The sequence below is a fragment of the Diaphorobacter sp. genome (genome assembly GCF_050251835.1).
Classification (GTDB): Bacteria; Pseudomonadota; Gammaproteobacteria; order Burkholderiales; family Burkholderiaceae_C; genus JBFXIE01.
Window position 1 is genome coordinate 1 of record NZ_JBFWLZ010000021.1, and the last position, 46,694, is coordinate 46,694.

Consider the following 46,694-nt stretch of genomic DNA (forward strand, 5'->3'; position numbering starts at 1 on the left):
TGACCAGCCTGGGCCCGGCCGATGCGCACTTCGGCGCCGTTTACTCGCGCGCCGACCGCGCGCTCTACACCGCCAAGCAGCAGGGCCGCAACCGCAGTTGCCTGCTGCATTCAGGTGAAATGGCCGCTAACCCTTGATGTTCAAGCGCCGGAAGCTATCGTTTTGGTAGCGTAATTTACTTACGCGCGGCGATCGGCTTTTTGGCAGCACTTGATGCATCGGCTGCGGGTTGCTGTCTACGTCAGTTTCTGCGGGCTCGCTTGTCCTTGGCGGTTTGATCTGTCCTGGGCATCTTTCAGGCTGGCTGACAACGCTTAAAACCGGCTTCCCGGGCGCAGGCCTGGCGGGCGGCCGGCCACGCTCGGGCAGCAGTACTGGTACAAACCCGAAGAATTGATGTGGATTGAGCACCAATCAATTGTGTTTTGACCATCTTCCGAAACGATGATCCTGCTGAAACAATCAGCCATAACAGCAATCGATGCTCTACGTGCACCAAAAAGCACGCAGTCGTGATTGCCCATCAAGCCTGTTGTTTCTGAAGGAGCTCAGACCGTGTCGGATCTACGTTTTTCTGCGCTGATGCAGGCTCGCCTGGAGGCTGATCCGCAGGCCACGGCCTTTGTGCATGGCGAGAGCACCACTACGGTGATGTCGTTGGCGCATCAGGTGCAGTGCATGACGGCTTGGTTGCGTTCTGTAGGCATAGGGCCGGGTGACCGGATGGCTGTCTGGCTGGTGAACCGGGTTGAGTGGCTGGCGTTGCTGATGGCGGCCGGGCGTATCGGTGCCACGGTGGCGGCGGTCAATACCCGCTACCGGCAGGAAGAAGTTGCCCACATCTTGCGAACCAGCGGCGCCCGTTTGCTGGTGACGCAGTTGCCCCACCAGCGGCTGGACTTTCTCTCCATCCTGGCGGATCTTGACCCCGCGCGGGTGCCCGATTTGCAGCAAATAGCCGTGTTGGGCAGCGATGGCAACGCGCCCTCCAGTGCTGCGGACCTTCCCGCTGGGCTGGCCTGGCCGCTGGCTCCGTTGAACTGGCAGCAATGCACGCCGGAAACAGGCCAGGACGATTCAGACCCCGACACCACGGTGGTGCTGTTCTCAACCTCGGGCACCACCAAGGCGCCCAAGCTGGTCATGCACCCGCAGCGCACTTTGGTGGACCATGCGCTGCGTTGCGCTGCGGCCTACCGGCTCGGGGAGCCTGGCGCCTGCTTGCTGACGTTGCTACCTCTATGCGGCGCTTTCGGACTGAACAGCACTCTGGCCGCATTCGCCGCTGGCGCGCCGGTGGTTTTGCCGGCCTTGTTTGAGGCAGACGAAGCCGCTGCGCTGCTGGTACGCCACGAGGTGACGCATTGCTTTGGCAGCGACGAGATGGTGCGCCGCCTGGCAGAAAGCTCGAAGGCGGCACAGCCGTTTCCATCGTTGCGCTTTTTTGGCTTCGGTGCGTTTACGTCCAATTTCACCGAAATCGCCCAGGCCTGTTGTGCGCGGGGCATTCCGCTGCACGGTCTATATGGTTCCAGCGAGGTACTGGCCGTTTTCTCGGCTCAGGTCAGCGACGCGCCGCTGACGCAGCGCCTGGAGGGTGGTGGCGTACCGGTGGCAGGGGCGCTGGCACGCATCCGCATCCGAGACGAAGCCACCGGCCAGTTGCTGGCGCAGGGGCAGTCGGGGCAGATCGAGATACAGGCGCCTAGCCTGTTCCAAGGCTACTTCGGCAACCCTACGGCCACGCAGGAAGCCATGACCGAGGGCTATTTCAAGACGGGTGATCTGGGCCATTTGCGGCCCGATGGCAGCCTGGTGTTCGAGACCCGCCTGGGAGACGCCGTGCGTTTGGGCGGCAACCTGGTCAACCCGGCAGAAATCGAAGAGCTTCTGCAACGGGAGTCCGGGGTGCGTGAAGCCCAGGTGGTTGCGGTGCCGATCCAGGGCCAGGATCGCCCGGTGGCCTTCATCGTTCCCGAGGCGGGCGGTGCGCCAGACATGAGCGAACTGATCGCCAAGCTGCGCCAGTCCATCGCGAACTACAAGGTGCCCCAGCGGGTGTGGACGCTGCCTGCCTTCCCGCTGACCCAGGGCGCCAATGGCAACAAGATTTCCCGTGCGCAATTGCGCCAGATGGCGCAGGAACGTCTTGCTGCCGAAGCCCCAGCCCCTCAGGAGCACGTATGAACCCCCGTTACTTTGAAGACTTCACGGTGGGCGAGCATTTCACCAGTACGGGCCGCACGGTGACGGAAGCCGACCTCACCCTGTTCAACATGATTTCGGGCGACTGGAACCCCATCCACGCCGATGCCGAGTTTGCCGCTGGCGCCCGCTTTGGCCAGCGCATCGTCCATGGGGCCTTTGGCGTGGCCTTGCTCACCGGCTTCATGCACCAGATGGGGATCTTCGACGGCACGGCAGTGGCGATGCTGTCGCTCAAGGAGTGGGCCTTCAAGGCACCCATCCTGATCGGCCAAACCCTGCGCTTGCACATGACGATTACGGAGCTCGACCCCGGCCAGAGCGCCCGCGTGGGCCGACTGGGGCGCCACCTGCAGCTGCGTGACCAACACGACCAGGTCGTGCAGGAGGGGCACAGCGATCTGCTGATCCTCAAGCGCCCGGCCATCGCCTGATTTCGCAACCACAACAACTCTGGAGACATCATGCAAAAAACCAAAACCACCCTGACCGCGCTGGTCCTTGGCCTTGTGGCTTCGGCCGCCGTCGCACAGACCTATCCCGCCAAGCCGGTAACCATCGTCGTGCCGTACTCCGCCGGGGGGCCGGTGGACAACTTCATCCGCGCCCTGGGCCAGCAACTGTCCGAGAGCTGGAAGCAGCCGGTAGTGGTGCTCAACAAACCGGGAGCCAACGAAATCATCGGCGCCGACCATGTCGCCAAGAGCGCGCCTGACGGCTACACCCTTTTCGCCGGCACCGAGGCTTCGCTCACCATGAGCCCGCATCTCTACAAGAAACTGCCCTACAACGTGGAGGCCGACTTCGTGCCTATCAGCCAGCTGGTCAGCCTGCCGCTGATGCTGTTCACGCACAAGAACACCCCGGCCAACACCGTTTCGGAATTCGTGGAACTGGCACGCAAGGCCAAAGCCCAGGGCAAGCCGCTGAGCTATGGCTCGTCCGGCGCGGGCGGCATTGCCCACCTGCCGATGGTGACCTTTGAAAAGCAGGAAGGCATCTCCATGACCCACATACCCTACCGGGGCGCGGCCAACCTGATTCCCGATGTGATTGCTGGCCAGGTGGACGCAGCGGTGCTGGCCGTGTCGGTGATTGAGCAGCATGTGAAAACCGGTGCGCTCAAGCCCTTGGCGGTGTCGTCTGAGGCCCGCAGCGCGGCCTTGCCCCAGGTGCCCACCTTCAAGGAGGCGGGAGTCAAAGATATCCACGCCATCTTCAGTATTGGCCTGCTGGCACCCAAGGGCACGCCAGCGGCGGTGGTGGACAAGATTGCCTCCAGCACACGAGCCATCATCACGACGCCCGACTTCCGCCAGAAAAACATCGATGCCTTCAGCTATGTGCCGGTGGCTTCGAGTCCTGTGGAGTTCAAGGCCTTCTTGAGCGGCAACAGCAAGCTGCAGGCGGAGCGGGTCAAGGCCTCTGGCGTGACACTGGACTGACCCCGCACGCGGTTCTCTTTTTGATTCCTGACCTTCTGAACGAGTGACCATGAACGCCACTACCTCCCGAATCCCCGCCGCGCTGCAGAACCTGGCGCTGCCCGTCATCGCTTCGCCGATGTTCACTGTCAGCTACCCCGAGCTGGTGCTGGCGCAGTGCAAGGCTGGCATCGTGGGCTCGTTTCCAGCGCTCAATGCCCGCCAGCCCGAGTTGCTGGACGAATGGCTGCACCAGATGAAAGCCGATCTGGACGCTTACCGGGCGGCCAATCCCGGCCAACTTGTGGGGCCCATCGCGGTCAACCAGATTGCGCATAGTTCCAATGGGCGCCTGATGCAGGACGTGGAGACCTGCGTCAAGCATCAGGTGCCGGTCATCATCACCTCACTACGCGCGCCGGCCCGAGAGATCGTCGATACCGTGCACAGCTACGGCGGCGTGATCTTCCATGACGTGGTCAATGTGCGTCATGCCCAGAAGGCACTGGAGGCGGGTGTGGACGGTTTGATCGTTGTGGCCGCCGGGGCCGGTGGCCACGCGGGCACCCAGTCGCCCTTTGCACTGGTGGGCGAGGTGCGGCAGATCTTCGACGGCCCGCTGGCTCTGTCGGGGGCCATGGCCACGGGCGGTGCCGTTCTGGCCGCCCGGGCCATGGGCGCGGATTTTGCCTACATGGGCACGCGCTTCATCGCCAGCCGCGAGGCCAACGCCAGCGAGGATTACAAGCAGGCTATCGTGAAGGCGGGCGCCTCGGACATCATCTACAGCAACTGGTTCTCGGGCGTGCATGGCAACTACCTGCGCGAGAGCATCGAGCGTGTGGGCCTCGACCCGGAAAACCTGCCGGTGGGTGACAAGGCCAAGATGAGTTTTGCCGATGGCCGCTCCAAGGCCAAGGCCTGGAAGGACATCTGGGGCGCCGGCCAGGGCGTGGGGCAAATTTATGATCTGCCTGAAGTGCGGGAGATTGTGGCCAGGTTGCGTGCCGAATACGACTTGGCCCGCGCACGCATCTGTTCGGGGTGAGTGCGTCCGTGGTACCTGCCGACGCGGTCAGTGAGGCAGGGCGCAGGCCTTATGCTCGCCCTCCGGAGGTTTTGCCGTTGGAACAGTCGCCCTATTTGTTTTTTGCCGAGGTCGTGGAAGCAGGCAGTTTTGCCATGGCCGCCCGGCGTTTGGGCATGGACCGCTCCAACGTTAGCCGCCGCATCAAGGAGCTGGAGCACAGCGCCGGCGTGCAATTGCTGCGCCGTACCACCCGCAAGATGGTGTTGACCGACCTGGGCGCTGCGTTCTACGAGCAGTGCCTGGCCGTGCGAAGCGAGGTGGAGCAGGCCAAGAACCTGCTGTTGTCGCAGGGCGATGCAGTGCGTGGGGCGCTGCATGTCAGCTGCCCGCCAGCGATTGGCCGGCTTTATCTGGTGCCCCTGTTCGAGGCTTTTTGCCGTCGCTATCCGGCAGTTTCCCTGCAAATCACCTTGAAGTCGGGTGAACTGGATCTCATCGAGGAGCGGATCGATGTGGCCATTCGCTTCACTAACGAACCGTCGCAGCATCAGGTGGCCCGTGTGCTGGGACGCACGCAATGGATTTTTTGTGCCAGCCCTGCCTATCTGGCCGAACATGGAACGCCCCAACTGCCCGAAGACCTTGCTCAGCTGGCTTGGCTGGGCATGCGCAGCCGCATGGAGTTACAACTGCGCAAAGAGGCGGCCCTGCACCGTGTGGTGCTTCGCTCGCGGGTGGCTTGCCCCGACTACGCCCTGCTGGGGCAGATGGCCTGCGACGGGCTGGGCGTGTGTTTGTTGCCGGTCTATGTCGCGTCTCGCGACTTGGCCCGGGGTGGGCTGGTTCAGGTGCTGGTGGACTACCAGATCGAGCCCACGCCGGGCAGTACTCTCTACGCCATCACCCTGCCGGGCATCCATTCATCGCCCCAGGTCAAGGCGTTTGTCCAATTCCTCGCAGAAACCGTGCAGGCCGAATTCGACCAGTGAGTTGTCAACCCGGATTCGCCATCAGAGTCCGGGAGGGTGTGGGCAGTGGAGTCGCCATTCAGTGATCCCATCGTCGTAGCCTTGGCCAACGAACAGGGGCGCGAATGCCTGAAAAGACCGGCTATATCAAAATAGCTTCCAGCCCTTGATATGTAAGCGCTGGAGGCTATTTTTTTGATAGCGAAATTTACTTGCGCGCGGCGATCGACTTTTCGGCCAGGTTCACCAGGTCGGCGCCGATCTGGCCCTTCCATTTCTCCACCACGGGGCGTGTGGCTTTTACGAAGGCTGCGCGCTCGGCGGCGGTGAGCTGGGTCACGGTCACGCCGTTGGCGGCCAGGTCTTTCAGCAGCGGCTTGTCGGCTTCGACCACGCCTTTGCGCGCCAGGGCGATTTGCTCTTTGCCGGCGTCGATGGCCGCTTGCTTGACGATCTCGCGGTCCGCCGGCGTCCAGCTGTTCCAGATGTCTTTGTTCACCACGAAGATCAGCGGGTCGTTCATGTAGCCCCACAGCGTCAGGTGTTTTTGCGCCACGGTGTGCAGCTTGGCGGCGACAAACACCGACAGCGGGTTTTCCTGCCCATCGACGGCGCCGCTGGCCATGGCCGGCTGGGCGTCGGACCAGCTCATCTGCGTGGGGTTGGCGCCCAGCGCGGTGAAGGTGTCGAGGAACAGCGGCGAGCCCACCACGCGGATCTTCATGCCCTTGAGGTCTTCGGGCGTCTTGATGGCTTTTTTGGAGTTGGAGATTTCGCGGTAGCCGTTCTCACCCCAGGCCAATGGCATGACGCCAGCTTTTTCCAGCGTCTGGAACAGGCTCTTGCCCACTGCACCCTGCGTCAGCGCATCGGTGGCGGCGTAGTCGGGCATCAGGAAGGGCAGCGAGAACAGGTTGAGCTGCTTGACCTGGGGCGACCAGTTGATGGTCGAGCCCACGGCCATGTCGATCACGCCCTGGCGCAGCGCGGAAAACTCACGCGTCTGGTCGCCCTGGATCAGCGACACGCCAGGGTAGAGCTTGATATTGATGCGGCCCTGCGTGCGCTCGCGCACCTTGTTGGCCCACAGCTCGCCGCCCTTGCCCCAGGGGAAGGCAGGGCCCAGCACGAGGGACATGCGGTATTCGCTTTTGTAGTCGGTCTGCGCCAGGGCAGCGGGGGCGGCGAAGGCCAGGGCCGCAGCGGCGGCCACGGCGGAGGTGAGGAAAGTGCGCAGTTTCATGGGGTCTCCTTGCTATGAAATAAGTAGCTTATAACGCTTGATTTAAAAGGGCTGCAGCCTGTTTTTATCAATAACCGAGCCGTGCGGGCAGCCACAGGGCCAGCTGCGGGAAGGCAATCACGGCCACCATCACCAGGAACATGGCCAGCAGCATCGGCCCGACCCAGCGCACGGTGGACTCCATGCGCACGCCGGCGATGCGGCAGCTCACCATCAGGTTGACGGCCAGCGGCGGCGTGAACTGGCCCAGCGCCACCTTGAGCGTCAGGATGACGCCGAACCACACCGGGTCCCATTGGTAGTGCTGCATGATGGGCAGCAAGAGCGGCACGAAGATCAAAAAGATGGAGATGCCGTCGAGGAACATGCCCACGGTGATCAAGAGCAGGATCAAGAGCGCCAGCACGCCGTATTCGCCCAGGCCCGAGTTCACGATGGCCTTGGCCACCGGGTCGATCACGCCCAGCGTGGACAGGGAGAACGCGAAGATGCCCGCCAGCGACACCACGATGAGGATCACGGCCGACAGTTCGCCCGCCTCGCGCAGGATGGGGAACAGGTCGCGCACGGCAATGGTGCGGTGGATGACCATGCCGACAAACAGGCCGTAGAACACGGCCACCACGGCGGCCTCGGTGGGCGTGAACCAGCCCGCGCGCATGCCGCCCAGAATAAGTACCGGCGCGGCCAGGCCCCACGAGGCCTCGCGCAGGCTCTGCCAGAAAGGCGGGCGGGGCATGTCGGCCTCCAGCTGGCCCATGCGGTGGCGGCGTGCCATCCACACCGCCGGCACGACCAGCGCAATGCCCGCCAGCACGCCGGGCACCATGCCGGCGGCAAACAGCGCCGGCACCGATGCGCCCGGCACCAGCACCGAATAGACGATGAAGGCCACCGAAGGCGGGATCAGGATGTCGGTGGCTGCGGCTGCACCCACCACGCTGGCCGAGAAGCTGCCGGGGTAGCCCGCGCGCGACATGGCGGCGATCATCACGCCGCCCACGGCGGCTGCGTTGGCCGGGCCCGAGCCCGAAATGCCGCCCAGAAACATCGCCACGGTGATGGCCACCAGCGGCAGCATCCCCGGGCCGCGCCCGACCATCGCCACGGCAAAGTTGACCAGGCGCAGCGCCACGCCCGAGCGGTCGAAGATCGAACCCACCAGCACGAACATGGGGATGGCCAGCAGCGGGTATTTGCCCAGGCCGGCGTAAAAGTTTTGCGGCACGGCCAGCAGTCCGAACCACTGGCTGTCGGCATTGGCCAGTGCGATGGCGGCGGCCCCCGCCAGGCCCAGGGCCGCACCGATGGGCACGCCCACGAACATCAGAACCAGAAAGGCAGCGAAGAGCAGGGTGGCGATCATGGCTGGCGCTCCCCGTTGTCTTCGGCGTCGTTGCCGAGGAACTCCACGTCGGGCTGGCGCGTGCGGCGGATCAAGAGGCCAACGGCGCGCCAGGTGATGAGCAGCGACAGCACCGGCAGCCAGACTGAATACCACCACTGCGGCACGCCGATGCCTGGGGAAGTTTCTTCAAACCGGTAGTCGTCCCAGACCACGCGCACGCTGAGCACCGCAAGAGCCGCGAACAGCACGGCCACCAGCAGCGCGCCCAGCTGCGCCAGGCGCCTGCGCCGCGCGGCCGTGCCGCTTTCGGCAAAGAACTCGATGCGGATGTGCCGGTCACGCGCCACGGCCGCCGAGCCGGCCACCAGCGCCAGCACGATCATCAGAAAGACAGAAATTTCTTCGGTCCAGGCAAAGGACGAGTTGGTGAAATAGCGCACCAGCACGTTGGCAAAGGTGATGAGGGCCAGCAGCGCCATGACGATGACGGTAAGCCAGTCTTCGATGCGCAGCGAGCGCGGTTCGCTGGATTCGGCGTGGATGGGGGCGGCATCGCTGGTCGTCCCCGGGGTGGGTTGGTTGGACATGAAGGCGCAGGGCAGGTGAGTCAAACGTGCATCAGATGTGAGTCAGGGGAGCAAGAGCGGTCACTGAACCTGCTGGTGTTGTGCACCGGCGGCCTGGACGATGGCGGGCGCTTGGGGCGCACAAGGCCACATTTTGCTATCAAACTGCTATCAAGTCCGTCAGCAACCGGCCGGGCGGCTGCAGGGCGGGCAGCCCGATAATGCGCGCCATGGAAACCAAATGGCTTGAAGACTTTGTCAGTCTGGCAGAAACGCGCAGCTTCAGCCGATCGGCCCAGTTGCGCCATGTGACGCAGCCCGCGTTTTCGCGCCGCATTCAGGCGCTGGAGGCTTGGGCGGGCACCGATCTGGTGGATCGCAGCTCCTACCCCACGCGGCTGACGGCCGCGGGCAACACGCTGTACGACCAGGCGCTGGAGGTGCTGCAGGCGTTGCAAAACACCCGCGCCATGCTGCGCGCGCATACCAGCGCGGGCACCGACATGCTCGAATTTGCCGTGCCGCATACGCTGGCGTTTACCTTCTTTCCGGCCTGGGTGTCGGCGCTGCGCGAGGATTTCGGGCCGCTCAAGAGCCGCCTGATCGCGCTGAACGTGCACGACGCCGTGATGCGCCTGGTGGAGGGCGGCTGCGACCTGCTGATCTCCTACCACCACCCCTCGCAGCCCCTGCAGCTGGACCCTGACCGTTACGAGATGGTGACGCTGGGGCAGGAACTGCTGGCCCCTTACGTCAAGCCGGGGCCGGACGGTCAGCCGCTGTATTGCCTGCCCGGGCGCGCGGGCGAGCCGTTGCCCTACCTGGGCTATGCACCGGGTGCCTACCTGGGGCGGGTGACGGAGCTGATCCTCAAGCAGGCGGGCACGGCCATTCACCTGGATCGCGTGTACGAGACCGACATGGCCGAGGGCTTGAAGGCCATGGCGTTGCAGGGGCATGGCTTGGCTTTTCTGCCTCACAGCGCGGTCAAGAAAGAGCTGCGCGCGCGCAAGCTGGTGAGCGCGGCGCCGCCCGACGGCGAAGCCCTGCAGATGATGATGGAGGTGCGGGCCTACCGCGAAAAGCCCTCGCGCAAGGAGCCGGCCAAGAGCCTTGCGCAATCGCTGTGGGCCTATCTGCAGGCCCAGGGAGGGCAAAATCCCATCTGACGCAAATGCGACCGGCTCTGTAATTGCCGTGTTTTGCAAAACCCGTACCAGGTGCCAAACTGTCACAGCCTGGCGCGAAGATTGCTCACACTAAATCACACGAAGGAGGGGTATCCAATGAGATTCATGCATCAGTGGAAGGTATTGGCCGTGATGATGCTGTGCTGCACCACAGGTGTGCAGGCAGCGGGCGTGCTGGAGCGGGTACGCAGCGGCGGGGCGCTGGTGATTGCGCACCGCGAATCGTCAGTGCCGTTTTCGTATGTTGACGGCGGCAAGCCAGTGGGCTATGCCGTGGATCTATGCCTGCGCCTGGCCGATCTGGTGCGCGAGAAGACGGGTGCCAAGGACATGCCAGTGAAGTGGCTGCAGGTCACCTCGGCCGACCGTCTTGAAGCGATCAAGAGCGGCAAGGCCGATCTGGAGTGCGGCTCCACCACCAACAATGCCGAACGGCGCAAGGATGTGGCATTCACTGTGCCGCACTTCATTACCGGCGCGCGGTTGCTGGTGGCTGCCACCAGTGCCGTGACCGGTCTGGAGGACATGCAGGGCAAGAGGCTGGTGTCCACCAAAGGCTCCACGCCGCTCAAGGCCGCCGAACGCGCCCGTCGCGAGCGGTACACGCAAATTCAGATTCTGGAGGCGCCCGATCACGAGGCAGCGGTGATCATGGTGGAGAAGGGCCAGGCCGACGCCTTTCTGATGGATGACGTGCTGCTGTATGCCCTGGCGAGCAAACGACCTGACCCCCAGGCGTTCAAGGTGGTGGGCCGCTTCGTGACGACCGAGCCGCTGGCCATCATGCTGCCCAAGGACGACCCTGAGTTCAAGGCGCTGGTGGACCAGGAGATGCGCCGACTGGTATTGAGCGGCGAAATCCACGCGATTTACGACAAGTGGTTCATGCGTCCGATTCCGCCCAACAACCGCGCCTTGAATCTGCCAGAAAGCTATTTGCTGCGGGACTTCTGGAAATACCCTACGGATCGCGTCCCTTTCTGAGCCACTTGGCACGCACAATAGCGCTTACTTCCGTATTCCCTGACGGATCACGCCTGGAAAGAGTCGGGCCGGCGGCAGCGGTGCTGCTGCAGACCCCATTTATTCATTCGTTTTGTTCTTACTTTTCACCCGCAAGGAGATCTCAGATGAAAAAGCATTTGCTCGCCACCACCCTCGCCGTTCTGGCCGCTGGCAGCGCCTTTGCGCAGGCCAGCGACACACTTGCCAAGATCAAGTCCTCTGGCGCCGTCACGCTGGGCGTGCGTGAGTCTTCGGGCCTTGGCTACACGCTGGGCAACGGCAAGTACGTGGGCTTTCACACCGAGATGGGTGAGCGCATCCTGGCCGACATCCGCAAGGATCTGGGCCTGTCCAAGATGGAAGTCAAGTACCAGCCCATCACCTCGCAGAACCGCATTCCGCTGATCCAGAACGGTACGGTGGACATCGAGTGCGGCTCCACCACCAACAACATGGCCCGTCAAAAAGACGTGGCCTTCGCCGTCACCACTTACGTGGAAGAAGTGCGTATTGCCGTGAACGCCAAGTCGGGCATCACCGGCATCAAGGACCTGAATGGCAAGACCATCGTCACGACCACGGGCACCACATCGGTGCAGACGCTGCGCAAGAACAAGCGCGCCGACGGCCTGACCTTCAAGGAAGTCATGGGCAAGGATCACGCCGACAGCTTCCTGCTGCTGGAGACCGGCCGTGCCGACGCCTTCATCATGGACGGCTCCATCCTGGCGGCCAACATTTCCAAGTCCAAAAACCCCGCGGACTTCAAGATCGTGGGCGAAGTGCTGTCGGTCGAGCCCATTGCCTGCATGCTGCGCAAGGACGATCCCGCCTTCAAGAAGGCCGTGGACGACTCCATCAAGCGCCAGATCGCCGACGGCAGCCTGGCCAAGCTGTATGACAAGTGGTTCATGCAACCTGTTCCGCCGGCTAACGTGAAGATTGGCCTGCCGCTGTCCGAAGCCACCAAGGAAGCCTGGGCCCACCCCAACGACAAGCCCTTGGAGGCCTACGAGGTCAAGTAAGCTGCAAACCTGGCACGGCCCCTTCTGCCTTGAGGCCGGAAGGGGCTTTTTTGTTATGTGTGCCGATGCGCCTGCCTGAATGCGGCGGCTATGTGGACACAAGAATCGAAAGGGTGATCCTATGAATTGGGAATGGCAGGTGTTCTGCCAGGACACCATTACCCAGGAGGTGGGCCAGAGCTGTTTCGGCAAAAACGGCGACGTCACCTACCTGGACTGGATGCTGTCGGCCTGGGGCTGGACGGTGTCCGTCTCGCTGCTGTCGCTGATCGTGGCGCTGGTGGTGGGCTCGCTGGTTGGCACCTTGCGCACGCTGGAGGGGCGGCCCTGGACGGTGCGCCTGTGCACGGCCTGGGTCGAGCTGTTTCGCAATATTCCGCTGCTGGTACACATCTTCGTGTGGTACCACGTCGTGCCGGCCATCTTCCCGGCCATGAAGTCGCTGCCGAGCATCGTGCTGGTGGTGTTTGCGCTGGGCTTTTTCACGTCGGCGCGCATTGCCGAACAGGTACGCTCGGGCATTCAGGCGTTGCCCCGCGGCCAGCGCTACGCGGGCATGGCGCTGGGGTTCACCACTTTCCAGTACTACCGCTACGTGCTGCTGCCCATGGCGTTTCGCATCATCATCCCGCCGCTGACCAGCGAGACCATGAACGTGTTCAAGAACTCGTCGGTGGCCTTTGCCGTGTCGGTGACCGAGCTGACCATGTTCGCCATGCAGGCGCAGGAAGAAACATCGCGCGGCATCGAGGTTTATCTGGCCGTCACGGGGCTGTACGTCATTTCGGCGTTTGCCATCAACCGCATCATGGCCTTCATCGAAAAACGCATGCGCGTGCCGGGCCTGATTGCCGCAGGCGGAGGGGGGCACTGACATGAATTTGAATATCGACTGGTCCTTCTTCACCTGGGAGCTGTTTTCCAACTTCGTCCTCAAGGGGCTGTATTTCAGCCTCATGCTCACGGCGATTGCCACCTTGGGCGGCATCGTGCTGGGCACGGTGCTGGCGCTGATGCGTCTGTCGGGCCGCAAATGGCTGGTGGTGCCTGCCACCATCTACGTCAACGGCATGCGCAGCATTCCCCTGGTGATGGTGATCTTGTGGTTCTTCCTGCTGGTGCCGCTGATCATCGGACGCCCCATCGGTGCAGAGGTGTCGGCCATGGTCACCTTCATCGCTTTCGAGGCGGCGTATTTTTCCGAGATCGTGCGCGCAGGCATCCAGTCCATCCCGCGAGGCCAGGTGTTTGCGGGCCAGGCGCTGGGCATGACCTACGGCCAGAACATGCGCCTGGTGATCTTGCCGCAGGCCTTTCGCAACATGCTGCCGGTGTTGCTGACGCAGACCATCATCCTGTTTCAGGACACATCGCTGGTTTATGCCATTGGCGCTTACGACATGCTCAAGGGCTTTGAAATCGCGGGCAAGAACTTCGGCCGCCCCATCGAAGCCTATCTGGCCGCGGCTCTGGTCTATTTCATCATCTGCTACGCGCTGTCCTGGGCTGTGAAGCGCTTGCACAAGAAGATCGCCATCATCCGCTGATGCGACTCGTATAGGAATTGCCATGATTGAACTCAAGAACGTTTCCAAGTGGTACGGCAGCTTTCAGGTACTCAACGACTGCTCCACCCAGATCAAGAAAGGCGAGGTGGTCGTGGTCTGCGGCCCCTCAGGCTCGGGCAAATCCACTTTGATCAAGACCATCAACGCCCTGGAACCCATTCAGAAGGGCGAGATTTATGTGGATGGCGTGCCCGTGCATGACCTCAAGACCAACCTGCCCAGGCTGCGCAGCCGCGTGGGCATGGTGTTTCAGCACTTCGAGCTGTTTCCGCACCTGTCGGTGACTGACAACCTCACCATCGCGCAGATCAAGGTGCTGGGCCGCAGCCCCGATGACGCCAAAAAGCGCGGCCTGAAGATGCTCGACCGCGTGGGCCTGATGGCGCACAAGGACAAGTTTCCCGGGCAGCTGTCGGGTGGTCAGCAGCAGCGCGTGGCCATTGCCCGTGCCCTGAGCATGGATCCCATCGTCATGCTGTTTGACGAACCCACCAGCGCGCTAGACCCCGAGATGGTGGGCGAGGTGCTGGACGTGATGGTTGGCCTGGCCAACGAGGGCATGACCATGATGTGCGTGACCCACGAAATGGGCTTTGCCCGCAAAGTGGGCCACCGCGTGATCTTCATGGACGTGGGCGGCAAGATGCTGGAGGACTGTCCCAAGGAAGAATTCTTCGGCAATCCCGAAGCCCGCCAGCCGCGCACCAAGGACTTTCTCAACAAAATCCTGCAGCACTGATTACCGCGATGTGCGGGCATCCACGAGGGCGCGGGCCAGCTGTGCAAACCCCGCGCCGCGCGCGCCCGGTGTCACGTAGCGCGGCAGATGTTGCAACTGCGGCAAAAAGCGCGCCACATTGGCCACGCCCACGCTGTGCTCAAAGTGCTCGAACATCACTTGGTCATTGAGCGAATCGCCCACAAACACCCAGCGATCCAGCTCATCGTCGAGCGCGCGGCCGAGCAGCTTGCGCACGATCCAGCGTGCGCCCACCAGCTTGTTGTGCGCGCCAAACCAGCCGTTCACATGAATGCTGCTGACGGTGGCCGTCATGCCTGCGCTGCGCATGATCTGCAGCGTTTGCGCAATGCCTTCAGGCGGCAGCTGAGTGAACTCGCTGTGGTCGATGGCGATGTCGGTCTCGCGCCCGGCCGAGTCGCGCGCCAGCAGGGCGCCGGGCACCTCGCGCAGGATTTGCTGCGCCACCTGCTGCATGCGCACCAAGTTGGCAGCGCGCGTGGCGGCGTCCTGCAAATACCATTTTGATAGCTGCCAGCGCTTGTCAGAGCTGGGCTCAAGGCCGTTTTGACTTGCATCTTGCGCTGTGCGCAGCAGGGCCACGGCACCCGTCTCGGCCACGATGGCATCCACCGGCCAGGTGGCTGCAAAGGGCTCGCTCCAGCCCGCCGGCCGCCCGGTGATGGCGATGACGCGCAGGCCCGCGGCGCGCAGTGCGGACAGGGCATCGAGGGCGTCGGGCGTGATGGCGCCCTCGGTGGTCAGGGTGTCGTCGATGTCGGTCAGCACGCCGGCAATGCGCGCGCGCGCCGCGGCGGGCCACAGGGCCAGGGGCTGCATGCCGGCGGTGGTCATCGGCGGCTCATCAGCTGCTTTGCAGCGCCAGTCCCGCATGCTCGCGCAGCGGGTGGAAGTGGATCTTGGGAAAACGCTCCTGCGCCAGCCGCACGTCGTACGGGCTGGTGCACAGGTAGGCCAGGGTGTCGGCCGCGTCGCGCGCCATGCGTAGGGGGTAGGCGTTCTCGAACTCGCGCAGCTCGGCCGGCGTGTCGGCGGTGATCCAGCGCGCGCCGGTGTACTGGCAGGCTTCCAGGCGCACGTCGCAGTCGTACTCGGTGTTCAGGCGGTGCTGCACCACTTCAAACTGCAGCTGGCCCACGGCGCCCAGCAGCATGTTGCCGCCCGCCTCGGGCTTGAAGACCTGGATGGCGCCTTCTTCGCCCAGCTGCATCAGGCCCTGTTGCAGCTGCTTGGTGCGCAGCGGGTTGCGCAGCACCACGGTCATGAACATCTCGGGCGCGAAGAAGGGCAGGCCGGTGAACTGCAGGTTGGCGCCGTCGGTGATGGTGTCGCCCAGCTGCACGCCACCGTGCGTGGTGAAGCCGATGATGTCGCCCGCGTAGGCTTCTTCGACAGCCTCGCGGCGCTGGCTCATGAAGGTGACCACGCTGGTGGGGCGCAGCTCTTTGCCCGTGCGCTGCACCTTGAGCTTCATGCCCGGGGTGTATTTGCCGCTGGCCACGCGCACGAAGGCAATGCGGTCGCGGTGGTTGGCATCCATGTTGGCCTGCACCTTGAAGACCACGCCCGAGAAGCCCTCGTCCTCGGGCAGCACGGTTTTTTCGACGGGCTGCTTGTTGACGATGAGCGAGCTCTTGCGCGGGCCGGGCGGCGGCGACATGTCCACCACCGCGTCCAGCACTTCCATCACGCCGAAGTTGTTCACGCCCGAGCCGAAGAACACGGGCGTGAGCTTGCCGGCCAAAAACTGCTCGTGGCTCCATTCGGCCGACGCACCCTGCGCCAGCTCCATGCTCTCCAGCGCATCGTCAAACGCCTGCCCGAAGCGCGCGCGCAGGCGATCTGCTTCGGCCAGGGGAATCACCTCGAAGTCCTGCGGGCGCTTTTCGCTGCCGGGGGCGAACACCGTCATGGTCTGCGTGCGCAGGTTGATGATGCCGCCGAACGACTTGCCCTGGCCCACCGGCCAGGTGATGGGGCAGCAGGGCATGCCCAGCTCGCGCTCCACCTCGTCCAGGATGTCCAGCGGGTCGCGCACCTCGCGGTCCATCTTGTTGACGAAGGTGATGATGGGCGTGTCGCGCTGTCGGCACACTTCGATCAGGCGGCGCGTCTGCGCCTCCACGCCGTTGGCCGCGTCGATCACCATCAGCGCCGAATCGACGGCGGTGAGCACGCGGTAGGTGTCTTCCGAGAAGTCCTTGTGGCCGGGCGTGTCCAGCAGGTTGATGACGTGGTCGCGGTAGCTCATCTGCATCACGCTGGAGGCCACCGAGATGCCGCGCTGCTTTTCGATCTCCATCCAGTCGCTGGTGGCGTGTCGGCTGGCTTTGCGGCCCTTGACGGCACCCGCGATCTGGATCGCGCCCGAGAACAGCAGCAGCTTTTCGGTCAGCGTGGTCTTGCCCGCGTCGGGGTGGGAGATGATGGCAAAGGTCCGGCGGCGCCGGGTTTCGGTCTGGAAGGTCACGGGATTTGGAAGGGCGGGGTCAACACGCCGCGCGGCGCACGCGGCCGGCGGGCAGCCGCTGATTGTCGCTCAGGAGCGGGAAGGGCCGCATTCAGTGCGAATCGGACTGGCGCAATGAAAGCCCGCCGTGGACCATGCCGGGGCACCCAGTGCTGCGCCGTGTCGCGCCACGCTGCGCCACGCGCAGCCTCAGCCAGACCTCGCGCACCGCCAGGGCGCAGCCCCAGATGAACAGCCCGCAGAAGATCACGTCACTGGCAAAGTGACCCCCCTGGACGATACGGCCCATGCCGAAGGTGCCGCCCAGAACCCAGCCCGCCAGCAGCCAGCGCCGCCGCAGGGCAGGCGCGCCGGTCAGACCCAGTGCAAGCAGGCAAAAGCCCGTGGCGGCATGGCCGCTGACGAACGAGCAGTTGCTGCGGCACAGGGCCGAGGGTTGCAGCGCCGGCTGAAAGGGCTTGGCGCCCCCGAAATGCGTGGTAGCGGTGGGCCGCGGACGGCCCCAGTGTTCCTTGAGCCCCACGTTGACCAGCAGCACCCCGCCCAGCAGCGCGACCAGCAGCATCGCCTTGCCGCGACGGCGCCAGCGCGGGGTAAGCCACTGCGGGCGCCAGTACGCAATCGTGACGAGCAGCGCGCTCGTGGCGAGCACTAGTCGTCCGAGCCAGGGCACGGCCCGGTAGAGTGCATCCACCCCCAGCCAGTTTTTCATCGCAAAAGGCGGGTCAATGGTTGGCGTGTAGAACTGCGCGCTGATGACCAAGTCCAACTCGGGCCAGAGGCTGAATGTGCACACTGCCGCCAGCATGGCCAAGGCCCAGAGAGACCACTCGGCGTTACGGGCGCGCAGTCTCGCAGGCATGGACATCATGGCGTTGCCTCCCACAACTGCAGTTCGCGTGTCTGCCCCGGGCCGATGTCGATGCGCGCCGACGCCAGCACCTGGCAGCGCGTGAACCGGGCGCAGACTTCCGCTGCCGGTGCTTCCCGGCCCAGCAGCAGGATGCCGCGCCGCTGCGCCGCGCTGCCGGGGGCGGGCATATGTGCCGTCATTTCGTAGTGGTGGCGCGGCGGGTGCGACGTGGGCAGGGCGGTCCAGTTCAGATCAAGGTTGCGCCAGGCGTAGGCGCCATGCGCGATGACGGTGCGGTCGGCGCCGATGACCGTGGCGCCGGGCCGGGCCGCCGCCTCGGCGCGCAGCGCTTCAAAGGCCGCATCCCATCCCCGCATGCGGCTCCAGACGTCGGCGTTGCGCCCCAGCGGATGGCCCAGACCGCGCGCAGCGTCCGGTGCCAGCACCACAGCCGTGGCCAGGATCAGCCCCGTCACGCCAGCGGCCCAGGCAGCTTTGACCGGCCAGCGCGCGCCCTGGGCGCGCTGCATCGCCAGCCACAGCGCAAGCCATAGCACCAGGCCGGCCATGGCGGGCGCCGTCCAGTTGATCTGGGCGCGTGCGTGCCAGGCCTGCGCAGCGCCCACGCACAGCAGCGGCAGCGCGCAGTACCAGGCAAAGCGCAGGGCCTCGCCTTGCTGCGGCTGCACGCCGGTGCTGGCACGCAACCAGCGCGCGGCGCTCCACAGCAGCACCAGTCCCAGCAGCGGGCCCAGCATCATCCACTGGCCGCCGATGAATTCCGCCAGCGAGGCCCAGGCTGGCGCCGAGCGTGCCCCCAGGGTGATGTCTGCAGTGTGCTGCAGCGTTGGCCAGCCGTGCGCATGGTTCCACCAGAGATTGGGTGACACGACCAGCGCCGAAATGGCTGCGGCCAGGGTTGCGCCGCGAAGGTCGCGGGTGGCGGTGGCCCGGCCGCGCCGGACCCACAGCAGCAAAGGCACCGATACCGCCAGCACCACCATGGTGTATTTGAAAAGAGCCCCGGCGCCCAGTGCCAGGCCAAACAGCAGCCATGCGCGCAGGGCGTCAGCCTGGTGTATGGAGTGCAAGGCGCGCCATAGCGCCCACATGGCCAGCGCCCAGGCCAGCAGCAGCGGCGCATCGGTCGTGGCCGCCAGGCCCAGCATTCCGGCCAGGGGGGTGGTGATGAACAGCAGCGCGGCCAGCCGGCCTGCCCACGCCGGGGCGTGGGGCTGCGGCAGCGCCGACGCGGCCATCTCGCGGGCCAGTTGGCCAAGCACCCAGGCCGTGGCGGGGTAGCAGGCCATGGCCAGCGCCTTCACGCCGACAAGTCCGTCGCCCAGGAGGGCGGTGGACAGGGCGATGAGCAGGGCGATGCCCGGCGGCTTGGAGTAGTAGCCCCATTCAAGTTGGCGCGACCAGTGCCAGTACTGGGCTTCATCTACGTGCAGCCCGACGCCCGCCTGCCCCAGGACGTGCACCAGAGCCAGGCGCACGGCGTACAGGGTCACCAGACAGAGCAGCAGTTGCCAGTCACAGCCAATACGGTGTGCCCGTGTCAAGGCGAAGAAGGGCATGGAAGAGAGTGGCGCTGGCTTCACGTCAAAGGGTTTCTCTTTTCGAGTGCAGGGCTGGACTGCGGGGCGCTGGTTCGCAGAATTCGTAAAAGTGCATGGCGGTGCCGACCAAAGCTGGGCCTGATTGAATCGCGCAGGCATGTCAGTTCAGTGACCCCGGATTGCCTCTTTGTCCGAGCCAGTCGGCTAAAATGGCGGCTTCCGAGGAGCGTTGCAGCGTCCCCCAGCAAGGCGGGGCGCGAGGCTCGGAAGTTACCCCCCCACAGCAACGACGCTCACCCACGCCTTGCGGTGCGGTGAGTTGCATCCCCCGACAGGCGCGGTTTTTTCAGACTTTCATGAAGGAAACCACCATGAGCGCTGTCCTCAAGCACACCCCCGAATCCGCGATTGCCGACATCTCCCTGGCCGCCTGGGGCCGCAAGGAAATCAAGATTGCCGAGACCGAGATGCCCGGCCTGATGGCGATCCGCGACGAGTTTGCCGCCGCCCAACCTTTGAGGGGCGCGCGCATCACCGGCTCGCTGCACATGACCATTCAGACGGCCGTGCTGATCGAGACGCTGCAGGCCCTGGGCGCGCAGGTGCGCTGGGCGTCGTGCAACATCTTCTCCACGCAAGACCACGCTGCCGCCGCGATCGCCGCCACCGGCACGCCGGTGTTTGCCATCAAGGGCGAGTCGCTGCAGGACTACTGGGACTACACCCACCGCATCTTCGACTTCGGCCCCAAGGGCAGTGAAGGCGAAGGCCCCAACATGATCCTGGATGACGGCGGCGACGCCACGCTGCTGATGCACCTGGGCCAGCGCGCCGAGAAAGACGCATCCGTGCTGGCCAACCCCGGCAGCGAGGAAGAGCGCGTGCTGTTTGCCGCCATCCGCGCCAGGCTGGCGCAAGACCCCACCTGGTACAGCCGCAAGAGCGCCGAGATCATCGGCGTGACCGAAGAAACGACGACGGGCGTGCACCGCCTCAACGAGATGAGCGCCCGCGGCGAGCTGCTGTTTCGCGCCATCAACGTGAACGACTCGGTCACCAAGAGCAAGTTTGACAACCTGTACGGCTGCCGCGAATCGCTGGTGGACGGCATCAAGCGCGCCACCGACGTGATGATTGCCGGCAAGGTGGCCGTGGTGGCGGGCTACGGCGACGTGGGCAAGGGCAGCGCCCAGGCGCTGCGCGCGCTGAGCGCCCAGGTGTGGGTGACCGAGATCGACCCCATCAACGCCCTGCAGGCCGCGATGGAGGGCTTCAAGGTGGTGACCATGGAATACGCCGCCGACAAGGCCGACATCTTCGTCACCGCCACTGGCAACAAGCACGTCATCACCCACGACCACATGGCGGCCATGAAAGATCAGGCCATCGTCTGCAACATCGGCCACTTTGACAACGAGATCGACATCGCCTCGGTTGAAAAATACCAGTGGGAAGAGATCAAGCCCCAGGTGGACCACATCATCTTCCCTGACGGCAAAAAGATCATCATGCTGGCCAAGGGCCGCCTGGTGAACCTGGGCTGCGCCACCGGCCACCCCAGCTTTGTGATGAGCAGCAGCTTTGCCAACCAGACGATTGCGCAGATCGAGCTGTTCTGCCATTCCGACCGCTACCAGGCCGGCAAGGTCTATGTGCTGCCCAAGCACCTGGACGAGAAGGTGGCGCGCCTGCACCTCAAGAAAGTGGGGGCCATGCTCACCACCCTGAGCGACGAGCAGGCCGCCTACATCGGCGTGGACAAGAACGGCCCTTACAAGCCCGATACCTACCGCTATTGATGCATCAGATTTGATAGCTGCTGACGCTTGTCCCGTAAGGGCTTGAGGCTGATTTGCTTTGACGATGTGCCCGCCCCGCACGCTTGTTGCGGTGGTGGTGTCGCTCCCTATCCCCTTGGAAGGGGGTGAGGGCTGCCGGACAGAGCCATATCCTGTCGTCATTCAAGACCAAATTGGCATCCAGCCCATGCACAGCAAGCGCAGGCAGCTATTGTTTTTGATGTTCTGGTTTTCAAGGCAGTCATTCCAAGGAGCAGCGCCATGCGCGCAGACGTGTTTTTGGTGGAGCGTGGCCATGCCAGCACCCGCTCGCAGGCCCAGCGGCTGATTGCCGCGGGCGTGCAGTGGCGGCTGTCGCCGCTGACACCGTGGCAAAAGGTGGCCAAGAATGGCGACGACATTCCTGATGTTGCCGAAGTGCAGTTGCTGGACGCGGCCGAGGCCAGGTACCTCTCGCGCGGCGGCCTCAAGCTGGAGGGCGCGCTGGTCGCCGCGGGCGTGGACCCGGCCGGCCTGCGCTGCCTGGACGTGGGCCAGAGCACCGGCGGATTCACCGACTGCCTGCTGCAGCGCGGCGCGGCGCAGGTGATTGGCGTGGACGTGGGCCACGGCCAGCTGCACGAGCGCCTGCGCCACGACGCGCGCGTGGTCTGCGTGGAGGGTGTGAATGCCCGCGCCCTGACGCCCGATGTGCTGCGCCAGGCTTGCGACCTTGCACTGTCCGAAGTCATCGAGGACGAAGAAGACAACGAGACCCAGCCCCAGGCGCCCTATGCCTGGATGCGCAACGGCGGTCTGGTGGACGACGAGTACGACGACAGCGGCGACGCCAAGGAACACGAGATCGAGCACTTCAAGGCCGAGCGCGCCGCCAAGGCCAAAGCTCGCGCCGAGGGCGCGCTGCCGGTGCAGCGCCGCCGCCGCGCCGGCACCGAGGGTGTGGACATCACACCGGCGTTTGATCTGGTCACGGGTGACCTGTCTTTCATCTCGCTCACGCTGGTGCTGCCCGCGCTGGTGCCGCTGCTCAAAGACCAGGGCCAGCTGCTGATGCTGGTCAAGCCCCAGTTCGAGCTGCAGCCCGGCCAGGTGGGCAAGGGCGGCATCGTGCGCGATGTGCAGCTGTACGCCCAGGTGGAGCAGCGCATCCGCGAATGCTGCGACGGTCTGGGGCTGCAGGTGCTGGCCTGGCTGGACAGCCCCATCGAGGGCGGCGACGGCAACCGCGAATTTTTCATCCATGCAAGGAGGAAGGCATGAGCCTTTCCATGGCCTTACCGGTCAGTTTTGAATTCTTCCCGCCCAAGACCCCCGAGGGCGCGGACAAGCTGCGCGCCGTGCGCCAGCAGCTGTATGTGCGCCGGCCGCAGTTTTGCTCGGTCACCTACGGCGCGGGCGGCTCCACGCAGGCGGGCACCTTCAACACCGTGCGCGAAATTCTGGCCGAGGGCGTGAGCGCGGCGTCGCATTTTTCGTGCATCGGCGCCACACGCGCCAGCGTGCGCGAGCAGCTCGCCGAGCTCAAGGCCATGGGCGTGACGCGCCTGGTGGCGCTGCGCGGCGACCTGCCCAGCGGCTACGGGCTGGGTGGCGAGTTCCAGTACGCCAGCGATCTGGTGGCCTTTATCCGCACCGAGACGGGGCGCGATTTCCATATCGAAGTGGCGGCCTACCCCGAAGTCCACCCCCAGGCCAAGTCGCCCGAGGCGGATCTGCAGGCCTTCGCCACCAAGGTGCGCGCGGGCGCCGACAGCGCCATCACGCAGTATTTCTTCAACAGCGACGCGTACTTTCGCTTCGTTGATGACGCGCACAAGCTGGGCGCCGACGTGCCGGTGGTGCCGGGCATCATGCCGATCACGGGCGCGTCGCAGCTGCTGCGCTTTTCCGACGCCTGCGGCGCCGAGGTGCCGCGCTGGATCCGGCTGCGGCTGCAGGCCTTTGGCGATGACGCGGCGTCCATCCGCGCCTTCGGCCTGGACGTGGTGACCGACCTGTGCGACCAGCTGCGCAACGCAGGCGTGCCGGGGCTGCACTTCTACACCATGAACCAGAGCGCGGTCACGCTGGAAATTTGCGAGCGCCTCGGGCTGTAGCGCCCGCAGCGCCCGCCGCCGCCCCGCGCCCGGCAGGGGCTGGGCGCGGGGCGGCGGCGGGGCGTTACAGTGCGCGGCATGTCCCGCCTGTCCCACTTTTTATCGCGCTGTCTGTCCGCGCGTGTGCTGCCTGCAGCGGGCGGCGCTGCGCTTGTGGCGGCAGCCCTCGCGGGCTGCGCTGCACCGCAGCCTCTTGCGGAGACTGCGCCTGCGCCGCCCACCGCTGCTGCATCGCCACAGGCTGCGGCGCCAACGCCCTCACTGGCACGCCCCCGGCTGATCGAGCAGGAAGGCCGTGCCACGCCCGCGCTGCGGCTCAAGCCCGGGCGCGCGCCGGGCGAGGGCCCGGGCGAGCCCGCCTTGCGCCTGCTGGAGCCGGAGCCGCCGGTGCTGCTGGCCAGCGGCGTGGCGTCCTGGTATGCCGACAGCCTGCACGGGCGGCGCACCGCCAACGGCGAGCGCTATGACCGTGATGAATTCACCGCCGCGCACCGCAGCCTGCCTTTTGGCGCGCGCCTGTGTGTGCGCAGCCTGGTCAATGGCCGCACGGTCATCGTGCGCGTGAACGACCGCGGGCCGTTCACGCCCGGGCGCATCATCGACCTGAGCCGCGCTGCCGCCGAAGAGCTGGGCATGGTGGGGCTGGGCATCAAGCCGGTGGAGCTGTGGCAGCTGGGCGCCGACGAGGAGTCCTGCCCCGATAGCCTGGAGCAACCCATCGAGGGCGCCCGCCTGGGGCTGGATGCGCGCAATGCCGAACAGGCCCTGCAGCAACCCGCGCCGCGCAAGGCTGCCAGCACACGCAAGCCGCAGGGCAAGCCGCAGCGCAAACGCCGGTGACGGCGGGCCGACTGGCGGCAGTCGGGTTCAGCCCCCGCCAGACTCCAGCGCATGGGCGGCATGCCGGTCCTGGGCCAGCAGCTCGGCCATCTGCGGCAGGGCCTCGCGCAGCGCGGCCTGCAGCGTGAAGGGCGGGTTGATCAAAAACATGCCGCTGGCCGGCAGGCCGGGCCGTTTGCCGGGCTCGCCGTCGGTCGATGGCCCCACTTTGCTGGACTTGACCGTCAGCGTGGCGTGCAGCCAGGGCTTGCCGGCCTTGACGGCCAGGGTCTTGAGGCGGCGCGGCAGGTCATGCGCCTCGGGGCGCGGAATGATCGGATACCACACGGCATACACGCCCGTGGCAAAGCGCTTGAGCGCGTCCTGCACCATGTCCTGCACGCGTCCGTAGTCGCTCTTGAGTTCATAGCTGGGGTCGCACAGCAAGAGTGCGCGGCGGGCCGGCGGGGGCAAAAACTTTTTCACGCCCTCAAAGCCGTCTTCCTGCAGCACCGCCACCTGGCGCCCGGCGTCCAGTTGCGCCACGTTGCCCGCCAGCGAGCGCGCGTCGGTGGGATGCAGCTCGAACAGCTTGAGCTTGTCTTGCTCGCGCAGCAGCCGATGGATGATGAAGGGCGAGCCGGGATAGACGCGCGTGGCGTCGCCCTGGTTGAAGGCGCGCACCATGTCCACATAGGCCTGCAGCGCAGGCGCCAGGGCGGGCGGGGTGGCGGGCGGCACCAGGCGCTGGATGCCGTCGGCAGACTCCGCGCTGGTGCTGGCGTAGTCCCCGTCCAGCCGGTACAGGCCTGCGCCGGCATGGGTGTCCAGCACGGTCAGGGCCGCGTCTTTCTGTAGAAGGTGTTGCAGGGTGGCAATCAGCACCGTGTGCTTGAGCACGTCGGCGTGGTTGCCTGCATGGAAGGCGTGGCGATAGCTGAACATGTGCGCATGGTAGCGGCCTGGCGGCCCGTGCAGCGGGACAGGTGGCTTTGGCTGGTTGCGCGGTCGCGTTGGCGACATGCATCCGGGGCACAATCTGACACCCCCCGCCCGACCACTGTTTTTGGCGGCCCTGTCAGCCGCACAACGCGATCACGTTCCCACCATGTCTGTCGTTCCTCCACAAGCCACGCCTGCCAGCATCGCGCACCACGTCGATGCGCTGCCACCCGGCACCCGGCTGGATGAGTTCGAGGTGGTGGCGCTGCTGGGTGTGGGCGGTTTCGGCATGGTCTATCAGGCGTTTGACCATTCACTACTGCGTTTCGTGGCGATCAAGGAGTACATGCCTACGGCGCTGGCCGGGCGTGTGGACGGGCAGTCGCTGCGGGTGCGTTCGGTGTCGGACGAGCCTTCGTTCCAGGCGGGGCTGGCGTCGTTTGTGGAAGAGGCGCGGTTGCTGGCGCAGTTTGACCACCCGTCACTGGTCAAGGTGTTTCGCTTCTGGCAGGCCAACCAGACGGCCTACATGGTCATGCCCCTGTACAGCGGCATGACCCTCAAGCAGGCGCGCGCCCACATGCGCACGCCGCCGCCCGAGGACTGGCTGCGCAAGGTGCTGTGGTCGGTAACCAGCGCGCTGCGCGTGCTGCATGACGCGCAGACGCTGCACCGCGACATTTCGCCCGACAACATCTTTTTGCAGGATCAGGGGCCACCGGTGCTGTTGGATCTGGGCGCCGCGCGCCGGGCGATCAGCGACCATGGTCAAAAACACACCGCCGTGCTCAAGGTCAACTACGCGCCGCTGGAGCAGTACATGGACGCAGACGCCCACCTGCAGCCCGGGCCCTGGAGCGATCTGTATTCGCTGGGTGCCGTGGTGCATGGCTGCCTGTGCAACGACACCCCGCTGCCTGCCACGCTGCGCGCGATCCGTGATCGCATGGTGTCTTTCTCGCGCGTGGCGCGCACCGTGCGCAAACAGTTTGGCGTGGAGTATTCGCGTTCGTTTGTGGATGCCGTCGCGCAATGTCTGGCGTTGCAGCCCGAGAAGCGGCCTCAGTCCATCGACGCCTTTTTGCAGACCATGGGCATGACATCGGCGCCAGCGGGGCTGGAGTCCTTTGACTTCAGGGCGCAGCTCGGCGACATCTGGGTGGAGCCGTCAAGCAAGGATGCGCAAGGCGTGGCCGAGCCGGTCATTGACATCACGGCACCGTCGCAGCCGCAGGACTTGCCGCTGCAGCATTCGACGCCACAGCCGTCCCGGCCGCACTCTGTGCAGCGGCAGATGCAGGCCATGACTGCGCCGCTGCCAGTTGCCCGCGCGGCTGCCGCGGGGCCGGGTGACCACGCGCAGCCGCACGATTTTCAGGAGACCGTGGTGGACGCTGATGGCGCTGCCACGCTGGCTTTTGCTGACACCTGCGCCCAAGAAGCCTGCCCCCCGCAGCATCAGCGGCCTGCGCGGCGGCGCGCCGCGGGGGTGTCTGCGCCAGTGGACACAGACACTGCCGCGTCTTTGGTGCAGTCCGGTGGCGTGACGGCAGCTTCCGAAGACGCACCTTCGCGGCGCCGCGAAGGCGGGCAGTCAGGCGGGCAGTCGCGCATGGCATGGGCCATGGCGGCATCTTTGGCGGCCTTGGCCGTGACAGCGGGCCTGTGGTGGGGGCAGCGGGAACAGGCACCGCGTTACCCCACGCCCGACAGCGAAATCATCACCGAATTGGCCAAACCCGAGCTGCCGCCTGCATCCTCGGCGTCTGAATCGCTGGCTGTAATGCCCCCTGAAGAAACCACGGCTTTGCCGCCAGCGCCTGCGGCGCTCGCTACAGGCCTGGCCAGCGCGCCACTGCCCGCGCCGAAGGTGCGGCCCCAGCGCCGCGCAGTCGAACCGGCGCCGACGCAGCCGTTACCACCCGTGGCCGCGCAGCCAGCCTCTGGCGCATTGCCTTCGCCGCTCGCGCGGCCAAGCCCAGCGCTGCCTGCGCGCGCGCCTGGGCCGGACGAGGTCTGCGCGTCCGCGAGCTTTCTGGCGCGCCCCATGTGCATTCATGAGCAATGCCAGAAGCCCGGCATGGCCAGCCACCCGGTCTGCGTGGAAAACCGCAAGCGCCGCGAGGCGGAGGAGCGTTGGCGCCAGATGTACTCTAATTGATGGCGCCCGGAGCCGAAGTTCGTATAATGGCGGGCTTCGCAGCGATTTACGGGTCCCGCGGCGAGGCATGCTCCCACCTAAGAGGCTTTCACCAGAAAAGCACCGACCGTGGAAAAGGACCGCCCCAAACCTTCCTCTTCCAGAGAGAAACTCATGACTACTACTTTCAGCGCAAAGCCCGCTGAGGTCGTGCACGAGTGGTTTGTGATTGACGCGACCGACAAGGTCCTCGGACGAGTAGCCAGCGAAGTTGCTCTCCGTTTGCGCGGCAAACACAAAGCCATTTACACGCCTCACGTCGATACCGGTGACTACATCGTCATCATCAACGCCTCCAAGCTCAAGGTGACCGGCACCAAGTCCCTGGACAAGGTGTACTACCGTCACTCCGGCTATCCCGGCGGCATCACGGCCACCAACTTCCGCGACATGCAGGCCAAGCACCCTGGCCGCGCCCTGGAAAAGGCTGTCAAGGGCATGCTGCCCAAGGGTCCCCTGGGCTACGCCATGATCAAGAAGCTCAAGGTCTATGGCGGTGCTGAGCATCCCCACACCGCACAGCAGCCCAAGGCGCTGGAAATCTAAGGAGTCTTGAGATGATTGGTGAATGGAACAATGGCACCGGCCGTCGCAAGTCCAGCGTCGCCCGCGTGTTTCTGAAGAAGGGTTCCGGCAAGATCACTGTGAATGGCAAAGACATTCAGCAGTACTTCGGCCGCGAGACTTCCATCATGATCGCCAAGCAGCCGCTGGTGCTCACGAACCATGTCGAAACCTTCGACATCCAGGTCAACGTGCACGGCGGTGGTGAGTCCGGCCAGGCGGGCGCAACCCGCCACGGCATTACCCGCGCCCTGATCGATTACGACGCAACGCTGAAGTCCGCGCTGAGCCAAGCCGGTTTCGTGACCCGCGATGCCCGTGAGGTCGAGCGTAAGAAGGTCGGTCTGCACTCCGCACGCCGCGCCAAGCAGTTCTCGAAGCGTTAAGCTGGCAGCACTTGCACGGCAACAAAAACCGCCTTCGTGGCGGTTTTTGTTTTTCGCGACCGGCTTTGGACTGCACCGCCAGGCCGCTGCGCCTTGCAAGCAAAAGCCCACACTGCAATTGGCGTCAAACCGGCGCCGGGTGCTGGCAAGCAGGGCTTTGTCTTACCATCAGCCACAAAATCTGACTCAAGGAGCCCTGCATGAGCGCCGTTGCCGAGAATATCCACACTGAAATGCCTTCTCCCATCCTGTTTACCGACAGCGCAGCTGCCAAGGTGGCCGACCTGATTGCCGAAGAGGGCAACCCCGACCTGAAGCTGCGGGTTTTTGTCCAGGGCGGGGGCTGCTCTGGTTTTCAGTATGGTTTCACGTTCGACGAGATCACCAACGAGGACGACACCACGATGACCAAAAATGGTGTCTCCCTGCTCATTGACGCCATGAGCTACCAGTACCTGGTGGGCGCCGAGATTGACTACAAGGAAGACCTGCAGGGCGCGCAGTTCGTCATCAAAAACCCCAACGCCACAACCACCTGCGGCTGCGGTTCCAGCTTCTCGGTTCAGGATCAGTAATCGCCGGTCGCCTTGTGCAAGAAACCGCCTTCGGGCGGTTTTTTCATGGGCCGACTGGATCACGCTCAGGCTGGGTAGATGGCACCCAGTACGCGTGCGCCGCGTGCGCCGGTCACGCTGGGCAGGCTGGCGGTGGCGCCTGTCATGCATTGGCGCGCCAGCCAGGCAAAGGCCGCTGCCTCCACCTGCAACGGGGGCAGGCCGTGGCGCTGCGAGCCCTCGACGCGCACGCCCGGCAGTAGTGCCTGCAAGCGCTCCATCAGGTGGGTGTTGAGCGCACCTCCACCGCAGACGATGAGCAAGTCGCACTCCGGCGCATGCCGCGTCAAGTCCTGCGCGCAACTGCGGGCGGTCAGCTCGCACAGCGTGGCCTGCACATCCTGCGCACGGGCATGGACTGCGGCGGCGTTCAGGTGCTGGGCAAGCCAGTCGGGGTTGAACAGGTCGCGCCCTGTGCTTTTGGGTGGGGCCAGAGCCAGGAAGGGCTCGGCCAGCATGCGTTGCAGCAGCTCTGTGATGGGCTGGCCGCTGCGAGCCCAGGCGCCGTTGTCATCGTAGGGCTGGCCGGTGTGGCGCTCGCACCAATGATCCATCAGGGCGTTGGCCGGGCCGCAGTCGAAGCCCAGCACACTGCCATCACCGCGCAGAATGCTGACATTGGAGATGCCGCCCAGATTCAGCACCGCCACCGTGCGCCCCGGCTGGCCAAAGACGCCTTGATGGAAGGCCGGTACTAGCGGCGCCCCCTGCCCGCCGGCGGCAACGTCGCGACTGCGAAAGTCCGCCACTACGGTAATGCCGGTGCATTCGGCCAGCAGGGCGGGGTTGTTCAGCTGAAGTGTGTAGCCCGTGCCGTCAAAAGCGCCGGGCTGATGGCGCACGGTTTGTCCGTGTGCCCCGATGGCATGCACCGCTGCAGGCGCAAGCCCCGCCTGGGCCAGCAGGCGCTGAACCACCTGGGCGTAGATGCGCGCCAGGGCGTTGGCGGCCAGCGCCGCGCGGTGCAGTTCGTTGCTGCCGCTGGTATTGAGGGCGAGCAGCTCAGCTTTTAAATCAGGAGCAAGCGGCGCTGATGAGTGCTGGGCTACGGAGCATTTTGACCCGGAAAACCGCGCCAGAACGCCGTCCACTCCATCCAACGAAGTGCCCGACATCAGGCCCACATACCACTGCGCCTGGCTGTTCATCGGGACTTGTCTGGGCGCGTGTGGGGCCAGTTGTTGGCTGTGCGGGATGACCAGCGCAGATTACTGGGCGCTGGCCTGCATGATTTGTTCGGCAGACGACAGTTGAACGCGCATGCTGGATGCCAGGCGGTTGAACTGCGCGCGCGCCGCAGCAGACACGGGCTGAGCGGCCTCGCTTTGGCGGGCGATGATCATGGGATCCTGGTGCTCGCCGTTGACGCGGAACTCAAAGTGCAGGTGAGGGCCCGTGGCCCAGCCGGTTGCACCCACGGCGCCAATCTTTTGCCCCTGCTCCACGGTTTCGCCCTTGCGCACATCCATGCGGCTCAGGTGCGCATACACGGTGACATGCTGGCTGTTGCGGTGCTTGATGTAGATGACGTTGCCAAAGCCGTTTTGTACGCCTGCAAAGTCCACCACACCGTCGCCCACGGTGCGCACCGCCGTGCCTGTGGGGGCAGCGAAGTCGGTGCCCAGGTGGGCGCGCCAGGTTTTGTGCACCGGGTGAAAGCGCATGGCGAAGCCGCTGGACACGCGGGAGAACTCGACCGGCGAGCTGAGGTAGGCGCGGCGCATGCTTTGGCCATCCAGCGTGTAGTAAGAGCCCTTGGCGGCGCCAGGCTCCTGGAACCACACGGCGCTGTAGGTCTTGCCTGCGTTGTGGAACTCGGCGCTCAGCACGCGGCCGCTGCGCAGGGGCTCGCCGTCGGCCTCCAGGGTTTCATAGACCACAGAGAAGCGGTCGTCCTTGCGCAGCGCGCGGCGAAAGTCGATGTCGCCCGAGAACACCTCGGCCAATTGCGTGGCCACGGCGTCGGGGATGCCGGCCGCGTCGGTGGCTGCGAACAGCGAGCTGCGAATGATGCCGCCCGCCAGGCGGTTGCCCACGGTCAGCGGCGCGGTTTCGATGCGGGAGCTGAAGCTGCCGTCGGCGCCGCGCTCGACCACCAGGCGGTTGAAGTGATCGCTGTCTTCCGTGGCCCAGCGTGCCGTCAGGCGTTGCAGGCGGTGATCGTCGGTCGTCTCGGCGGTGACTGAGCGGCCCGAGCGGCCCAGCATTTGCTGGCGCACATGGTTGTCCCGGCGCAAAAAGGCCGAGGCCGCCGGATCGGCAACGCCCAGGCGTTGCAGGATGCTTTCGGCCGTGTCTGCGCTGCGCGTGACGTCGGAGCGGTACAGCGAATACAGCGGGATGTCCGACAAAGTGGACAGTTGCTCGTCACCAGCCAGCGACTGCACCGATTGCGTCACGGTGCGCACGGGCAGGTCTGCCGGATCAGGTGCAAGAGATGCCACGGCGAAAGCGCCGCCGCCGCCGGTCAGCAGCAGGGCTGCCACGGCGGCGGTGATGCGTTGAGGATGTTTTTGGGCAGATTGCCTGATTTGGCTGAGCAAAAGCAGGCATGCGGTTGTGAAGCCGTTGTTCAAAAGTCTTACCCCAGGCTAGGTGCTTGCGGGCCCGATGCGCCCGCTACGTGGGGCTCAAGGGCAAGAAGCATCAGGAATGTCGTTACGCGGCAAAAATGGGTCGAAACCCGGCGGGCAAGCAGCCCACTAGAATCCACCGCTTGAAGTGCGGCGAAGTATAGCCTCCGGGGTTGGACAGGCACCCCAAAAAAACCCTTATGAATCAATCTGTTGTTACAAAATTCCCGGTCACTGATAGCGTAGGCCGGGCATTGGAAGTTTCACTGCGCGGTGTCGAGGAACTGTTGCCCCATGAGGAATGGGCGCAAAAATTGGCGCGCTCCGAGGCTACTGGCCAGCCGCTGCGCATCAAGCTGGGACTGGACCCGACGGCGCCCGACATCCACCTGGGCCATACGGTGGTGCTGAACAAAATGCGCCAGTTGCAGGAGCTGGGCCACCAGGTGATTTTTCTGATAGGCGACTTCACCACTTTGATCGGCGACCCTTCGGGGCGCAACAGCACGCGGCCGCCCCTTAGCGCCGAGCAGATCAAGCTGAATGCCGAGACCTATTACACCCAGGCTGCGCGGGTGCTGGATCCGGCGCGCACCGAGGTCCGCTACAACAGCGAGTGGTGCGAACGGTTGGGCGCGCGCGGCATGATCGAGCTGTCGGCCAAATACACCGTGGCGCGCATGATGGAGCGCAACGACTTCCACCAGCGCTTCACCGACGGCAGCTCCATCAGCCTGCACGAATTTTTGTACCCGCTGCTGCAGGGCTATGACTCGGTGGCGCTCAAGTCGGATCTGGAGCTGGGCGGCACCGATCAGAAGTTCAACCTGCTGATGGGCCGTCATCTGCAGCAGGAATGGGGGCAGGAGCCTCAGTGCGTGCTCACCATGCCGCTGCTCGTTGGCCTGGACGGGGTGGACAAGATGTCCAAGTCCAAGAACAACTACATCGGCATCACCGAAGACGCCAACACCATGTTTGCCAAGGTGCTGTCGATCAGCGACACGCTGATGTGGGACTGGTACACCCTGCTGTCGTTCAAGAGCCTGGCCGAGATTGCCGCACTGAAGGCCGACGTGGAGGCAGGGCGCAACCCCAAGGACGCCAAGGTGATGCTGGCCAAGGAGATAACCACGCGCTTTCACAGTGCGGCCGCCGCCGATGCGGCGGAAGTGGACTTCATCAACCGCAGCAAGGGCGGTGTGCCCGATGAGATTCCCGAGGTGGCACTGTCTGGGGCGCCGCTGGGCATTGGCGCCTTGCTGAAACAGGCCAACCTGGCGCCGTCGACCAGCGAGGCCAATCGCCTGATCGATGGCGGCGGCGTGCGGGTGGATGGCAGCGTGGTCAGCGATCGCGGCTTGAAGCTGGACGCGGGCACTTACGTGGTGCAGGTGGGCAAACGCAAGTTTGCACGCGTGACGCTGGCGTGATCCTGATTGGCGCTGCGGCTTGAAGCAGCCACGGTGCGCTGTGACGGTTTTGTGCCTGCCTCAGGCGAGTGCCGCGGCGTGCTGCGCTTGCAGCGCCTCGCGCATGAACGGCAGGTACGCGCGGTCCACTTTGCAGATGTGGTGCACCAGCCATTGCTTGAGAAACTCCAGCGCCTCCAGGGTGACCTCCTGCCCGTCGTCGAAGCGCATCAGCAGATCCAGGGCCTTGCGGGTGAAGCCGTCGTGCTCTGCCTGGTGCGCCGGCGCCTCGGCGTAATGGTGCTGCTGGAATAGCACCTCTTCCACGATGAAGTGGTTGTGCGTGTAGTCCACCAGGCCTTCCAGAATCTCGCCCACCGCGCTGCGGCGCGGGCTGGCGCCGCTCAGTTCGTCGTGCAGCGCGTTGGTCAGTGCGACCAACTGGCGATGCTGGTCATCGATCTCGGGCAGGCCAAGCTCCAGTTCAGGGGTCCAGGGCATGAAGGGCATGCGGTTGTTCCTGTCGTTGTCTGTTGCGGGGTACGCCAAAGACTGCCGTGGCCGGTCTGCGCGCATATGACAGTTCGCGGGCCTTGCCCTGGCCGCTGCGGCTATTTGCGCAAGCCTTGATTTTTGTCAGACGGCCTGCCGCGCTGCGCCGGGCGGGCCGGTGCGGTCTGTCGGGCGAGGGCGGTTCGTGGCGCCAGATAATGGCGGCTGACTGGCCTGCACAGGCCGCGCAGGCACGGCACAACCCCACTCCATCCAACTCACACCCCATGACAGCACTGGACATCATCATCATGGCCGCGGGCAAAGGCACGCGCATGAAAAGCCGCATCCCCAAGGTCTTGCAGCGCCTGGCCGGCCGCCCCCTGCTGCACCATGTGCTGGACCAGGCCGCCAGCCTGCACGCGCGCCGCGTGGTGGTGGTGACCGGGCATGGTGCTACAGAAGTAGAAGCAGCTTGCGCAGGTTATACAAGGGCTACAGGCAGTTTTGACCTGCAGTTTGTGCGCCAGCAGCCGCAGCTGGGCACGGGCCACGCCGTGCAGCAGGCGATGCCCGCGCTGGCAGGCGATGGCATGGCTGTGGTGCTGTCGGGCGATGTGCCGCTGACCCGGCCCGACACGCTGCGCGCGCTGGTCGATGCCGCCCAAGGTGCTGGGGGTAACGAGCGCCTGGCGCTGCTCACCGTGCGCCTGCCCGACCCCACGGGTTACGGCCGCATCGTGCGAAGCCCGGCCGATGGCGCCGCGGTGCAGCGCATCGTGGAGCACAAGGACGCCAGCGATGCCGAGCGCGCCATCGGTGAGGTTTACAGCGGCATCATGGCCGTGCCCGCGCAGCGGCTGGCTGGCTGGCTGGCGCGGCTGACCAACGACAACGCGCAGGGCGAGTACTACCTGACCGACATCGTTGCGATGGCCGTGCACGATGCCGTGCCCGTGGTGGCCCACTGCATCGACGACGCGCTGCAGGTGGCCGGCGTGAACAGCCCCGCGCAACTGGCCGAGCTGGAGCGCGCGCACCAGCGCGCCCAGGCCGCGGCCCTGATGGAGCAGGGCGTGCGCCTGGCCGACCCGGCGCGCTTTGACCTGCGCGGCGATGCACGCAGCGGCGCACGCGGCGAGCTGGTCTGCGGGCAGGATGTGGACATCGACGTGAACTGCGTCTTCACTGGCCTTGTGGAGCTGGGCGAGGGCGTGCAGATTGGCGCCAACTGCTGCATTGCCAACGCGCGCATTGCGGCGGGCGCCGTCATCCACCCCTTCACCCATATCGACGGCGAAAAGTTGGGTGCCGCCGTGGGCGAGGGTGCGCTGATCGGCCCGTTTGCGCGCCTGCGCCCGGGCGCGCAGCTGGGGCGCGAGGTGCACATCGGCAACTTCGTCGAGGTAAAAAACTCCACCCTGGCCGACGGCGCCAAGGCCAACCACCTGGCCTACCTGGGCGACGCCAGCGTGGGCGAGCGTGTGAACTACGGCGCAGGCAGCATCACCGCCAACTACGACGGCGCCAACAAGCACCGCACGGTGATCGAGGCCGACGTGCACATCGGCAGCAACTGCGTGCTGGTGGCACCAGTCACCATCGGCAAGGGGGCCACGGTGGCGGGCGGCTCCACCATCACCAAGGAAGTGCCCGCAGGCGCGCTGGGCGTGGCGCGCGGCCGGCAGGTGAGCATCGCGGACTGGAAGCGCCCGACCAAACAGGCTAAAGGCTGAACCCATGAGCGCCCAGGCTCAGATGCAGGCAGACCCGCAGTCCGGGCCGCATGCACAGGCAGTTGCGGATCTGCGGCCGGATGCCCTGGCGCAGCTGCGCAGTGAGCTGGCCCAGGCGCGTCAGCAGATCAGCGACATGGCCGCCGCGCAGGAGGACTTTTTGCGTGGCGTCTCGCACGACCTGCGGGCGCCGCTGCGCCATGTGACGTCGTTTGGCGCGCTGGTGCGCGAGGTGCTGCAGGAGCAGCCGCCGCAACTGGACGAGGCGTTGGCCATGCTGGCCACGATGGAGCAGTCTGCCCGCCGCATGGGGCAGATGATCGACGGCCTGCAGGCCATTGCCCGCGCCCGCCGCGTCGCGCTGCGATCCCAGGCCACAGACTTGACCGCTGCCGTGCAGCAGGCACGCGCGGCGCTGGGCAGTGCGGCCGACCGCGTGCGATGGAGCATCCCCTCAGACATGCCCGCCGTGCAGGCCGATGCCGAACTGCTGGGCCAGTTGCTGGCGCAGTTGCTGGGCAATGCGGTGAAGTTCTCGCGTGGCGCCGCGCAGCCCTGTGTGCATGTGCGGGCGCAGCCGGCGGCGCCGGGCCGTGTGCAGATCACCGTGCAGGACAACGGTGCGGGCTTTGACGGCGCGCGGGCGCAGCAGTTGTTTGGCGTGTTTCAGCGCATGCACCGCGAATCCGAATTTGAAGGCGTCGGCGCAGGTCTGGCGCTGTGCCTGGCGATTGCGCAGCGCCACGGCGCCACGGTGCAGGCGCAGGCCGCACTGGGCGCGGGCTGCACGGTCACGCTGAACTGGCCGGCGTCCGACGAACCGTAGCGGCCTGCGCGTCAGGCCGCCCCCGGCGGCAGGCCCGTGCGCGTCTGCAGCTCGCGCAGGCGATGGCGCAATGCGGTCACTTCCTCGATCAGGTCAACCGTGAGCGCGGCCAGCTCGGGGTCGGCATCGAAGGTGGACTCCAGTCGCGCCAGGCGCCGCGCGCGCACCACGCTGGTGCTGCTGAACTGCCAGCGCCCGCCCGACTGTTCGCCGTGCAGCAGGCCCGCCTGCAAGCGCTCCGTCACCCAGTCGGGCGCCATGCAGCAGGTGCGTGCCAGGTCTTCCAGCGTCAGGCGGGCCTGTTCGTCCAGCAGCTCGGCCAGGGCATGATCAACAAAAGGCGGCGTGGGCATGCTCAGGCTCCTTGCGACGACGTGAAAGCGGTGGCGCGCGGCTGGAACTGCGGGAAGGCCTGCGCCAGCGCGCGGTAGGCCTGGCGCTGGGCCTCGGTGGTGGCCGGGGGCAGGGCGACGTGCAGCTCCAGGTACAGGTCGCCGGGCGTGGCGGCGGGAATGCCGCGCTCTTTCAGGCGCAGCTTGCGACCGGGCTTCCAGTGCGGCGGTACGGTCACTTCCACCGTGGCGCCGCCGGGCGTCTGCACCTGGATGGGCCCGCCCAGTTCGGCCTCCCAGGGCGCCAGCGTGACGGACTGGTACACGTCGCGGTCTTCGGCGCGCCAGCGGGCGTCAGGCTTGAAGCGCACCTCCAGAAACAGATCGCCAGCGGGCGCACCGCCCAGGCCGGGGCCGCCCTGGCCGCCCAGGCGTATCAGCTGGCCTTCTCGCACGCCCTTGGGAATGCTGACTTGCAGCTGGCGCTCTTCGTTGACCAGGTGGCCGCTGGCATCCAGGCGCGCGCCGCGCAGGCTCAGGGTGCGATCGGCGCCGTGGTAGGCGTCGCGCAGGTCCAGCTCGATGCTGGCGTGGTGGTCGCGTCCGCGCTGCTGCGGGCCAGCGCCCGTCGCAGCGTCGTGTGCGAAGGCGCCGCTGCGGTGCTGACCGCGTTGGCTGCGCTGGGCGTGGGCCGCGCGCCCGAAGAGCTGCTCGAAGAAGTCGCTGAACGCGGCCGCATCCATGCCTTCACCATCCGGTGGGCCGGTGAATTCAAAGCCTGCGTCCCAATTGGGCGGCGGCCGGAAGTCCTGGCCCGCGCGGTGCGGCGCCTGGCGGTCAAGGGCGTCGTAGGCAGCGCGCTTTTCGGGGTCTGACAGCACGGTATTGGCTTCGTTCACCTCGGCCATGCGGGCTGCGGCGTCGGCCTCTTTGCTGACGTCGGGGTGGTATTTGCGCGCCAGCTTGCGGTAAGCCTTTTTGATGTCAGCGGCGCTGGCGCTGCGCTCCACGCCGAGGATCTGGTAGTAGTCCTTGAACTCCATGCGTCCTCCTGGTTGGCCAGCGTTCACGGTGTGAACCTGGCGTGTCAAGTGTGGAGATTGGGGGCGATGGGCCTGCAGGTCAAGGGGTGCGCCACTGTGCCTGGGCTGGGAGGGCGGCTTGCGTTTGCGGATCCGGATCAGGGGCGCGCTCAAGTCCAGGAGACAGCGGAATTTTGGTCTCGAACTTGGCGCGGCGGGTGGCAAAGAAGGTCTTGACGTTGCGCACGTTGGCGTCTTGCGTGAACAGCCGCTGCGACAGCGCCAGGTAGCCGGGCATGTCCCGCGTGTGCACGATCAGCACGAAGTCCGGCCCGGGTGAGACGCGCCAGCACTGCTGCACCGCGTCGTCGGCGACGGCGCGGGCCTCGAACGCAGCCAGATGCTCGTCGCCCTGGCGGTCCAGCGATACCTCCACGATGGCCGCCAGCCCGTGGCCCTGCACCGCCGCCAGGCGGTCAGGCTGCAGCAGGGCCACCTGCCGCTCGATCAGGCCCAGGTCGTGCAGCCGCCGCACGCGGCGCAGGCAGGTGGGCGCAGACACATGCACCTGCTGCGCCAGCGCCTGGTTGCTGATGGCGGCATCGCGCTGCAGCAGGTCGAGCAGGCGCAGGTCGATGGAATCGAGAGTGAAATCTTGTTGCACCAATCTCTATCTAATGAGCAAATATTCCAAATATTATGGATGGAGAAATTAAGAGTCAATATTCAATGAAAAAAGATTGAAAATTTCTGAATTGCCGCCATAGCATGCGGCCCATTGAATGGTTTAAGTTTGGTTCGAGTTCGGCTGGAGGTTTTTTTATGTGCGGCATCGTCGGCGCGGTTTCCACGCGCAATATCGTTCCCATCCTGGTGCAGGGTCTGCAGCGGCTGGAGTACCGTGGTTATGACTCCTGCGGCGTGGCCGTGCACGAGTCCAGCATGGGCCAGATGCCCACCGGCGGCCTGCGCCGGGCGCGCAGCACTGCGCGCGTGGCCGAGTTGCTGACACAGGTGGAGCATGACCAGCTACAGGGCGCCACCGGCATCGCCCACACCCGCTGGGCCACCCACGGCGCGCCGGCGGTGCACAACGCGCACCCGCACTTCAGCCACGGGCCGGACGCTGCCCCCGCGCAGGCGGAGCGGCCGGGGCGTGTGGCGCTGGTGCACAACGGCATCATCGAAAACCACGAGGAATTGCGCGCTCAGCTGCAGGCGCGCGGCTATGTGTTTTCCAGCCAGACCGACACCGAGGTCATCGCCCATCTGGTGGACAGCCTGTACGACGGTGATTTGTTTCAGGCCGTGCGCGCGGCGGTCGCCCGGCTGCACGGCGCGTTTGCCATTGCCGTGATCCACAAAGACGAGCCGCACCGCGTGGTGGGCGCCCGCGCGGGGTCGCCCCTGGTGCTGGGGGTGGGCCAGGGCGAGCATTTTCTGGCCAGCGATGCCATGGCGCTGGCCGGCGTGACCGACCAGATCGTCTATCTGGAGGAGGGCGACCTGGTGGACTTGCAACTGGGCCGCTACTGGATTGCTGCGGCCGACGGCCAGCCGCTGGATGCTGCCAGCCGCCCCGTGCGCACGGTGCACGCGCACAGCGGCGCGGTAGAGCTGGGGCCCTACCGCCACTACATGCAAAAAGAAATCTTCGAGCAGCCCCGGGCCATCGCCGACACCCTTGAGGGGCTGCAGGCCATCGTGCCCGAGCTGTTCGACGGGCCGGACCGGCACGGCCAGCCGCGCGTGGCCGCGTGGCGGGTGTTCAAAGAGATCGACTCCGTCCTCATCCTGGCCTGCGGCACCAGCTACTACAGCGGCTGCACCGCCAAATACTGGCTGGAGGGCATCGCCGGCATACCCACGCAGGTGGAAGTGGCCAGCGAATACCGCTACCGCACCAGCGTGCCCAACCCGCGCACGCTGGTGGTCACCATCAGCCAGTCGGGTGAAACGGCGGACACCCTGGCGGCGCTGCGCCATGCGCAAAGCCTGGGCATGCGGCACACGCTCACCATCTGCAACGTGGCCACCAGCGCCATGGTGCGCGAATGCGCGCTGGCCTATGTCACCCGGGCCGGCGCAGAAATTGGCGTGGCATCCACCAAGGCCTTCACCACCCAGCTGGCGGGTCTGTTTCTGCTGACGCTGGCGCTGGCGCAAACGCGGGGGCGCCTGTCGCAAGAGGCAGAGGCCGGCTACCTCAAGGCCATGCGCCACCTGCCCGCCGCGCTGCAGGCCGTACTGGCGCTGGAGCCGCAGGTCATCAGCTGGGCCGAGGATTTTGCGAAGAAGGAAAACGCCCTGTTCCTGGGCCGGGGGCTGCATTACCCGATCGCGCTGGAGGGCGCGCTCAAGCTCAAGGAGATCACCTACATCCATGCAGAGGCTTACCCCGCAGGCGAGCTCAAGCACGGACCGCTGGCGCTGGTCACCAGCAGCATGCCCGTCGTGACCGTGGCGCCCAACGACGAGCTGCTGGAAAAGCTCAAGAGCAACATGCAGGAAGTGCGCGCGCGCGGCGGCGTGCTGTATGTGCTGGCTGACGCCGATTCACGCATCGACAGCAGCGAGGGCATCCACGTCATCCGCATGCCCGAGCACTACGGCCCCCTGAGCCCGATGCTGCACGTCGTGCCGCTGCAGTTGCTGGCCTACCACACCGCCTGCGCGCGCGGCACGGATGTGGACAAACCCAGAAACCTGGCCAAGAGTGTGACGGTGGAGTAGCTTTGCTGGCGGGTAATTTTTCAGTGATCTTAAAAATAAACTTTGTAGTCGGCCCTGAAAAATTCATTTCACGCGTGGACTGAGTCCGACAGCAGCGTTCGTGGCATCCCCACCAGCGCCACACGCAGCATCTGCGGCCCGCTTGGCTGCAATTGCGCAGGTCAGGGCGATGCAAAAGGTCTGCTTGAGGGCAATGCCTGCCTGTTTGGCCGCCTGCACCAGTTTGTCCCGGGCGATCTCCAGCAGTTTGGCATCCGTGGGGTGGGCGACGGCCTTCTCTTGCACGGTGGTGTCCACCACCACGCTGGCCAGCGCCTCTTTGGGGATGAGCTGCAAGTCCACTGCGAGCTTGATGGTCTGTGCGAGCAGTTCTTCCACACCTTCTTCTCCCAGGATGCGGCGAAACTTGACCGGGGTGCTGGCGTCGCAGGGCAGGCGCTCCTCGTAGTAGGACTGGCCACAGAAGTATTGCCAGCGCGGTGTCTCGCTCCAGCGCTCGACCAGGGCCTCATCGCTGAGGTTGAAGGCGTGCTTCAAGTACAACAGCGATCATGGTGCGCAGCGGCACGCGGGGGCGTCCGGCGTTGGACTGGCGCGCCACTGGGGTGGGTGCTTCGCCAAACAGATCCAGATCGGGCATGGGCTGCTGGCCGCTGGTGCGGGCCTTGCGGGAGAACAGGTGAGCGACCGAGGCCTCGATTTGCTGCCAGGGCATGCGCGAGGCGAGCACCACCAGGGGATGGCGCAGATCGATCATGTGGTCCAGGCGGGCGCGGAAAAAGTCTTCGGTGGCGGCGTCGGCAAACATCACAAATCTCCCAGAAACGCGAGCTTATGGGCAATTGATGTAGGAGTTGGCGAGGAACCTCAAAGCATGGTCGCGCCTGTGTTCACGCGGGGTGGGGGGATTGTTCAGTGCCGCCGATGTAGATACCAGTGAGATCGTGGTGCGTCCTGCCGCCTGTTTGTAGCTAGTTGGGCTTCCTTCGTATGCGCGGTGTCCCCATATTGGCCACGGCCGGTGGCTTTGGCGGAGACGAAGATGACGCCGGGCTGCCGGCGGTGTCCCGGGAACTCGCCGATATGGCTGGCGTTGTGCGTGGGCAGTAGGATCAGCACATCCTTGAGGCAGTGTGCCCGTGCGTGCCGGGCAAGACCATTGGCACATTTCCCCAATAGCCACCATTTGCCCCGCGCACCGACGATTCAGACCACAGTCAACCGCACAGCGCTAGCGTAGGCTATTCGCTGCGCTTCCTGGAGCCCTCAGCGCCTTGGGTTGGACGGAATCAGTCCCCTCTTGAACTTGTCGATCTGCTCGTGCGCCTGTGCCGGGTTTTTGTAGGTGGACGGGCCAGCGCCGCGTGTGGACTTGGGCGTGACCGTCTGCGCTTCGGCCGGCTTGTCCTGCTGCAGCGGCTGAGCGGGGCAGAATGTCTCGCGCTGCGCGGGTGATTCGCCCAGCAGGTACCGGGTCACGGTGGAGTCGACGCAGCTGTCTTTGTACGGATAGACGCCGTGCTGGTAGTCGCCGGGCACATACACGCGGCTGGCCTGGGGTAGCTGTGCAAAGAAGGCGTTGGCACCTTCGGTGTAGGTCGCAGAGTCGTACTGGGACTGCACCAGCAGCACCGGCAGGGGTTGCATGGCAGCCGGGTCGGGTTTGCTCACCCGGGGGCCGCCCCAGAAAGCGCAAGTGTCCTGATAGACGATCCCATAGAACATGGGTGCGCGCCGCCGCAGGTCTTGCGCCAGCGCGGCCCGGGTGGCTGGGTCGGTGGTGGCGGGTGTGTCGTTGCAGCGCACGGCCTCCAGCACCGCATCGCCGTAGTCCAGCGCTATGTTTTTGGGCTGGGGTTTGACGATCCAAGAGGCCGCGTAATCGTTCAGAAGGTCTTGCGCAATCTCGCGCACCGCCGCGTCCCGCCCTGTATCCACCGGGTGGAATACATGCTGCGCCAGTGTCTGCTCCACCGCCTCCTGATCCTGCAAGTCCGCCACGGACTGGAGCACGGCGTCCACCCCGCGGGCGGCGGCAATGGTCATCAGGTACTTGTCGGCGTCAGACTGGTTGTAGCCAAGACGGCTCAGAGGGCTGCCGAGCACATGCTGCATCTGCGGGCTCATCTGGGGTATGACGGCGCGCACCTCGGCCTGTGTGGCGCCCAGCTGAAAGTAATCGGCATGGCGCACCGCATACGGCACCAGTACCTCGTCAAGCACACGCTGGCGTGCCCACGGCATTGCAAAGGACATGTCTTCATGCGTGCTGAAGAAGTTCTGGGAGCTGTCGAGCACCATGCGCCCCACGCGCTCGGGAAACAGGTTGGCATACCATGCGCCCAGCCAGGTGCCGTAGGAGTAGCCCAGGTAGTTCAGCTTGTCTTCGCCCAACAGGCTTCGCAGCAAGTCCAGATCGCGTGCGGTGGCGTCGGTGTTGATAAAGGGCGTGATCGGGTTTTTCTGGCACGCCTGCACGGTCTTGGTGGCGTTGTATTCGGCATTGGCCACGTTGTCTGGGGTGTAGCCTGCCGCGCTCATGTCCACAAAGCGCTGCAGCTCGTTGGTGGCGCACTGCAGCCGGGTGCTGGCGCCAGTGCCGCGTGGCGAGAAGCCCACCATGTCGTACTCAGCCAGCAGGCGCAGCTGCATTGCGCCTTGAGCGCTGTCGGGGTTGCTGTCGGCAAAGGCCGTCAGCAGGTTGAAAGTCAGCCCCAAGCCATCGATGCCCGGCCCGCCCGGGTTGAACAACAGGGCGCCGCGCTTTTTCTCAGGGGCGCCTGCGGCCACACGCATCGCGCTGATGGCGACATCGCCGCGCTCGGGGTTGGCCCAGTCCAGCGGGGCTTTTACAAGCCCACAACTCAGCCGATCGCCCATTTGCTGCCATAGGGCGTCGAGCTTCTCGCTGGTCGTGCCCAGGATGGTCGGATCACAGGCAGTCCACTGCACGGATTGTTCACGGTACTTTTGCAGCGGGTCGGAGGTGCTGCTGCTGCCGCCGCCGCATGCTGCGAGCGTGGCGGCGGTCAGTGTGCATGCAAGTGCTGCGCGGGTTTCAGGAAAGATCAAGCGACTGAATTTCATGGGGCTCCCGCTCATCGGCGGTGTATTGGTGCGGCGAATCGCCTGGCCTTGAGGCCGAAGGCGGCGTGCGGTCATCGTGTGGTGCAAGTCGCCGCATTGCGCTGGCGACCGCTCTGGCGGCAGGGGGCATGTCTGGCTTGCCTGCCGGCGGGCAGTTTGTCATTGACGTGTGACGCGGCTCCATTCGGCAGCCGGCGATTTCCAAGTCCGACAGCCTCGTAGGGTGAGTTGAATTCCGGTTTGCGCAAGGCACGCGGCGTCTGTAGCTTAGCCATAAGCTACCCTGACGAGAGATAGCTCCCCGGAGAAATACCGGATCATGCACAGGATGAATCTACCTGCGATTGAACAAAACCGTTCAGCGATTTACTGCCGGTCATAGAGCATCGCGCCAAAATAGTAGCCCGCGCCGAATCCTACGAGCATTCCGGTACGATCTCCATTAAGAGGCTCTGGATCGTCAAAGAAGCTTTTGAGCACCAGCAGGCAACTTGCAGCACTCGTGTTCCCATATTGGTGGAAGAGCTCGAGTGATCTCTCCAACTGCTGATCTGAAAGCCCCAAAACATCCGCATTAGCAAACTGCTTCAGAACCTCTGTCCCCCCCTGATGGATTGACCACTGATGCACGCTGTTTGTATTCAAGCCATTCTTTTCAAGGAAAGGGCGAATCAGCGCGGTCGAGGCAAGTTTTGGCATCACGTCTTTCACGCCGTCGTTCATCAGAAACCTGCCTTGAGTCATGCCGATCAAGTTTCCTGACTGGTACCCCGTTTGAATGTCGCGTATCCGAAGCAGCGGTCGCTGAAAGGCCTCGCGCATACTCTCCGGAACAAGCAAAAGTCCAACTCCAGCGTCGTTGAAGAGCAAGTTGCTCACCATCATCCGCCTGAAGTCCGAGTCATTAGGCTCAATTTTTTGGTGTGCAACAGTGCATTGATCAAATGTAAAAACAATCGCCGGTTTGCCAGTTTCCTTGCAGAATTGAACCGCCTGATCAAGAGAGAAAATTGACGCCGCACATCCATAGTGAGATAACTCATCGGCCCTTTCGACCTCTGTCAAATCTGAGTCCATCACGATTTGCGATGCCAGGTTCGGAAGGGTGTCTTGGTGGTATGAGATGTTGTAGCTCAAATTGAAGTAGCCGATGTTCTTCTTTGGGATGCGCGTTGTAAGCTGCTCCACCACAGACTTTCCCCATGTCTTAGGGTGATCTTCCAAATTTGCCAATTCATTTTGACCATCCTGCTCAAATAGATCGAGATCAATGACGGCACTGCGCAACGGAACACCCATACGCGCTGCAAACCTCTTGGCCATTTTGTTTACTGCCGGCCCGAAATTGGCGGTTGAATACATACGGTCCGAGACATGGGTGGAGCAATATCTCTTTGGCATGATCGATGCCATCTCGGCTATATAAACACTTTCACTTGACATGTACAAAACTTGAGAATAATCAGTATATTTTCTGAAATTTTATTGGCTGGTAATTGCTTGTTTTTATTTCTATTTCTTAAGAGTCGTACAAATTTCTGGCGCATCAAGGTCGATGGTGTGTGTTGTTTTCCATACCTTGGTGTTGAAGATTTTTGGAACACTCATTTTGGTTTCTATGTTAAATATGGGCTTCGTGATGCCGTAATTACCCGTAACACCCTTTAGGTCTTTTATCTCGGCCTCCCCAACAACATTTCGACCTAGTGCCAGGCTGTAGTCCGTATAGGCGTGTCCATCAATGCGTATTTTTCTTAGCCAATGACCGCGAATCCAACTGTTGGACTCATGGTCGAAAACATAATTTCCTGTTGTCTCTATATATATTGAATAGGCTACTTCAGCGCGCGTTATATTTGCGCGGCCGTGTACGCCGACGAGGGTCTTGCAAAGAAATCCATGCCGACTTCCAAAATCATATGCTTCGGGATTTTTATTTTTCGGAGATATGATGGAGGCGTAATAACGAGAGACAGAAAAGCCGTATTGATCAATTACATCACTGCGTTCAAAGTTTTTATCCCAGAATTTCCACTTGGGATTGATAACGTAAAAAATTGAATCGCTCCCTCCGGAGGCAGACTTGACCTGAAAGTTCGCTTTCTTTATCAGTGGCGTATTGACATAGCGCGCCACGAAATCATCCATACGACTGCTGCCCCCGGCCCGGTATTGGTTCAGCAACCCGCCGAAGGTATCGCCACGCTGCGCCATCAACTGCAAAAAGCGCGGCCAATCCCACTGTTGGCGCTGCAATGCCTGCAGCCAGGCGCCCTGGCGCCAGCCGGTCTGGTAGAAAAATTGCACCAACTCCTCTTCTACTGATTCCTGCGAGTCGAAATACGGGTTCTCGCCTACCTGCTCGTAAAACGCCACGTAATCCGTCACGCTCGCAAATTCCGACTGCCGGTAATCCTCGTATAAGGCCTCCACGTCGGTTTCATAAGCGCCGATTTCAGCGGCAATGTCTGAGCCGTCGTTGCGCCGTTCGGCAATACCCTTCCACAGTTGCTTGTAGAAATGCCGCAATTGGGCAAGCCGGGAGCCGTCCAGCGGAACTCCTGCCGCCTCTAGCGGCAGCGCCACCAGGGCGCCAGTCAGATGCTTTGCGGTCTCGTCAGTCAGCAAATCGCCATCGGCCGTCACGCCATGCACCAGGTAGTGGTCCTCCTGCGTGCTACCGTCTTGCGTGGTTTTAGTTAAGGTGAGCACTTCGCCAGGCAGGAATTCCGTCGCTTGCCCTTCATCACTGCTGCCGCTGCCACCGCAGGCGGTCAAAGCCAGAACAATCGACAAGGCTAGGGGTGCCGTCCCCACTAGACGGGTTGTGCGCATGTGCATGGACAGTTCTCATCTGTTCAGTGATCCGCAAAGTCTAGGAAGAGGTGACGCAATGCGTCTCCACTGAGCGCCACTCGACAGCAGATAGCAACAATAGACAAGGTCGGTCACCCGGTTGATCACTCCAGCCGGTCGACAATGGGGTAATCCCCCCGCAAATCCAGTGCGCTGAGAAGTAGAGACCCTCACAGGAGAATCTCTACCATGAAGAAATCGCGTTTCACCGACAGCCAGATCATCGACGCGCTCAAGCGGGCTGCGGCCGGTCTGACGGTCCCCGAGCTCTGTCGTGAGCTGGGCATCAGCTCGGCGACGTTCTACAAGTGGCGCGCCAAGTTCGGCGGCATGGATGCCTCGCTGATGGCCCGCATGAAGGAGCTGGAGGAGGAGAACCGGCGGCTGCGCAAGATGTACGTCGAGGAAAAGCTCAAGGCCGAGGTCGTCGCGCAGGCACTTGCACAAAAGTGGTGAAGCCATCTCGCCGACGCGAGATGGCGCAACGAGCAGTGCAGCAGCGCGGGCTGTCCGTGCGAGCGGCTTGCCAGGCCTTCCAGATCAGCCAGGCCTGCTATCGCTACGAGGCCCGCCGCTGCATCGAGGACGATGAGATCGCCCAGTGGCTGCTGCGCCTGACCGACAACAACCGCAACTGGGGCTTCGGGCTGTGCTTCCTGCACCTGCGCAATGTGCGCCGTTTCCCCTGGAACCACAAACGCGTGTACCGGAATTGGCGCAATTGCCAGGAGCGTTCCAGCACTTCAACGAAATCCATCCCCACTCAAGTTTGAAGATGATGTCGCCGAGGGAGCGCCGAAGACGGCAGAATCACCCGTGGCGTGCTGTATACGCGTCTCTAGGCATTAGGCAGAGAGATACAGGCGAATTTATGCCGACATGCCTAGCGCATGCGACTGTCGTATGTCGCTGGGCGCTGCGGAAAAGCGTTGTTTGAAGGCTCGGTAGAACCAAGAGAGGTTGTTAAAGCCCGAGGCATACGCGATGT

40 protein-coding genes, 2 pseudogenes and 1 riboswitch are annotated in these 46,694 nt (G+C 64.3%); of the genes and pseudogenes, 24 read left to right on the plus strand and 18 right to left on the minus strand.

The annotated features are described in order from the left end of the window. Positions 1-555 precede the first annotated feature (555 nt). The 5 genes from AB7E35_RS08870 to AB7E35_RS08890 all read left to right on the plus strand — a co-directional run bounded on the left by AB7E35_RS08870 (position 556) and on the right by AB7E35_RS08890 (position 5,648). Positions 556-2,187: an AMP-binding protein gene (locus AB7E35_RS08870; protein WP_428167423.1), complete on the plus strand. Its 1,632-nt coding sequence runs from the start codon at positions 556-558 to the stop codon at positions 2,185-2,187. Beyond that, on the plus strand, positions 2,184-2,639 hold the full coding sequence (locus tag AB7E35_RS08875; protein WP_428167424.1) for a MaoC/PaaZ C-terminal domain-containing protein: 456 nt from the start codon (positions 2,184-2,186) through the stop codon (positions 2,637-2,639). The genes AB7E35_RS08870 and AB7E35_RS08875 overlap by 4 nt, the downstream gene beginning before the upstream one ends. A 30-nt stretch (positions 2,640-2,669) precedes the next feature. Continuing rightward, positions 2,670-3,650, plus strand: coding sequence for a Bug family tripartite tricarboxylate transporter substrate binding protein (locus tag AB7E35_RS08880; protein ID WP_428167425.1), 981 nt, complete (start codon positions 2,670-2,672; stop codon positions 3,648-3,650). Between the two features lie 49 nt (positions 3,651-3,699). After that, positions 3,700-4,677 (plus strand): NAD(P)H-dependent flavin oxidoreductase, encoded by a 978-nt coding sequence (locus tag AB7E35_RS08885; protein ID WP_428167426.1) that lies wholly within the window; start codon positions 3,700-3,702, stop codon positions 4,675-4,677. A 77-nt stretch (positions 4,678-4,754) separates the two neighbouring features. Further along, positions 4,755-5,648, plus strand: a complete 894-nt coding sequence (locus AB7E35_RS08890) for a LysR family transcriptional regulator (RefSeq protein WP_428167427.1) — start codon at positions 4,755-4,757, stop codon at positions 5,646-5,648. Between the two features lie 187 nt (positions 5,649-5,835). On the opposite strand, the gene AB7E35_RS08895 is transcribed toward AB7E35_RS08890, so the two are convergent. The 3 genes from AB7E35_RS08895 to AB7E35_RS08905 form a co-directional block, all read right to left on the minus strand. Continuing rightward, positions 5,836-6,870 carry a DctP family TRAP transporter solute-binding subunit gene (locus AB7E35_RS08895; RefSeq protein ID WP_428167428.1) on the minus strand — a complete coding sequence of 345 codons (1,035 nt, stop codon included), beginning with the start codon at positions 6,868-6,870 and terminating at the stop codon, positions 5,836-5,838. A 67-nt stretch (positions 6,871-6,937) separates the two neighbouring features. Next, complete coding sequence (locus tag AB7E35_RS08900) at positions 6,938-8,236, minus strand: TRAP transporter large permease (protein ID WP_428167429.1); 1,299 nt, start codon at positions 8,234-8,236, stop codon at positions 6,938-6,940. After that, positions 8,233-8,805 (minus strand): TRAP transporter small permease, encoded by a 573-nt coding sequence (locus AB7E35_RS08905; RefSeq protein ID WP_428167430.1) that lies wholly within the window; start codon positions 8,803-8,805, stop codon positions 8,233-8,235. The genes AB7E35_RS08900 and AB7E35_RS08905 overlap by 4 nt, the downstream gene beginning before the upstream one ends. Positions 8,806-9,014: 209 nt before the next feature. Between AB7E35_RS08905 and AB7E35_RS08910 the strand changes: the two genes are divergently transcribed. From AB7E35_RS08910 to AB7E35_RS08935, 6 genes are all read left to right on the plus strand, one after another. Then, entirely contained in the window at positions 9,015-9,953 is a 939-nt protein-coding gene (locus AB7E35_RS08910; protein WP_428167431.1) for a LysR substrate-binding domain-containing protein, read from the plus strand. Between the two features lie 117 nt (positions 9,954-10,070). Further along, entirely contained in the window at positions 10,071-10,958 is an 888-nt protein-coding gene (locus tag AB7E35_RS08915; protein WP_428162341.1) for an amino acid ABC transporter substrate-binding protein, read from the plus strand. A 146-nt stretch (positions 10,959-11,104) separates the two neighbouring features. Next, complete coding sequence (locus AB7E35_RS08920; protein ID WP_428162340.1) at positions 11,105-12,004, plus strand: transporter substrate-binding domain-containing protein; 900 nt, start codon at positions 11,105-11,107, stop codon at positions 12,002-12,004. Between the two features lie 121 nt (positions 12,005-12,125). After that, positions 12,126-12,878: an amino acid ABC transporter permease gene (locus AB7E35_RS08925; RefSeq protein ID WP_428162339.1), complete on the plus strand. Its 753-nt coding sequence runs from the start codon at positions 12,126-12,128 to the stop codon at positions 12,876-12,878. A 1-nt stretch (position 12,879) separates the two neighbouring features. Then, complete coding sequence (locus AB7E35_RS08930; RefSeq protein ID WP_428162338.1) at positions 12,880-13,551, plus strand: amino acid ABC transporter permease; 672 nt, start codon at positions 12,880-12,882, stop codon at positions 13,549-13,551. A gap of 22 nt (positions 13,552-13,573) precedes the next feature. Then, positions 13,574-14,311, plus strand: coding sequence for an amino acid ABC transporter ATP-binding protein (locus AB7E35_RS08935; protein ID WP_428162337.1), 738 nt, complete (start codon positions 13,574-13,576; stop codon positions 14,309-14,311). On the opposite strand, the gene AB7E35_RS08940 is transcribed toward AB7E35_RS08935, so the two are convergent. From AB7E35_RS08940 to AB7E35_RS08955, 4 genes are all read right to left on the minus strand, one after another. Then, positions 14,312-15,151 carry an HAD family hydrolase gene (locus AB7E35_RS08940; RefSeq protein ID WP_428162348.1) on the minus strand — a complete coding sequence of 280 codons (840 nt, stop codon included), beginning with the start codon at positions 15,149-15,151 and terminating at the stop codon, positions 14,312-14,314. A 25-nt stretch (positions 15,152-15,176) separates the two neighbouring features. Further along, positions 15,177-16,802: a peptide chain release factor 3 gene (locus tag AB7E35_RS08945; protein ID WP_428162336.1), complete on the minus strand. Its 1,626-nt coding sequence runs from the start codon at positions 16,800-16,802 to the stop codon at positions 15,177-15,179. A gap of 91 nt (positions 16,803-16,893) precedes the next feature. After that, entirely contained in the window at positions 16,894-17,664 is a 771-nt protein-coding gene (locus tag AB7E35_RS08950; RefSeq protein WP_428162335.1) for a phosphatase PAP2 family protein, read from the minus strand. Positions 17,665-17,669: 5 nt separating this feature from the next. Continuing rightward, on the minus strand, positions 17,670-19,235 hold the full coding sequence (locus AB7E35_RS08955) for an ArnT family glycosyltransferase (RefSeq protein ID WP_428162334.1): 1,566 nt from the start codon (positions 19,233-19,235) through the stop codon (positions 17,670-17,672). A gap of 197 nt (positions 19,236-19,432) precedes the next feature. After that, positions 19,433-19,519: riboswitch (S-adenosyl-L-homocysteine riboswitch) on the plus strand. Positions 19,520-19,588: 69 nt separating this feature from the next. Between AB7E35_RS08955 and ahcY the strand changes: the two genes are divergently transcribed. The 4 genes from ahcY (at position 19,589) to AB7E35_RS08975 (ending at position 23,952) form a co-directional block, all read left to right on the plus strand. Beyond that, on the plus strand, positions 19,589-21,016 hold the full coding sequence (gene ahcY, locus AB7E35_RS08960) for an adenosylhomocysteinase (RefSeq protein WP_428162333.1): 1,428 nt from the start codon (positions 19,589-19,591) through the stop codon (positions 21,014-21,016). A gap of 261 nt (positions 21,017-21,277) precedes the next feature. Beyond that, positions 21,278-22,276 carry a TlyA family RNA methyltransferase gene (locus AB7E35_RS08965; RefSeq protein WP_428162332.1) on the plus strand — a complete coding sequence of 333 codons (999 nt, stop codon included), beginning with the start codon at positions 21,278-21,280 and terminating at the stop codon, positions 22,274-22,276. Next, positions 22,273-23,112 (plus strand): methylenetetrahydrofolate reductase [NAD(P)H], encoded by an 840-nt coding sequence (gene metF, locus AB7E35_RS08970; protein WP_428162331.1) that lies wholly within the window; start codon positions 22,273-22,275, stop codon positions 23,110-23,112. The genes AB7E35_RS08965 and metF overlap by 4 nt, the downstream gene beginning before the upstream one ends. A gap of 78 nt (positions 23,113-23,190) precedes the next feature. Further along, positions 23,191-23,952 (plus strand): septal ring lytic transglycosylase RlpA family protein, encoded by a 762-nt coding sequence (locus tag AB7E35_RS08975; RefSeq protein ID WP_428162330.1) that lies wholly within the window; start codon positions 23,191-23,193, stop codon positions 23,950-23,952. Positions 23,953-23,979: 27 nt separating this feature from the next. On the opposite strand, the gene AB7E35_RS08980 is transcribed toward AB7E35_RS08975, so the two are convergent. After that, positions 23,980-24,876: a 23S rRNA (adenine(2030)-N(6))-methyltransferase RlmJ gene (locus AB7E35_RS08980; RefSeq protein ID WP_428162329.1), complete on the minus strand. Its 897-nt coding sequence runs from the start codon at positions 24,874-24,876 to the stop codon at positions 23,980-23,982. Between the two features lie 163 nt (positions 24,877-25,039). Here AB7E35_RS08980 and AB7E35_RS08985 point away from each other — a divergent pair, with 163 nt between their 5' ends. From AB7E35_RS08985 to erpA, 4 genes are all read left to right on the plus strand, one after another. Next, positions 25,040-27,034: a protein kinase domain-containing protein gene (locus tag AB7E35_RS08985; RefSeq protein WP_428162328.1), complete on the plus strand. Its 1,995-nt coding sequence runs from the start codon at positions 25,040-25,042 to the stop codon at positions 27,032-27,034. Positions 27,035-27,187: 153 nt separating this feature from the next. After that, positions 27,188-27,619: a 50S ribosomal protein L13 gene (gene rplM / locus AB7E35_RS08990; protein WP_428162327.1), complete on the plus strand. Its 432-nt coding sequence runs from the start codon at positions 27,188-27,190 to the stop codon at positions 27,617-27,619. Between the two features lie 11 nt (positions 27,620-27,630). Further along, positions 27,631-28,023, plus strand: a complete 393-nt coding sequence (rpsI, locus tag AB7E35_RS08995) for a 30S ribosomal protein S9 (protein WP_011797079.1) — start codon at positions 27,631-27,633, stop codon at positions 28,021-28,023. Positions 28,024-28,223: 200 nt separating this feature from the next. Beyond that, positions 28,224-28,598, plus strand: coding sequence for an iron-sulfur cluster insertion protein ErpA (erpA, locus tag AB7E35_RS09000; RefSeq protein ID WP_428162326.1), 375 nt, complete (start codon positions 28,224-28,226; stop codon positions 28,596-28,598). Positions 28,599-28,663: 65 nt separating this feature from the next. Here erpA and AB7E35_RS09005 read toward each other — a convergent pair whose 3' ends face one another. Further along, entirely contained in the window at positions 28,664-29,785 is a 1,122-nt protein-coding gene (locus tag AB7E35_RS09005; protein WP_428162325.1) for an anhydro-N-acetylmuramic acid kinase, read from the minus strand. Between the two features lie 60 nt (positions 29,786-29,845). Further along, a complete protein-coding gene (locus AB7E35_RS09010; protein ID WP_428162324.1) occupies positions 29,846-31,213 on the minus strand; it encodes a peptidoglycan DD-metalloendopeptidase family protein in 1,368 nt (455 codons plus the stop codon). A 197-nt stretch (positions 31,214-31,410) separates the two neighbouring features. On the opposite strand from AB7E35_RS09010, the gene tyrS reads away from it, so the two are divergent. Continuing rightward, complete coding sequence (gene tyrS / locus AB7E35_RS09015; protein ID WP_428167432.1) at positions 31,411-32,643, plus strand: tyrosine--tRNA ligase; 1,233 nt, start codon at positions 31,411-31,413, stop codon at positions 32,641-32,643. A gap of 60 nt (positions 32,644-32,703) precedes the next feature. On the opposite strand, the gene AB7E35_RS09020 is transcribed toward tyrS, so the two are convergent. Next, on the minus strand, positions 32,704-33,132 hold the full coding sequence (locus AB7E35_RS09020) for a bacteriohemerythrin (RefSeq protein WP_428162322.1): 429 nt from the start codon (positions 33,130-33,132) through the stop codon (positions 32,704-32,706). A 269-nt stretch (positions 33,133-33,401) separates the two neighbouring features. Between AB7E35_RS09020 and glmU the strand changes: the two genes are divergently transcribed. Together glmU and AB7E35_RS09030 are read left to right on the plus strand one after the other, a co-directional pair. Then, a complete protein-coding gene (glmU, locus tag AB7E35_RS09025; protein WP_428167433.1) occupies positions 33,402-34,850 on the plus strand; it encodes a bifunctional UDP-N-acetylglucosamine diphosphorylase/glucosamine-1-phosphate N-acetyltransferase GlmU in 1,449 nt (482 codons plus the stop codon). Between the two features lie 136 nt (positions 34,851-34,986). Next, a complete protein-coding gene (locus AB7E35_RS09030) occupies positions 34,987-35,676 on the plus strand; it encodes a sensor histidine kinase (protein ID WP_428162347.1) in 690 nt (229 codons plus the stop codon). A gap of 11 nt (positions 35,677-35,687) precedes the next feature. Here the strand turns inward: AB7E35_RS09030 and AB7E35_RS09035 are convergent, their stop codons facing one another. The 3 genes from AB7E35_RS09035 to AB7E35_RS09045 all read right to left on the minus strand — a co-directional run bounded on the left by AB7E35_RS09035 (position 35,688) and on the right by AB7E35_RS09045 (position 37,694). Then, entirely contained in the window at positions 35,688-36,029 is a 342-nt protein-coding gene (locus AB7E35_RS09035) for a chaperone modulator CbpM (RefSeq protein WP_428167434.1), read from the minus strand. A gap of 2 nt (positions 36,030-36,031) precedes the next feature. Then, positions 36,032-37,051, minus strand: a complete 1,020-nt coding sequence (locus AB7E35_RS09040; RefSeq protein WP_428167442.1) for a DnaJ C-terminal domain-containing protein — start codon at positions 37,049-37,051, stop codon at positions 36,032-36,034. Positions 37,052-37,130: 79 nt separating this feature from the next. Continuing rightward, positions 37,131-37,694 (minus strand): Lrp/AsnC family transcriptional regulator, encoded by a 564-nt coding sequence (locus AB7E35_RS09045; RefSeq protein ID WP_428167435.1) that lies wholly within the window; start codon positions 37,692-37,694, stop codon positions 37,131-37,133. A 158-nt stretch (positions 37,695-37,852) separates the two neighbouring features. On the opposite strand from AB7E35_RS09045, the gene glmS reads away from it, so the two are divergent. Next, positions 37,853-39,763, plus strand: coding sequence for a glutamine--fructose-6-phosphate transaminase (isomerizing) (gene glmS / locus AB7E35_RS09050; RefSeq protein WP_428167436.1), 1,911 nt, complete (start codon positions 37,853-37,855; stop codon positions 39,761-39,763). Positions 39,764-39,937: 174 nt separating this feature from the next. Here glmS and AB7E35_RS09055 read toward each other — a convergent pair. The 4 genes and pseudogenes from AB7E35_RS09055 to AB7E35_RS09070 all read right to left on the minus strand — a co-directional run. Next, positions 39,938-40,571, minus strand: a pseudogene (locus AB7E35_RS09055) (transposase); the annotation flags it as partial. A 458-nt stretch (positions 40,572-41,029) separates the two neighbouring features. After that, positions 41,030-42,850: an alpha/beta fold hydrolase gene (locus AB7E35_RS09060; RefSeq protein ID WP_428167437.1), complete on the minus strand. Its 1,821-nt coding sequence runs from the start codon at positions 42,848-42,850 to the stop codon at positions 41,030-41,032. Between the two features lie 366 nt (positions 42,851-43,216). Then, positions 43,217-44,293 (minus strand): 3-oxoacyl-[acyl-carrier-protein] synthase III C-terminal domain-containing protein, encoded by a 1,077-nt coding sequence (locus AB7E35_RS09065; RefSeq protein WP_428167438.1) that lies wholly within the window; start codon positions 44,291-44,293, stop codon positions 43,217-43,219. A 69-nt stretch (positions 44,294-44,362) separates the two neighbouring features. After that, positions 44,363-45,691: a hypothetical protein gene (locus tag AB7E35_RS09070; protein WP_428167439.1), complete on the minus strand. Its 1,329-nt coding sequence runs from the start codon at positions 45,689-45,691 to the stop codon at positions 44,363-44,365. A gap of 204 nt (positions 45,692-45,895) precedes the next feature. Between AB7E35_RS09070 and AB7E35_RS09075 the strand changes: the two are divergent. Continuing rightward, a pseudogene (locus AB7E35_RS09075) lies at positions 45,896-46,425 on the plus strand (transposase); the annotation flags it as partial. Between the last annotated feature and the right edge of the window lie 269 nt (positions 46,426-46,694).

What these genes read in the sequence shown, in the direction of transcription:
- AB7E35_RS08975 (WP_428162330.1), top strand. Translation starts at nt 23,191, where the DNA reads ATGTCCCGCCTGTCCCACTTTTTATCGCGCTGTCTGTCCGCGCGTGTG.
- AB7E35_RS08940 (WP_428162348.1), bottom strand. Translation starts at nt 15,151, where the DNA reads ATGCAGCCCCTGGCCCTGTGGCCCGCCGCGGCGCGCGCGCGCATTGCC.
- AB7E35_RS08910 (WP_428167431.1), top strand. Translation starts at nt 9,015, where the DNA reads ATGGAAACCAAATGGCTTGAAGACTTTGTCAGTCTGGCAGAAACGCGC.
- glmU (WP_428167433.1), top strand. Translation starts at nt 33,402, where the DNA reads ATGACAGCACTGGACATCATCATCATGGCCGCGGGCAAAGGCACGCGC.
- AB7E35_RS08920 (WP_428162340.1), top strand. Translation starts at nt 11,105, where the DNA reads ATGAAAAAGCATTTGCTCGCCACCACCCTCGCCGTTCTGGCCGCTGGC.
- AB7E35_RS08955 (WP_428162334.1), bottom strand. Translation starts at nt 19,235, where the DNA reads ATGCCCTTCTTCGCCTTGACACGGGCACACCGTATTGGCTGTGACTGG.
- AB7E35_RS09005 (WP_428162325.1), bottom strand. Translation starts at nt 29,785, where the DNA reads ATGAACAGCCAGGCGCAGTGGTATGTGGGCCTGATGTCGGGCACTTCG.
- AB7E35_RS09065 (WP_428167438.1), bottom strand. Translation starts at nt 44,293, where the DNA reads ATGTCAAGTGAAAGTGTTTATATAGCCGAGATGGCATCGATCATGCCA.
- AB7E35_RS09070 (WP_428167439.1), bottom strand. Translation starts at nt 45,691, where the DNA reads ATGCACATGCGCACAACCCGTCTAGTGGGGACGGCACCCCTAGCCTTG.
- AB7E35_RS08885 (WP_428167426.1), top strand. Translation starts at nt 3,700, where the DNA reads ATGAACGCCACTACCTCCCGAATCCCCGCCGCGCTGCAGAACCTGGCG.
- rplM (WP_428162327.1), top strand. Translation starts at nt 27,188, where the DNA reads ATGACTACTACTTTCAGCGCAAAGCCCGCTGAGGTCGTGCACGAGTGG.
- AB7E35_RS08875 (WP_428167424.1), top strand. Translation starts at nt 2,184, where the DNA reads ATGAACCCCCGTTACTTTGAAGACTTCACGGTGGGCGAGCATTTCACC.
- AB7E35_RS08965 (WP_428162332.1), top strand. Translation starts at nt 21,278, where the DNA reads ATGCGCGCAGACGTGTTTTTGGTGGAGCGTGGCCATGCCAGCACCCGC.
- glmS (WP_428167436.1), top strand. Translation starts at nt 37,853, where the DNA reads ATGTGCGGCATCGTCGGCGCGGTTTCCACGCGCAATATCGTTCCCATC.
- AB7E35_RS08980 (WP_428162329.1), bottom strand. Translation starts at nt 24,876, where the DNA reads ATGTTCAGCTATCGCCACGCCTTCCATGCAGGCAACCACGCCGACGTG.
- ahcY (WP_428162333.1), top strand. Translation starts at nt 19,589, where the DNA reads ATGAGCGCTGTCCTCAAGCACACCCCCGAATCCGCGATTGCCGACATC.
- AB7E35_RS08935 (WP_428162337.1), top strand. Translation starts at nt 13,574, where the DNA reads ATGATTGAACTCAAGAACGTTTCCAAGTGGTACGGCAGCTTTCAGGTA.
- rpsI (WP_011797079.1), top strand. Translation starts at nt 27,631, where the DNA reads ATGATTGGTGAATGGAACAATGGCACCGGCCGTCGCAAGTCCAGCGTC.
- AB7E35_RS09020 (WP_428162322.1), bottom strand. Translation starts at nt 33,132, where the DNA reads ATGCCCTTCATGCCCTGGACCCCTGAACTGGAGCTTGGCCTGCCCGAG.
- AB7E35_RS08895 (WP_428167428.1), bottom strand. Translation starts at nt 6,870, where the DNA reads ATGAAACTGCGCACTTTCCTCACCTCCGCCGTGGCCGCCGCTGCGGCC.
- AB7E35_RS09030 (WP_428162347.1), top strand. Translation starts at nt 34,987, where the DNA reads ATGGCCGCCGCGCAGGAGGACTTTTTGCGTGGCGTCTCGCACGACCTG.
- metF (WP_428162331.1), top strand. Translation starts at nt 22,273, where the DNA reads ATGAGCCTTTCCATGGCCTTACCGGTCAGTTTTGAATTCTTCCCGCCC.
- AB7E35_RS09060 (WP_428167437.1), bottom strand. Translation starts at nt 42,850, where the DNA reads ATGAAATTCAGTCGCTTGATCTTTCCTGAAACCCGCGCAGCACTTGCA.
- AB7E35_RS08950 (WP_428162335.1), bottom strand. Translation starts at nt 17,664, where the DNA reads ATGCCTGCGAGACTGCGCGCCCGTAACGCCGAGTGGTCTCTCTGGGCC.
- erpA (WP_428162326.1), top strand. Translation starts at nt 28,224, where the DNA reads ATGAGCGCCGTTGCCGAGAATATCCACACTGAAATGCCTTCTCCCATC.
- AB7E35_RS09035 (WP_428167434.1), bottom strand. Translation starts at nt 36,029, where the DNA reads ATGCCCACGCCGCCTTTTGTTGATCATGCCCTGGCCGAGCTGCTGGAC.
- AB7E35_RS08900 (WP_428167429.1), bottom strand. Translation starts at nt 8,236, where the DNA reads ATGATCGCCACCCTGCTCTTCGCTGCCTTTCTGGTTCTGATGTTCGTG.
- AB7E35_RS08985 (WP_428162328.1), top strand. Translation starts at nt 25,040, where the DNA reads ATGTCTGTCGTTCCTCCACAAGCCACGCCTGCCAGCATCGCGCACCAC.
- AB7E35_RS08905 (WP_428167430.1), bottom strand. Translation starts at nt 8,805, where the DNA reads ATGTCCAACCAACCCACCCCGGGGACGACCAGCGATGCCGCCCCCATC.
- AB7E35_RS08880 (WP_428167425.1), top strand. Translation starts at nt 2,670, where the DNA reads ATGCAAAAAACCAAAACCACCCTGACCGCGCTGGTCCTTGGCCTTGTG.
- AB7E35_RS08925 (WP_428162339.1), top strand. Translation starts at nt 12,126, where the DNA reads ATGAATTGGGAATGGCAGGTGTTCTGCCAGGACACCATTACCCAGGAG.
- AB7E35_RS08930 (WP_428162338.1), top strand. Translation starts at nt 12,880, where the DNA reads ATGAATTTGAATATCGACTGGTCCTTCTTCACCTGGGAGCTGTTTTCC.
- AB7E35_RS09040 (WP_428167442.1), bottom strand. Translation starts at nt 37,051, where the DNA reads ATGGAGTTCAAGGACTACTACCAGATCCTCGGCGTGGAGCGCAGCGCC.
- AB7E35_RS08915 (WP_428162341.1), top strand. Translation starts at nt 10,071, where the DNA reads ATGAGATTCATGCATCAGTGGAAGGTATTGGCCGTGATGATGCTGTGC.
- tyrS (WP_428167432.1), top strand. Translation starts at nt 31,411, where the DNA reads ATGAATCAATCTGTTGTTACAAAATTCCCGGTCACTGATAGCGTAGGC.